This window comes from Asticcacaulis sp. P4_H10, from assembly GCF_056400965.1.
The window spans coordinates 274,986-332,134 of the sequence record NZ_JBFUKH010000006.1 but is presented as its reverse complement, the minus strand read 5'-3'; the positions used below and the strand labels follow the sequence as shown (position 1 = coordinate 332,134).

The 57,149-nt window shown below is 60.6% G+C and carries 53 protein-coding genes and 1 tRNA gene (1 of these 54 only partly in view); 18 read left to right on the top strand and 36 right to left on the bottom strand.

What is annotated here, in order from left to right:
• Window positions 1-1,527: the 3' portion of a 2-isopropylmalate synthase gene (gene leuA / locus AC1DON_RS13385; protein ID WP_476935298.1), read on the top strand. 147 nt of this gene lie to the left of the window's left edge; the window shows 1,527 of its 1,674 coding nt (coding positions 148-1,674); its start codon lies beyond the left edge, outside the window; its stop codon occupies window positions 1,525-1,527.
• Window positions 1,528-1,603: 76 nt separating this feature from the next.
• A complete protein-coding gene (locus AC1DON_RS13380) occupies window positions 1,604-2,113 on the top strand; it encodes an SLATT domain-containing protein (protein ID WP_476935297.1) in 510 nt (169 codons plus the stop codon).
• Window positions 2,114-2,123: 10 nt separating this feature from the next.
• Here the strand turns inward: AC1DON_RS13380 and AC1DON_RS13375 are convergent, their stop codons facing one another.
• A complete protein-coding gene (locus tag AC1DON_RS13375) occupies window positions 2,124-2,633 on the bottom strand; it encodes a thermonuclease family protein (protein WP_476935296.1) in 510 nt (169 codons plus the stop codon).
• Between the two features lie 194 nt (window positions 2,634-2,827).
• Here AC1DON_RS13375 and AC1DON_RS13370 point away from each other — a divergent pair, with 194 nt between their 5' ends.
• Window positions 2,828-3,802, top strand: coding sequence for a DMT family transporter (locus AC1DON_RS13370; protein WP_476935295.1), 975 nt, complete (start codon window positions 2,828-2,830; stop codon window positions 3,800-3,802).
• On the opposite strand, the gene folK is transcribed toward AC1DON_RS13370, so the two are convergent.
• Window positions 3,778-4,347, bottom strand: coding sequence for a 2-amino-4-hydroxy-6-hydroxymethyldihydropteridine diphosphokinase (folK, locus tag AC1DON_RS13365; protein ID WP_476935294.1), 570 nt, complete (start codon window positions 4,345-4,347; stop codon window positions 3,778-3,780). The genes AC1DON_RS13370 and folK overlap by 25 nt on opposite strands.
• A 4-nt stretch (window positions 4,348-4,351) precedes the next feature.
• Here folK and AC1DON_RS13360 point away from each other — a divergent pair, with 4 nt between their 5' ends.
• Both AC1DON_RS13360 and AC1DON_RS13355 read left to right on the top strand, forming a co-directional pair.
• Entirely contained in the window at window positions 4,352-4,930 is a 579-nt protein-coding gene (locus AC1DON_RS13360) for a LabA-like NYN domain-containing protein (protein ID WP_476935293.1), read from the top strand.
• 113 nt (window positions 4,931-5,043) lie between these two features.
• A complete protein-coding gene (locus tag AC1DON_RS13355) occupies window positions 5,044-5,499 on the top strand; it encodes a tetratricopeptide repeat protein (protein ID WP_476935292.1) in 456 nt (151 codons plus the stop codon).
• A gap of 8 nt (window positions 5,500-5,507) precedes the next feature.
• Here AC1DON_RS13355 and smpB read toward each other — a convergent pair whose 3' ends face one another.
• A complete protein-coding gene (gene smpB, locus AC1DON_RS13350; protein ID WP_476935291.1) occupies window positions 5,508-5,984 on the bottom strand; it encodes an SsrA-binding protein SmpB in 477 nt (158 codons plus the stop codon).
• Between the two features lie 8 nt (window positions 5,985-5,992).
• Window positions 5,993-6,910 carry a 4-hydroxy-tetrahydrodipicolinate synthase gene (dapA, locus tag AC1DON_RS13345; protein WP_476935290.1) on the bottom strand — a complete coding sequence of 306 codons (918 nt, stop codon included), beginning with the start codon at window positions 6,908-6,910 and terminating at the stop codon, window positions 5,993-5,995.
• A 248-nt stretch (window positions 6,911-7,158) separates the two neighbouring features.
• Between dapA and AC1DON_RS13340 the strand changes: the two genes are divergently transcribed.
• Window positions 7,159-9,552 carry a lytic transglycosylase domain-containing protein gene (locus AC1DON_RS13340; protein ID WP_476935289.1) on the top strand — a complete coding sequence of 798 codons (2,394 nt, stop codon included), beginning with the start codon at window positions 7,159-7,161 and terminating at the stop codon, window positions 9,550-9,552.
• Between the two features lie 4 nt (window positions 9,553-9,556).
• On the opposite strand, the gene AC1DON_RS13335 is transcribed toward AC1DON_RS13340, so the two are convergent.
• Genes AC1DON_RS13335 through AC1DON_RS13325 form a run of 3 tightly spaced genes read right to left on the bottom strand, consistent with a single transcriptional unit; the run spans window position 9,557 to window position 12,152 of the window.
• Window positions 9,557-10,318, bottom strand: coding sequence for an ABC transporter ATP-binding protein (locus tag AC1DON_RS13335; protein WP_476935288.1), 762 nt, complete (start codon window positions 10,316-10,318; stop codon window positions 9,557-9,559).
• Window positions 10,319-10,321: 3 nt separating this feature from the next.
• A complete protein-coding gene (locus AC1DON_RS13330) occupies window positions 10,322-11,317 on the bottom strand; it encodes a FecCD family ABC transporter permease (RefSeq protein ID WP_476935287.1) in 996 nt (331 codons plus the stop codon).
• A gap of 4 nt (window positions 11,318-11,321) precedes the next feature.
• Entirely contained in the window at window positions 11,322-12,152 is an 831-nt protein-coding gene (locus AC1DON_RS13325; RefSeq protein ID WP_476935286.1) for an ABC transporter substrate-binding protein, read from the bottom strand.
• Between the two features lie 154 nt (window positions 12,153-12,306).
• Between AC1DON_RS13325 and AC1DON_RS13320 the strand changes: the two genes are divergently transcribed.
• The 4 genes from AC1DON_RS13320 (at window position 12,307) to AC1DON_RS13305 (ending at window position 15,259) form a co-directional block, all read left to right on the top strand.
• Window positions 12,307-13,224 carry a class I SAM-dependent methyltransferase gene (locus tag AC1DON_RS13320; protein WP_476935285.1) on the top strand — a complete coding sequence of 306 codons (918 nt, stop codon included), beginning with the start codon at window positions 12,307-12,309 and terminating at the stop codon, window positions 13,222-13,224.
• Window positions 13,221-14,012, top strand: coding sequence for a TrmH family RNA methyltransferase (locus tag AC1DON_RS13315; protein WP_476935284.1), 792 nt, complete (start codon window positions 13,221-13,223; stop codon window positions 14,010-14,012). Before AC1DON_RS13320 ends, AC1DON_RS13315 begins: the two co-directional genes overlap by 4 nt.
• Entirely contained in the window at window positions 14,009-14,995 is a 987-nt protein-coding gene (locus AC1DON_RS13310; RefSeq protein ID WP_476935283.1) for a bile acid:sodium symporter family protein, read from the top strand. Before AC1DON_RS13315 ends, AC1DON_RS13310 begins: the two co-directional genes overlap by 4 nt.
• Window positions 14,996-15,085: 90 nt before the next feature.
• Window positions 15,086-15,259, top strand: a complete 174-nt coding sequence (locus AC1DON_RS13305) for a hypothetical protein (protein ID WP_476935282.1) — start codon at window positions 15,086-15,088, stop codon at window positions 15,257-15,259.
• A 324-nt stretch (window positions 15,260-15,583) separates the two neighbouring features.
• On the opposite strand, the gene AC1DON_RS13300 is transcribed toward AC1DON_RS13305, so the two are convergent.
• The 3 genes from AC1DON_RS13300 to AC1DON_RS13290 all read right to left on the bottom strand — a co-directional run bounded on the left by AC1DON_RS13300 (window position 15,584) and on the right by AC1DON_RS13290 (window position 20,432).
• The gene (locus tag AC1DON_RS13300; RefSeq protein WP_476935281.1) at window positions 15,584-16,246 is read right to left on the bottom strand and encodes a glutathione S-transferase family protein; all 663 of its coding nucleotides are present in this window, start codon (window positions 16,244-16,246) and stop codon (window positions 15,584-15,586) included.
• Window positions 16,247-16,315: 69 nt separating this feature from the next.
• Window positions 16,316-18,778 carry an ATP-dependent helicase HrpB gene (hrpB, locus tag AC1DON_RS13295; RefSeq protein ID WP_476935280.1) on the bottom strand — a complete coding sequence of 821 codons (2,463 nt, stop codon included), beginning with the start codon at window positions 18,776-18,778 and terminating at the stop codon, window positions 16,316-16,318.
• Between the two features lie 79 nt (window positions 18,779-18,857).
• The gene (locus AC1DON_RS13290) at window positions 18,858-20,432 is read right to left on the bottom strand and encodes an amino acid permease (protein ID WP_476935279.1); all 1,575 of its coding nucleotides are present in this window, start codon (window positions 20,430-20,432) and stop codon (window positions 18,858-18,860) included.
• 283 nt (window positions 20,433-20,715) lie between these two features.
• On the opposite strand from AC1DON_RS13290, the gene AC1DON_RS13285 reads away from it, so the two are divergent.
• The gene (locus tag AC1DON_RS13285) at window positions 20,716-21,408 is read left to right on the top strand and encodes an MBL fold metallo-hydrolase (protein ID WP_476935278.1); all 693 of its coding nucleotides are present in this window, start codon (window positions 20,716-20,718) and stop codon (window positions 21,406-21,408) included.
• A 66-nt stretch (window positions 21,409-21,474) separates the two neighbouring features.
• Here AC1DON_RS13285 and AC1DON_RS13280 read toward each other — a convergent pair whose 3' ends face one another.
• Window positions 21,475-21,780 carry an SCP2 sterol-binding domain-containing protein gene (locus tag AC1DON_RS13280; RefSeq protein ID WP_476935277.1) on the bottom strand — a complete coding sequence of 102 codons (306 nt, stop codon included), beginning with the start codon at window positions 21,778-21,780 and terminating at the stop codon, window positions 21,475-21,477.
• A 103-nt stretch (window positions 21,781-21,883) separates the two neighbouring features.
• On the opposite strand from AC1DON_RS13280, the gene AC1DON_RS13275 reads away from it, so the two are divergent.
• Window positions 21,884-23,068 carry a BaiN/RdsA family NAD(P)/FAD-dependent oxidoreductase gene (locus tag AC1DON_RS13275; protein ID WP_476935276.1) on the top strand — a complete coding sequence of 395 codons (1,185 nt, stop codon included), beginning with the start codon at window positions 21,884-21,886 and terminating at the stop codon, window positions 23,066-23,068.
• Here AC1DON_RS13275 and AC1DON_RS13270 read toward each other — a convergent pair whose 3' ends face one another.
• The 11 genes from AC1DON_RS13270 to rplJ all read right to left on the bottom strand — a co-directional run bounded on the left by AC1DON_RS13270 (window position 23,069) and on the right by rplJ (window position 38,895).
• On the bottom strand, window positions 23,069-23,254 hold the full coding sequence (locus AC1DON_RS13270; RefSeq protein WP_476935275.1) for a hypothetical protein: 186 nt from the start codon (window positions 23,252-23,254) through the stop codon (window positions 23,069-23,071).
• Window positions 23,251-23,460, bottom strand: a complete 210-nt coding sequence (locus AC1DON_RS13265; RefSeq protein WP_476935274.1) for a helix-turn-helix transcriptional regulator — start codon at window positions 23,458-23,460, stop codon at window positions 23,251-23,253. The genes AC1DON_RS13270 and AC1DON_RS13265 overlap by 4 nt, the downstream gene beginning before the upstream one ends.
• A 2-nt stretch (window positions 23,461-23,462) precedes the next feature.
• The gene (locus AC1DON_RS13260) at window positions 23,463-23,906 is read right to left on the bottom strand and encodes a hypothetical protein (RefSeq protein ID WP_476935273.1); all 444 of its coding nucleotides are present in this window, start codon (window positions 23,904-23,906) and stop codon (window positions 23,463-23,465) included.
• A 67-nt stretch (window positions 23,907-23,973) separates the two neighbouring features.
• Window positions 23,974-25,101 (bottom strand): catalase family protein, encoded by a 1,128-nt coding sequence (locus AC1DON_RS13255; protein WP_476935272.1) that lies wholly within the window; start codon window positions 25,099-25,101, stop codon window positions 23,974-23,976.
• 74 nt (window positions 25,102-25,175) lie between these two features.
• On the bottom strand, window positions 25,176-27,443 hold the full coding sequence (locus tag AC1DON_RS13250) for a TonB-dependent receptor (protein WP_476935271.1): 2,268 nt from the start codon (window positions 27,441-27,443) through the stop codon (window positions 25,176-25,178).
• A 170-nt stretch (window positions 27,444-27,613) separates the two neighbouring features.
• On the bottom strand, window positions 27,614-31,801 hold the full coding sequence (gene rpoC, locus AC1DON_RS13245) for a DNA-directed RNA polymerase subunit beta' (protein WP_476935270.1): 4,188 nt from the start codon (window positions 31,799-31,801) through the stop codon (window positions 27,614-27,616).
• Between the two features lie 95 nt (window positions 31,802-31,896).
• Window positions 31,897-35,973: a DNA-directed RNA polymerase subunit beta gene (gene rpoB, locus AC1DON_RS13240; RefSeq protein ID WP_476935269.1), complete on the bottom strand. Its 4,077-nt coding sequence runs from the start codon at window positions 35,971-35,973 to the stop codon at window positions 31,897-31,899.
• Window positions 35,974-36,319: 346 nt separating this feature from the next.
• Window positions 36,320-37,120 (bottom strand): rhomboid family intramembrane serine protease, encoded by an 801-nt coding sequence (locus AC1DON_RS13235; protein ID WP_476935268.1) that lies wholly within the window; start codon window positions 37,118-37,120, stop codon window positions 36,320-36,322.
• 28 nt (window positions 37,121-37,148) lie between these two features.
• Window positions 37,149-37,574: a hypothetical protein gene (locus AC1DON_RS13230; RefSeq protein WP_476935267.1), complete on the bottom strand. Its 426-nt coding sequence runs from the start codon at window positions 37,572-37,574 to the stop codon at window positions 37,149-37,151.
• Window positions 37,575-37,949: 375 nt separating this feature from the next.
• Window positions 37,950-38,336 (bottom strand): 50S ribosomal protein L7/L12, encoded by a 387-nt coding sequence (rplL, locus tag AC1DON_RS13225; protein WP_476935266.1) that lies wholly within the window; start codon window positions 38,334-38,336, stop codon window positions 37,950-37,952.
• Between the two features lie 46 nt (window positions 38,337-38,382).
• The gene (gene rplJ, locus AC1DON_RS13220) at window positions 38,383-38,895 is read right to left on the bottom strand and encodes a 50S ribosomal protein L10 (RefSeq protein ID WP_476935265.1); all 513 of its coding nucleotides are present in this window, start codon (window positions 38,893-38,895) and stop codon (window positions 38,383-38,385) included.
• Window positions 38,896-39,314: 419 nt separating this feature from the next.
• Here rplJ and AC1DON_RS13215 point away from each other — a divergent pair, with 419 nt between their 5' ends.
• Entirely contained in the window at window positions 39,315-39,827 is a 513-nt protein-coding gene (locus AC1DON_RS13215) for a GlcG/HbpS family heme-binding protein (RefSeq protein WP_476935264.1), read from the top strand.
• Here AC1DON_RS13215 and AC1DON_RS13210 read toward each other — a convergent pair.
• Entirely contained in the window at window positions 39,788-40,060 is a 273-nt protein-coding gene (locus tag AC1DON_RS13210; RefSeq protein WP_476935263.1) for a DUF1272 domain-containing protein, read from the bottom strand. The genes AC1DON_RS13215 and AC1DON_RS13210 overlap by 40 nt on opposite strands.
• Window positions 40,061-40,393: 333 nt before the next feature.
• Here AC1DON_RS13210 and ftrA point away from each other — a divergent pair, with 333 nt between their 5' ends.
• The 4 genes from ftrA to AC1DON_RS13190 all read left to right on the top strand — a co-directional run bounded on the left by ftrA (window position 40,394) and on the right by AC1DON_RS13190 (window position 43,642).
• Window positions 40,394-41,395, top strand: coding sequence for a transcriptional regulator FtrA (gene ftrA, locus AC1DON_RS13205; protein WP_476935262.1), 1,002 nt, complete (start codon window positions 40,394-40,396; stop codon window positions 41,393-41,395).
• The gene (locus AC1DON_RS13200) at window positions 41,392-41,721 is read left to right on the top strand and encodes an antibiotic biosynthesis monooxygenase family protein (protein WP_476935261.1); all 330 of its coding nucleotides are present in this window, start codon (window positions 41,392-41,394) and stop codon (window positions 41,719-41,721) included. The genes ftrA and AC1DON_RS13200 overlap by 4 nt, the downstream gene beginning before the upstream one ends.
• A 456-nt stretch (window positions 41,722-42,177) precedes the next feature.
• Window positions 42,178-42,795 (top strand): MiaE family protein, encoded by a 618-nt coding sequence (locus AC1DON_RS13195; RefSeq protein ID WP_476935260.1) that lies wholly within the window; start codon window positions 42,178-42,180, stop codon window positions 42,793-42,795.
• Between the two features lie 37 nt (window positions 42,796-42,832).
• Window positions 42,833-43,642 (top strand): ThuA domain-containing protein, encoded by an 810-nt coding sequence (locus AC1DON_RS13190; RefSeq protein WP_476935259.1) that lies wholly within the window; start codon window positions 42,833-42,835, stop codon window positions 43,640-43,642.
• 55 nt (window positions 43,643-43,697) lie between these two features.
• Here AC1DON_RS13190 and AC1DON_RS13185 read toward each other — a convergent pair whose 3' ends face one another.
• The 12 genes from AC1DON_RS13185 to AC1DON_RS13130 all read right to left on the bottom strand — a co-directional run bounded on the left by AC1DON_RS13185 (window position 43,698) and on the right by AC1DON_RS13130 (window position 55,025).
• Complete coding sequence (locus tag AC1DON_RS13185) at window positions 43,698-43,832, bottom strand: hypothetical protein (RefSeq protein WP_476935258.1); 135 nt, start codon at window positions 43,830-43,832, stop codon at window positions 43,698-43,700.
• A 206-nt stretch (window positions 43,833-44,038) separates the two neighbouring features.
• On the bottom strand, window positions 44,039-44,728 hold the full coding sequence (rplA, locus tag AC1DON_RS13180; protein WP_476935257.1) for a 50S ribosomal protein L1: 690 nt from the start codon (window positions 44,726-44,728) through the stop codon (window positions 44,039-44,041).
• 1 nt (window position 44,729) lies between these two features.
• Complete coding sequence (gene rplK / locus AC1DON_RS13175) at window positions 44,730-45,158, bottom strand: 50S ribosomal protein L11 (protein ID WP_476935256.1); 429 nt, start codon at window positions 45,156-45,158, stop codon at window positions 44,730-44,732.
• A gap of 129 nt (window positions 45,159-45,287) precedes the next feature.
• Window positions 45,288-46,217: a VOC family protein gene (locus AC1DON_RS13170; protein ID WP_476935255.1), complete on the bottom strand. Its 930-nt coding sequence runs from the start codon at window positions 46,215-46,217 to the stop codon at window positions 45,288-45,290.
• Between the two features lie 125 nt (window positions 46,218-46,342).
• Window positions 46,343-46,915 carry a transcription termination/antitermination protein NusG gene (nusG, locus tag AC1DON_RS13165; protein ID WP_476935254.1) on the bottom strand — a complete coding sequence of 191 codons (573 nt, stop codon included), beginning with the start codon at window positions 46,913-46,915 and terminating at the stop codon, window positions 46,343-46,345.
• A 13-nt stretch (window positions 46,916-46,928) separates the two neighbouring features.
• Complete coding sequence (gene secE, locus AC1DON_RS13160) at window positions 46,929-47,264, bottom strand: preprotein translocase subunit SecE (protein ID WP_476935253.1); 336 nt, start codon at window positions 47,262-47,264, stop codon at window positions 46,929-46,931.
• 149 nt (window positions 47,265-47,413) lie between these two features.
• Window positions 47,414-47,489, bottom strand: a tRNA-Trp gene (locus tag AC1DON_RS13155).
• A 187-nt stretch (window positions 47,490-47,676) separates the two neighbouring features.
• Window positions 47,677-48,897 carry an endo-1,4-beta-xylanase gene (locus AC1DON_RS13150; RefSeq protein ID WP_476935252.1) on the bottom strand — a complete coding sequence of 407 codons (1,221 nt, stop codon included), beginning with the start codon at window positions 48,895-48,897 and terminating at the stop codon, window positions 47,677-47,679.
• An 87-nt stretch (window positions 48,898-48,984) separates the two neighbouring features.
• Window positions 48,985-50,979: a DUF3857 domain-containing protein gene (locus AC1DON_RS13145; RefSeq protein ID WP_476935251.1), complete on the bottom strand. Its 1,995-nt coding sequence runs from the start codon at window positions 50,977-50,979 to the stop codon at window positions 48,985-48,987.
• A gap of 216 nt (window positions 50,980-51,195) precedes the next feature.
• Window positions 51,196-52,149, bottom strand: a complete 954-nt coding sequence (locus tag AC1DON_RS13140) for a glucokinase (RefSeq protein WP_476935250.1) — start codon at window positions 52,147-52,149, stop codon at window positions 51,196-51,198.
• A 90-nt stretch (window positions 52,150-52,239) separates the two neighbouring features.
• A complete protein-coding gene (locus tag AC1DON_RS13135; RefSeq protein ID WP_476935249.1) occupies window positions 52,240-53,832 on the bottom strand; it encodes an AAA family ATPase in 1,593 nt (530 codons plus the stop codon).
• A gap of 107 nt (window positions 53,833-53,939) precedes the next feature.
• A complete protein-coding gene (locus tag AC1DON_RS13130) occupies window positions 53,940-55,025 on the bottom strand; it encodes a family 43 glycosylhydrolase (RefSeq protein ID WP_476935248.1) in 1,086 nt (361 codons plus the stop codon).
• 250 nt (window positions 55,026-55,275) lie between these two features.
• On the opposite strand from AC1DON_RS13130, the gene AC1DON_RS13125 reads away from it, so the two are divergent.
• The gene (locus AC1DON_RS13125) at window positions 55,276-56,100 is read left to right on the top strand and encodes a flagellin (protein ID WP_476935247.1); all 825 of its coding nucleotides are present in this window, start codon (window positions 55,276-55,278) and stop codon (window positions 56,098-56,100) included.
• Window positions 56,101-56,123: 23 nt separating this feature from the next.
• Here AC1DON_RS13125 and AC1DON_RS13120 read toward each other — a convergent pair whose 3' ends face one another.
• Window positions 56,124-56,966, bottom strand: coding sequence for a GIN domain-containing protein (locus AC1DON_RS13120; protein ID WP_476935246.1), 843 nt, complete (start codon window positions 56,964-56,966; stop codon window positions 56,124-56,126).
• Window positions 56,967-57,149 lie beyond the last annotated feature (183 nt).

Sequence of the window (57,149 nt, the reverse complement as noted above, 5' to 3'; positions counted from 1 at the left end):
GATCCGATGGACGTCGAGAAGAAGATGATCTTCTTCAACCTGTTGCTGAAGGTCGGCCTCAAGGAGATCGAGGTTGGTTTCCCGTCCGCCGGGGCCACCGAATTCGATTTCGTGCGCAAGCTGATCGAGGAAAACCTCATTCCCGACGACGTGACCATCCAGGTCCTGACGCAGTCGCGCGAAGACCTGATCAAGCGCTCGTTCGAGTCCCTGCGCGGTGCCAAGCAGGCGATCGTCCACCTCTATAACGCCACATCCCCCCTCTTCCGCCGCGTCGTCTTCGGCATGGAAAAGGCCGACGTCCTGGCCCTGGCCGTCAAGGGCGCGACCCTGTTGCGCGACGAAGCCGCCAAGCAACCGGACACGCGCTGGTCATTCGAATACAGCCCCGAGACCTTCACCGCCACCGAGCCTGAATTCGCGCTGGAGGTCTGCGAAGCCGTGATCAATGTCCTGCAACCGACGCCGGACAATCCGCTGATCCTGAACCTGCCGGCGACCGTTGAAGTCGGCGGCCCGCACACCTATGCCGACCAGATCGAATGGTTCGGACGGCACGTATCGCGCCGCGACAGCGTCTGCATCTCGCTGCATCCGCATAATGACCGCGGAACCGGCACGGCCGCGGCCGAACTGGGCCTGCTGGCTGGCGCCGACCGTGTCGAAGGCTGTTTATTCGGCAATGGCGAGCGCACCGGCAATGTCGACCTGGTGACGCTCGGCCTCAACATGTACACGCAGGGCCTGTCGCCGAACCTCGACTTCTCGAACATGCGCGAAGTCGTCGAGACGGTTCAGTATTGCAACAACATCCCCGTCCATCCGCGCCATCCTTATGCCGGCGAGCTGGTCTTCACGGCCTTTTCGGGTTCACACCAGGATGCGATCAAGAAGGGCTTTTCGGCGCACGAAAAGCGCAATGACGGCTTCTGGGAAATGCCCTACCTGCCGATCGATCCCGCCGACCTGGGCGAAAGCTATGAGGCGGTCATCCGCGTCAACTCGCAGTCCGGCAAGGGCGGCATCGCCTGGGTGCTGGAACAGGCGCACGGCCTGAAGCTGCCGCGCCATCTGCAGATCGACTTTTCGCGCCGCGTCCAGGAAATCACCGACGCCAGCGCCCGCGAACTGTCGTCGGAAGAGATCTGGAAGGCCTTCCAGGACGCCTATCACCTGGGTGGCGGCCGCTACGGCCTGATCGCCTACGAACAGGCCGCAGCCGTCCATTCCGGCACCCAGCGGACTTTCGTGGGCCGCATCGTCAAGGACGGCACCGAAGCCTCGGTCATCGGCCACGGCAACGGCCTGATCTCCAGCGCCATCGAAGCGCTCAACGATCACTACGGGCTGGCGCTGGAAGTCGTCGACTACGGCCAGCACGCCCTGACCAAGGGCTCGCTCAGCCAGGCTGTCGCCTATATCGAATGCCGCACGGCCGACGACCGTCACGTCTTCGGCATCGGCATCGACGACGACATCGCCACGGCCAGCGTCAAAGCGGTGCTCAGCGCCGCCAACGGGCTCTGATTACACGAAATATCTTGCCTGCAGGACCTGAGCCCCGTATGCGTTATCCGAATGGTTAACGTCGGGGGACATGGCTGTGGACGGCAGCGATAAAGCCAGCAATAGAATCGAGGCCGAAGAGCTGCCGCGTATTCTCAAAGAGACCGAGCGCCGCATCAAGCGTGGCGCGCTGGGTCACTGGCTGGCGACCAATACGCTGTCCAGCTTCGCCAACTGGTTCACCACACTGACACTGGGGGGCGGTTTCCTGATCTCGGTGCTGGCGGCGATTCCGATCATCCTGCCCGAATTCTACGGCCAGTATGAAACCCCGATCAATCTCGCCATCTTCGTCCTGGCCAGCCTGACCTCGATCCTGTCGGTCTTCCAGACAGTGTTCCGCTGGAGCGAGCGCGCCCAGGTCCACCGCAGCGCTGCCAGCCACTACACCAATGCGCGCCGTCAGCTCGAAGTCCTGCTGATCCACGTGCCCTATGACGTCGATGAACTGGAAGACCTGCTCGTTCACCTGACACACCTCAGCGACACCACGCCGTCCGTGCCGACCGGCATTTGGAACAAGGCCGTCCGCGCCACCCGCGACTAGTCCCAGGTCTTCAGTGAGACCTGCGATAATCCGAAGGTCGCCGAAAGCCATGCGCCCATGCACCTGCCCTCAGCTTTTTCGCCAGCCCTTCATCCGCAACGTAACGCATCGAATAGCGGCGATAAGCGACGGCATAACCGCCTCGCACCATCTCCCGGCCAAGATCGCGCCCGTCCGGCAGTGTGCAAATCGCGACCATGCGACCATAGGGATCAGTATCCTGCCTGGCGCACGACACCGGCTGCTGCCCGACGATCTGCCTGAGCTGCTGGAAAGCCAGCTTGCCGCACTTCATCCGACCGCACATCTGCCGGTACTCGAAAGCATCGACACCAAACAGACGGATGCGCCGTTCACCGATCGCCAGGCTGTCGCCGTCATCGACATGCGCCCTGCCCTTCAGCGTCTCGGCGACCGCTGGTCCCGTGACCATAATCACACACAGGGTAACCCAAAGTGATCGCCCAACTGTACGCCATGCCGTTGCCAATGCGGCCGAAAGCCGGTAATGCGCCGCCATGGTCACGTCCTTTGCTCAAAATCATGTGCTGATTCAGCTCGATATTCTGTCCAAGCTTATTTGGGCATGCAAGGCCGTGCGCATTACACTGCGCACAAAAAAGGGCGAATAGGATCCTAAACCATCCCCCGCCCGATCCTTCCAACGGGCGCGGCAGACCTATCCTTCAGGCGCCCTCACTCCAGGTCCCTGACATGAGCGCTTCATCCAAAACCAAAGACTGGCTCAATACCTGGGGCGGCTACATTATGGCCGCGCTCGGCGCCTTTCTGTTCGCCAGCAAGGCCATCTGGATCAAGCTCGCCTATGCATACGACATCGACGCCTCGACGCTTCTGACCTTGCGCCTGATGCTGGCGACACCCTTCTTCGTGGTGGGCGGTGTCCTGACCTGGCTGCGCAACAGGCGTCTTGGACACGACGGACCGCCCGCCGTCCGGACGCGGCCCGACCTCTACGCCAAGGCGCTGGCCGTCGGGGCACTCGGCTACTGGCTGGCCAGCTATACCGATTTCGAGAGCCTGACGACCCTGTCGCCGGAATTCGAACGGCTGATCATCTTCACCTATCCCCTGTTCGTTATCCTCTTCGGCGCGCTGTTCTTTGGCCAGGCCCTGCGCGTCAACGCCCTGTGGACCTTCGCCATTGCGTACGCCGGCATCGGCCTGATCTTCGTGACGGACCTGCGCGAACACGGCTCCGCCATCGTCGCCGGTACGCTGTGGTGCATGGCCTCGTCGGTGGCCTTCGCCCTCTATCTCCTGCTGGCCAAGCCGTTGATCGCACGCCTTGGCCCGTCGCTGTTTACGTCGTGGGCCATGTCAGGCGCGGCCATCGCCACCTTCGCGCACTTCTTCCTGACGCACAGCGCCAGCGACCTCAAGCTCAGCGCAACGCTGGCGTGGCTGGTCCTGGGCCTGGCCATTGGTGCGACGGTGGCCCCAAGCTACCTGACGAACTTTGCCCTCAGTCGTATTTCCTCGCAGGCCAATGCGGTCATCAGCTTCATCAATCCCGTCTTCACGCTGGGGATGAGCGTGCTGATCCTGCGCCAGAACGCCACCCTGGCCGATCTCGCCGGCACGCTTCTCGTCGTCACCGGTGTCGGTCTTTACACCTGGCTGGACCAGCGCGCCAGGCAGGCTCAGCTGGCATCCGCCAAGGGATAGGCATCCGCGCCAATTTTGGCTGCTTTCCATAGGTTTGCAGCCGTTTCCTCAAGTGCCGGGTGACGCCAGCCGGGCAGAATCTCCGCCACCGGCCCCATGACGAAGGCGCGCTCATGGGCGCGCGGATGCGGCAGTATAATGCCGTCCTCATTCATAGTTTTCCGACCGTAGGCAATAAGATCGAGGTCTAGAACCCTTGGTGCATTGCGCGTTTCGCGTACCCGGCCGGCATTGAATTCGATTTCATGCAGGAGACTTAGAAGTGCTTGGGGCGAAAGCTCTGTTTCAACTTGTATAACTGCGTTCACATAGGGCGGATGCGAAGTATCGGGCCAGGCCAGCGACCGCCAAAGAGATGAAATTCTGTTAACAAGCAGTCCCCGCCCCTTCAATGTCTTGACAACATGCGCAAAAGCTTGCGATGCAGACTGACGCTCGGGGAAAGCAGCGGCGGACGGCAGGTTGGAACCGTAGGCAATGAGAATTGCCGCGTTGTCGTCGTCACTGGGCCTGGGTGGCATTTGAACACTATTTTTGAAAGCCATTGGAATGAGTTTCTACCCGACGGACCGTATCGCGCTTTTCATTGACGGTGCCAATCTTTATTCCGCCGCCAAAGCCCTCAACTTCGACATCGACTACCGTAAGTTATTGGATGAATTCCGCAAACGCGGCATCCTGATCCGGGCCTACTACTACACGGCGCTGGTGGAAGGCGACGACTATTCGCCGATTCGCCCGCTGGTTGACTGGCTGGACTATAACGGTTTCGCGCTGATCACCAAGACGGCCAAGGAATATGTCGACAGTCAGGGCCGCAAGCGCTGGCGTGGCGACATGGATATCGAAATCGCCTGCGACATGATGGAAATGGCCGAACACGCCGACCATCTGGTGCTGTTTTCGGGCGACGGCGACTTCCGCCGGCTGATCGAAGCCGTTCAGCGCAAGGGTGCGCGCGTTACAGTCGTCTCGACCGTGAAGTCGTCTCCGCCCATGACTTCGGACGAATTGCGGCGCCAGGCGGACACCTTCGTCGACCTGGCTGACCTGGCCTCGGTCATCGGCCGTCCGCGCCAGCAACAGAACAATCCGAAGTTCCCGCAGGACGAAGACGACGACGCCTGACAGCTTAAGTCGCCTGAATTCCACTGTGTGAGCGGTAACCTCACAACTTTGTGGCTTTACCAATTCGCGTATTGCGTGTTTATTTACGCAGGGATTGGCGATGGAGTCAGGCAGTGCTGAGCATTGATCGGCTTTTCGGACAGGCAGACAAGGCGCGTCAGGACGGACGATACTCTGACGCGCGCGCCAGTCTTGATGCCTTGATCCTTATAGCGCGCCGTCAGGCCAATGACGTCCTTTGGGCGCAGGCGCTGACGGTAAAGGCCGAGGTGGAATGCGACGACGGCCATGCGGTCGCGGCGGTGCCGCTCTATGAAGAGGCCGTCAAACTCTACCGCCAGACCACGGATGTCCTGGCCCTGGCATCGACCCTGAGCCAGCTCGGCGACACCTACCAGACCTGCGAAGACTATGACGAGGCGTCGTCGCGTTACGAGGAAGCGCTGACCATTTACCAGGCCGTGGGAGATGAGGTTCAGGACGTCTCACCGGTCACCGACGAAGATCGCCTGCGCGACGCCCTGGCGCAGTGCCGCAACGCCTGGACCTATCCGGACCAGGCGAGCTAACCCTTCTGCTAACCTCTGTCGCGCATCAGCCGCGCCTTGTCGCGCTGCCAATCGCGCTTGGCCTCGGTCTCGCGCTTGTCGTGGATCTTCTTGCCCTTGGCCAAGGCGACCTCGATCTTCACCAATCCCTTGTCGTTGAAGTACATCTTCGTCGGAATCATGGTGTAGCCGTCGCGCTGGACGGCGGCCATCATCCGGCCGATTTCCTTGCGATGCAGCAGCAGCTTGCGCACGCGGCGCGGTTCGTGATTGAAGCGATTGGCCTGGGTGTAGATCGGGATATCGGCATTGACCAGGGCGATTTCGTCGCCGTTCTCAATGCTGACATAGGATTCAGCGATATTGGCCCTGCCCTGGCGCAACGACTTGACCTCGGTGCCGGTCAGCACGATGCCCGCCTCGATCGGATGTTCGAGGAAGTAGTCGAAGCGTGCGCGCCGGTTGTCGGCGATCACCTTGTAATTTGAGGGTTCTTCGTTGGCCATGGATTTGCCTAAATAGGGTAGGCTGGCTCCGGTACAAGACCTGCCAGCGCCATGGCGTCATCAACCAACGGCCGGACGGCCTGGCTGCAGGCCGTGATCGGCAGGCGGACCTCTTCGGTGCACAGCCCAAGCCGGCTCATGGCGTACTTGGTCGGCGACGGCGACGAATCTGCGAACAGGACCTTGTCGAGCGTGATCAGCTTGTCCTGCCACTGGCGCGCGGTCTCATAGTCGCCCTTGGCGGCGGCGTTGTACAGGGCGACGCAGGCCGCCGGCGCGACATTGGACGTCACTGAAATCACGCCATGGCCGCCATGCGCCGAATAGCCGAGGAAGGTCGGGTCATCGCCGGAAATATAGGCAAACGGCTTGTCGATGCCCAGGCGCATATGGCTCAGGCGGTCGATGTCGCCGGTCGCATCCTTGATGCCGACGATGTTCGGCAGCCTGGCCAGACGGATCACGGTCTCATTGCTCATGTCGACGACCGTGCGGCCGGGGACGTTATACAACAAAATCGGAATTTGAACGGCGTCGTTGATCGCCTTGAAATGCTGGTAGATTCCCTCTTGCGAAGGCTTGTTGTAATAGGGCGCCACGACCAGAACGGCGTCTGCACCAACGGCCTTGGCGTGGTGCGCCAGCTCGATCGACTCAGCGGTATTGTTCGACCCGGCGCCGGCGATCACCTTTACGCGGCCGGCAACGCGTTCAACGCACAGCCGGACGACTTCCTTGTGCTCATCCAGGCTCAGGGTCGAGGTCTCGCCGGTGGTGCCCACAGGCACAAGACCGTGCACGCCCGCGGCGATCTGATGCTCGATCAGCGCTTCGAAAGCGGCATAGTCGACCTCACCGTTGCGAAACGGGGTGACCATGGCGGTAATGACGCCCTTGAACGGCGGGGCTTGCCTTGCGTTACTCATTCCTTAACCAGTCCTGCACACAGTCTTTTGCCGGAGACAGCCTTCGCTTTGTCAACGTGATGAAAACGTGATCATTTCGCGTGAGGTGTGTCTTTCGATCATCGCAGATCGGAGATTATATCGAATTTAGCCTTAAGCCCGCCGGGCTTTGGCTGCAATGTCTTTATAAAAGAAAACTATGGCCTATAGTCGGTTAACGACGGGCCTCAATATACCGCGTAAGAATTGGCTAGGGACTAAAAACCGGCATGAAGCTTATCTTCCCAGATCGCGTCCAGACGCAAGCAGCAGCACCGCGCCCCTTGTGGCGCAAGGCTGCGCTCATCCTGACCGTCAGCGCCGCCGGCCTGGTGGGCCTTGGGCCCGTGTCGGCGCAGGATGTCCCTGCCCCGGTTCCGTCGGCACAGAACACCATGGCGACGCCTGACACATCCCAGCCCTATCAACCGCCCATCATGTCGGCTGAGGATGTCGAGACGCTGGAAAGCGCGCTCGAGCTGGTGCGCACGAAGAATTTCGCCGCCGCCGATTCGATGAAGTCAGGCCTCAGTAATCCGACCGCCCGCAAGATCATCACCTGGGCCATCATCAATAATGACGGCCAGAATATCTACAGCTTCGCCGCGCTCGATGGCGCCCGCCGCGACCTGTGGGGCTGGCCGCGCGAAACCAAGCGCCAGATCGCCGCCGAAAAGATGATCGGCCTGTCGGGCATGTCGGGCCAGCAGATCGTCGACTGGTTCAACGGCTCGCCGCCCGAAACCCTCGAAGGCGCTGTCGCCCTGATCAATGCCCAGCAGGCGGTCGGCAATATCGAGGAAGCTTCTCAACTGGCCAAGACGTGGTGGCGGACCAAGACGTTCGACGCCATGGGCCAGGCTAACTTCCAGCAGGCGTTCGGCCGCTACCTGACGCAGGACGACACCATCGCCCGCGTCAACTGCCTGATCATCAATACGCAGTCGGGTTCCAGCCAGGCGATCCGCGACCTGCTGCCCAGCGTCAACGACCACACCCGCGCCGTCGCCGGTGCGGCGCTTGCCATGCGCACAAGCGCGGCAGGCAGCGACGCCATCTATACGTCGGCGCTGGCATTCGATCCGCGCAACAAGGCCCTGGCCTTTGCCCGCGCCAAGTATTTGTCTGGAAAGGGTCTGGAGCCGCTCGGCTATCCGATCCTCGGCGACCTGCCGCCAGCCTCGATGAGCCCGGAAGCCGCAAGCCAGCTCTATGCCCTGCGCCTCGCTTACTTCAAGTCGGCACTGAAGGCCAAGGATTACCGCTCGGCCTATAACGCCATGAAGGGCGGCGGTTTCGAGCCCGGCGAAAGCAAGGCCGAGGCCGAGTTCTTCGCCGGCTGGATGGCGCTGCTGAAACTCAACGACACCAATGCCGCCGTCGAGCACTTCCACAACCTGGCCACCGCCGGCACCTCGCCGATCACGCAAGGGCGCGCCAACTACTGGCTGGGCCGCGCCTATGAAAAGCGTGACAATCCTGGCCTGAACGGCATCAATCCCGACCGCACCGAGGCCGAAAAATACTACGCCAAGGGCGGCCAGTACATCTACGCCTTCTACGGCCAGTTGGCGGCGGAAAAGGCCGGCATCAAGACCATCACCATCGGCAAGGACCCGATACCGTCCGCCGCCGATCGCCAGCGCTTCGAAAGCCGCGACACCATCCGCGCTGCCCGCATCCTGGCCAGCATCGGCCAGATCGACATGTTCCGCCAGATCGCCCTGGCGACCAGCCTGGTCCTGCCCAATGCCGAGGAAGAGGCGCTATTGGTCGATCTGACAGCGCGCTACGACACGCAGTTCATGGCCATGAAGGTGGCGCGCAACTCCATGCAGCGCGGCTTCTACCTGCCGGAACGCGCCTATCCGTTGCGCGCCGTGCCGGATGTACCGTCGCCGGAAAAGGCGTTTGTGCTGGCCATTACCCGTCAGGAATCGGGCTTCGATCCCAAGGTTCGCAGCCACGCCAATGCGCGCGGCATGATGCAGCTCATCCCGTCGACCGCCAGGGCCGTGGCGCGCCGCCTGGGTCAAAGCTATAACGATTCAAGGCTTTATGAGCCGGAATTCAACATGTCTCTCGGCGCCTACCACCTGGGTGAACTGGTGACGCGCTTTGACGGCTCCTACATCATGGCGGCTGCCAGCTATAATGCCGGCCCCAGCCGAATGTCGAAATGGGTCGGGGACTGCGGCGATCCGCGCGGCCCGAACGGCGATCCGTTGAGCTTCATCGAATGCCATCCATTCAACGAAACCCGCAACTACATGATGCGGGTGACGGAGAACGTCCACGTCTACCGCGCCCGCCTCAATGGCGGCAGCGCAGCGCTGACACCGTGGGCCGATGTCCAGCGCGGCCTGCCCGCGCCAATTGTCAATACCCCGGACGACGGCGAAACCGGCACGATCGGCGGCGATGGCGACGGCGCGATGAGCTATCTCGATTACCAGAAGGCCGAGGCCCAGAACGCGGCACTGGCCGCCAGCCTGGCCCAGGCAGCTGCGGCTGAGCCGGTGAAGCCGAAGGTGACCGCCAAAAGCAAGAAGGCCAAGGCAAAGAAGGCTAAGACCAGGAAGGCGCCAGCCAAGAAGACCAAGAAGAAAAAGCGGAACGACTGATCCGCTATATCAGCGGCGCGGCGGCCAGTTGCAGGTGCAAGGTCCCGTCGCGCCGGATCAGCTCGCCTGACAGATTAAAGACATCGCGCAAGGTCCCGCCGTTGAAGACATTTTCCGGCGGACCGCTGGCGGCGATATGGCCGTCCTTCAGCAACACGACCGTGTCGGCGAATTGTGCCGTCAGCGGCAGATCGTGCAGACTGACGATCACGGTTGCGCCTTCCGCCGCCTTCTGCTGAAGCCGCATCAGGACGTGGCGTTGCCAGGCCGGATCGAGCGCCGTCAGAGGTTCATCGAGCAGGTAGACATCGGCGCGTCCTGTCAGGACCCGCGCCAGCAGGACACGCGCCCTCTGCCCGCCCGACAGGCTGAATACACCGCGATCGGCGACATCCTTCAGGCCCAGGGCCGTCAGTTCCTCATACGCCCTTTGGCGTGCCATTTCGGGTGCCAGATGCGAAGCGCCAAGTGCAGCGACATCGACTGCGGCCAGGTCCCAGGCAATGGTCCGTTCCTGCGGCATGTAGGCGATATGGTCGGCGCGGCGCGGTGGCGTCATGCGCGCCACATCGGCGCCATTCAGCGAGACGTTTCCCGTATTTACCGGCAGAAGCGCAGCCATTGCCTTGAGCAAGGTTGACTTGCCGGCGCCGTTCGGTCCGGCCAGCGCGTGCATCTGCCCCGGTGCAAAGCCCAGCGATATACGGTCCAGCACCAGACGTCCGCCCAGTTGCACGCTCACCAGATTGAGTTTCAAGGTCTGCATCGCTTAATCCTGCATCCAGCTGCGTGCGCTTTTCCAGGCAATGACGGCAAACAGAGGCGCACCGACCAGCGAGGTCAGCACCCCCAACCGAATATCGCCCGAAGCTGGCACCAGCCGCACCAGTCCGTCTGCGATCAGCACCATGACGCCGCCGGTCAGGGCCGACGGCCAGATCAGGCGGAACGGATCCTTGACACCCATGGCGCGGACGAAATGCGGCGCCGCCAGGCCGACGAAGCCGATGACGCCCGATACCGCCACCGCCAGGCCCGACAAGATGCCGGCAGCGAGGATGATCACCTGCCCCAGCCGCGCCATGTTGATGCCCATCGAGCGCGCCGTCTCGTCGCCCAGCGTCAGGAAACGCAGGCCTCGCCCCAGCTTCCAGCTCAACAGGCTCGCCAGCCCCAGGCCGATGATACACAGGCCAGCATCCCCCCAGGTGCGGTTCTCGACCGAGCCCATGGTCCAGCCGAGGATCTCCGCCGTGGTCACAGGCGATGGCGACAGGTTGAAGACCAACGCCATCAGCGCGCCGCACAAGGCGGTCAGGCCGACGCCCAACAGGATCAGGGATTGGCGCTGCGGAAAACGCGCCGTGAACAGCAGCAGCAGGACGGCGATAATCACCGCACCCACAAGCGCAAAGCCTTCGACCGCAAACGGCGTTAGGCCCAAACCCAGCACGATGGCCAGCGACGCGCCAAGGCCCGCGCCGGACGACACGCCGAGGATGCCGGGCTCCGCCAACGGGTTGCGCAACAGGCCCTGCATCAGGGCGCCGCTCATCCCCAGCATGGCGCCGACCAGAAAGGCGGTGATATTGCGCGGCAGGCGGATGTCCCAGACGATCTGCCCTGGCAGAGACTCCGGCCGCGTCATGGCGTCGATCCATAGCCGCAGCGGCATGGGCACGTCGCCGAACAGCAGCAGGAGCGCGATCAGCGCCACGGCTGTGGCCGCCAGGGACAGGCTGAGGGTGCGTGCCGACAGATGCATATCTCTACCTTATCGTCGTCATGGATAGCGCCTGCAGATCATAGGCGGCGTGCCAGGCGCTACAGGCGATAGCTGTGGCTGGCACAGTGAAATGCGGCGTCTGTTCGATAGCCTTGCGGACCAGGGGATGCCGCCCGGGCACGCGGCGCATGGCGTAGGCATCGTCATAGAAACCAAGCGCGAACACGTCGGGCTTGAGGCTCAGCAAAACCTCGGGCGACAGGAAGTAGAAGCCCTTGGTCTGGCTTTCCATCCGGAAGGAAAGCCGCGTGAGGAAGTCACCGGTGAAGGTGTCCGGCCCGGCCGTATAGCCGCCCGGCGTATAGTAGAGCGCCGTCCGGCCAAGGCCGATCGGTCGGACAGCGTCCATGGCGGCGTGGAAGCGTTGTGCCTCGGCCTGCCCAGCCTGGGGTTGGCCCAGTTCCACACCGATGCGCAGAAGCTCACCTTCCGCCTGATCCAAATTCTGCAAGTCATTTATCGTTATGACCTTTATGCCGTTTTTGGCGAGACGGTCGAGCAGCTTGCGGTCACCACCCCAGGTCCGCACCACGACATCGGGCGCCAGGGCCAGGACGGCTTCGCTCTTGGCGGGTACACGGCGCAGCCCTTTGGCGCGGTCGCGATAGAAGGATTCCGGCAGTTGTGCACGCATCGATACGCCGGCGATCTGGTCGCGCGGCACCAACCCCAGCACGTACTGGTCGGCGCACATGTCAAGCGACACGACGCGCGGCACGGCCACAGCCTGTGACGTGCAAAACGTCGCCAGCACAGCCACCCAGCCCATATATCGCGAGGCCTTTAACGCCACCGGATCCGATTCCCCTGTCAATCCCATCCCGGAAAGAGACAGGAGAAAGCTTCCATTTCCATTAAACCGGACGCGCTTTCGCCCCGTCTACACTTTGACAGATGTAACAAGCAAGTCGCGTGCCCGATGGCGATAAAGACTTTACGACGGCGCGGCGGGCGACTATTCCCAAGCCATGATTATCACCGACACCGCCACCACCTTGCGCACCCGCGCCTGGGCAGACTACGCGCTCATCGATTCCGGCGACGGCAAGAAGCTGGAACGCTACGGCGACTATCTGGTCGTGCGCCCAGAGCCACAATGCTGGTGGGCGCCGAAATACCCCGAGTTGTGGGACCGCGTCGATGCGACCTTCGACCCCGCCGGCGACGAAGACGAAGGCCGATGGGCCTTTAACCGCAAGCCCGCTGAACAGTGGGCGCTGTCGTGGCGCGACGTCCGCTTCTATGGCCGCTTCACCAGTTTCCGCCACCTCGCTTTCTTCCCGGAGCAGGCCGCCAATTGGGAATGGCAATCGGCCGCACTGAAGGCCCGTCCCGGCGCACGGGTTTTGAACCTCTTCGGTTATACCGGCGTCGCCAGCCTGGCAGCGGCCGCAGCAGGCGCAAAAGTCACCCACGTCGACGCCTCGAAAAAGGCCATCGGCTGGGCGCGCGACAATGCGCTCCTGTCGGGAATGGCTGACGCGCCCGTACGCTGGATCTGCGAGGACGCCCGAAAATACGTCCAGCGCGAAGTCAAGCGCGGCTCGAAATACGAAGCCATCATCCTAGACCCGCCGAAGTACGGGCGCGGGCCCACAGGCGAAGTCTGGCGCCTGTTCGAAGACCTGCCGGAGATGATCCATCTCTGCGCGCAGTTGCTGTCGGACGACGCGGCCTTCCTGCTGCTCAACGCCTATGCCGCGCGCGTCTCGGGCCCGGCCCTGGCGCATCTTCTGGCCGAAGCAGTCGGTCCTTCACGCGGCGGTACGGTCGATCACGGCGAGCTGACCCTGATCGAGGACGCGAAACCGCCCAAGGGCATCAAGCCGTCGGCCATCCAGCCGCGCGAAATCGGCCTGTCCTTCTTTGCGCGGTGGCAGCGATGATCAAACAGATCACCTCGCTGACCAACCAGACGGTCAAGGACATCCGCGCCCTGCATATGCGCAAGGAACGCGAAGCCACCGGCCACTTCCTGTCCGAAGGTCTGAAGATCATCATCGATGCTTTGGATCAAGGCATCACGCCGCTGATCCTGGTCTACGGCAACCACTCCGATCCGCATCCCCTACAAAAGCGGGCCATCGAGGAGACGCTGAAGGCCGGCGGCGAAGTCCTCGAGGTCACCCGCGAAATTCTCGAAAAGATTTCGCGCAAGGATAACCCGCAGATGGTCGTCGCCGTCTTCGCCCAGCGTGTCGCGACACTTTCCGATATCGATCCCGACAGCAATGACGTCTGGGTGGCGCTTGAGCAGGTGCGCGACCCCGGCAATCTGGGAACGATCATCCGCACGGCCGACGCAGCCGGCATTGGCGGCGTCATCCTGATCGGCGACTGCGTCGATCCTTTCTCGGTCGAAACCGTGCGCGCCACCATGGGCTCGGTCTTTGCCCTGCCGATCGTCAAATGTACGCGCGAAGAATTCCTGGCCGATCGCGGCCGCTGGACGGGCTCCGTCGTCGGCACGCTTTTGACCGCCAAATACGATCACCGCAGCGCCCCCTATCAACGGCCGACCCTGATCGTCATGGGCACGGAACAGTCGGGCCTGACGCCCGACATCGCCGCCACCTGCGACACCAATGTCAAGATTCCGATGCGCGGCCGCGCCGACAGCCTGAACCTGTCGGTCGCTACCGGCATCATGATCTACGCGGCGTGCGGCCTGTGAACCTAGGGCGTTTCAAGCCCGACCTCTTCCTGACCGGCATGGGTCTGGCCATCCTACTGGCCTGGCTTTTCCCTGGTCCGGGCGCCGAAGGTGGCGCGCTCCATCCGGAAATCCTAACCAAGGCGGCGATCGCGGTCGTCTTCTTTCTCAACGGCGCCCTGCTGTCGTTTGCCGCGCTCAAGGGCGGCGTTATGCGCTGGCGCCTCCACCTGATCATCCAGTCGACGACCTTCCTGCTCTTCCCGCTGATCGGTGGCCTGTTCCTGCTGCTGGCCGGGCGCTGGATCAGCCCGGATCTCAGGATAGGGCTATTTTACCTGTGCGCCCTGCCCTCGACCATTTCGTCGTCGGTCGCCATGACGGCGGCGGCGCGCGGCAACGTGCCAGTCGCCATCTTCAATGCAGCCATCTCAAGCCCAATCGGCATCTTCATCACGCCGCTATGGATGAGCCTGATGCTTCAGACATCGGGACAAAGCTTAGATATCGTTGGTGTTTTCTTTGACCTCACCCTGTGGATAATCGTGCCTCTGATCGCCGGACAACTGGCACGCCCACTGATCGGTACATGGTTGACCGCTAACAAGACGTGGGCGCAGGTCGCCGATCGCGGCTCGATCCTGCTTCTGGTCTACACATCCTTCTGCGACTCCTTCGCCAAGAACGTTTGGGGCAGCACGTCCTCGTCCATCCTGTCCCTGACGGTCGCAGCGACGCTGGGCCTGTTCTTCCTGGTGCTGTTCACGCTGTGGAAACTGTGCGATCGCGGCAATGTCGATCCCGCCGCGCGCTCCGCCGTCGTCTTCTGCGGCACCAAGAAGGGGCTGGCGGCCGGCATCCCGATGGCGCACCTCTTGTTTGCCGGTCACCCCGGCCTGGGCCTGATCCTGCTCCCCATCATGATCTATCACCCGCTGCAGCTTTTGATCTGTACACCGCTGGCCAGCCGATGGGCAAAGGAAACGGACGCCGTAACCCCTTAAATTAAAAAGAATTAAGGTCGCCCGGGTTCATTTTGCATTCATAGTGGCGGCCATAGGCTGAAACCGTTCACGCTATCCAAAGGGGCAAACATGATTTCGAAACTGGCCAGACTGGCTATCGCCGCAGCGCTTATGACGTCGCTCTCGGGCTGCGTCGTCGTCCTTGACGGCAAGGACGGTAGCTTCCATCATCACAAATCAGACGACGATCATCAGCATCACGATGAGAAGCCCGCTGAAGAAGTCGAAAAGACGGCAACCTGAAAAGCCGCCGAAAATACACGCACATAACCAAAAGAGAGTTCCTGAAATGAAATCCCTCGTACTCAAGATCGTTGTCCTGGGCCTTGTGGCCGCTAGCCTGTCAGGCTGTATCATCCTTGGCTGACGCCAGAAGGACGCCTGCTACCAAACTGGTTAGGCGAAACGCCCCCAATCAACATTGCCTGCTTACCTCAAGCTGGCCAAACTTCACCTTGAAATAATAGGATAGCGCACATGAAACGTCTGCTTACCACTATCGCCCTCGGCTTGCTCGCTTCGACCATGTCGGCCTGCGTGCTGGTCTAAGGTCTTGCCGTACTCGCCTTATGCGTAGGCGTAAGGCCCGCCGCGTTCCAGCGCTCGTCCGTACGCCGGACGGGCGTGAATGCGATCCAGCCAGGCTCGGACGTGCGGTCTGTCTCCGGCGCCGGCGCGCGCAGCTGCCGCCTCGACCGGAAAGCTCATCATGATGTCGGCGGCGGTGAATTCATCTCCCGCAAACCACTCATGATCGGTGAGCGTCTTTTCCCAAAAATCAATATTGGCATTCAGGTTCGGCCGCACCATCAGATCCTCTATCTTCTCGGCGATCCGCGACGCAATCGGCCGCGCCAGAAGCGGCGTCTTGGTACGGATGCGATCGACCACCAGCTTCAGCAGCAGGGGCTGCATGGCTGAGCCTTCGGCATAGAACATCCAGTAGGTGAAGGCATTGCGCGCGCGTGTCTTCGGCTGCGGTATCAAACCTGTACCGTCGTAGGTATGCAGGATGTAGTCCATGATTGCGCCAGTTTCGGCGACGACTTCGCCGTCGTCCGTGACAATGACCGGCGCCTTGCCCAGCGGATGGATTTTCTTCAGCTCGGTCGGCGCCAGATAGTTGGCGTCGCGCTTGTAGTGCTTGACGTCATAGGTCACGCGCAGCTCTTCGAGCAGCCACAGAACACGCTGTGAGCGTGAGTTTTCCAGGTGATGAACGGTAAGCACGGCGCCTCCAGGTGAGTCTCTGCAAATTATACGCTCAAAGACAAATATGGATGCAATTATGTTCGGCGCTTAGGTACCACGGGGCTTCGCGCGCGTGGTTGGATCGGCTTCGCGCGGGTTCTCGGGCCAGACGTGACGCGGATAACGGCCCTTCATCTCGCTGCGCACCTCCGACCACGAGCCATCCCAAAAGGCTGGCAGATCCTTGGTGATCTGGATCGGCCGGTGTGCGGGCGACGTTAGGGACAAGGTCACCGGGATACGGTTGGGGCCAAGCGTCGGGTGGATGGTGGTGCCGTAAAGCTCCTGGACGCGGACATCGACGCGCGGCCCACCTTCTGCGCCGTAATCGATGCGAATGTTCGATCCCGTGGGCATGCGCAGCGTCTCCGGCGCCAGCTTGTCCAAGGCCTTTTGCTGATCGTAGGTCAGGATATTCAGCAAGGCCTGATAGGTGTAATGCGCGCTCAAGGACAACATCGACTTGCCAGCAGCATAGGGTCCAAGCCAGCTCTCAAGCGTTGACAAAAGTGCGTCGTCGCCCATGTCGGGCCAGGTATCGTCCTGGCGGCGGAGAAAGGCGACGCGTTCGCGCAAGCCCTCCGATCCTTCCGAAAATTTCAGTGCTTTCAGACCCTTTTGCTTGATTTCTTCGGCTTCCGCATGAAGGAGAAGCTCGGCCGGAATCTGCGCCATGGGCTTCGACGACAAGACTATGGCGCCGAGCCGCACCTGCTCGAACGCCCGGAAGCGGCCATTGCTCTTTTCCAGCACCGGGCCTTTGCTTACGCGATCATTGAACAGTGTCAGGACCTCGGCCTCGGTCAGGGCCGCGCCCAGCAGGATACGGTCGCGGTTAGAGCCACCGCCGAGATCCCCGACCGCCAGGAATTCGGCCTTGGTGAGGGGATCGTGTTCATCGACATAGGCGCCACGGCCGTTCGCCATCAGAAACTCGCCCGGTTTGCCGCGTGCCCGCGCGATGCGTTCCGGGAAGCATTCGGCCAGCAGATGGTGCGACAGGGTCTTTCCGCCAGCCCTGGTTGACGATTTGACGAGCGCCGACGCTTGCCGAGTCCAGTTGTCGGCCAGATTGCGGGCCTGCGTGACCTTGGGCGTCCGGTCGCGCCCCAAGGCCTCAAGGCGCAGGTCGAGATCGGTCGCCTTACCGCCGACGCCGTTTTCCGACAGCAGTACCGCCAGTTGCGCCCCTTGTGCCGCCGCACCGGCCTCGGCGGCCTTCAGCAGCATGTGCGCCAACCGCGGCGCCATCGGCAACTGCGCCATCAGCCGGCCGTGCGCCGTCAGGTCGCCATTGGCATCCAGAGCGCCCAGCGCCTGGAGAAGCTTTACAGCTTCGTCCATAGCGGCCTTGGGCGGGTGATCGAGCAAGGCCAGGCCTTCGGTCGATTTGGCCCCCCACAGCCGCAAGGACAGGGCCAGTTGCGACAGGTCAGTCTCGAGAATTTCCGGCCGGGCGAATGGAATCAATGATCGATCCTGTTCGGCGTCCCACAGCCTATATGCGTCGCCTTTCTGCGTCCGGCCGGCGCGACCACGCCTCTGGTCGGCGGAAGCGCGCGACGACCGTTCGGTAACAAAGGCGGTGACGCCTCGCGCTGGGTCGAAGCGCCCCAGCCGCGACAGGCCGCAGTCGACGACCATGGCCACCTTGTCGAGCGTCAGCGAGGTTTCGGCAATGGCGGTGGCCAGCACGATCTTGGGACGGCCCGGCGTATTCTTCGCCAGCACACGCGCCTGATCGCGGAAATCCATGGCGCCGTAGAGCTTGTGCAATTCAATGTGTGCCGGCAGGCCCCGTTCCTCGGCACGTTGGGCGACGCGGTGAATCTCGCCCTGTCCCGGCAGAAAAACCAGCAGGGTTTCAGCGGCTTCCGGCGACAACTTGCCGGACAACCTCACGATATGCCGCGCCATGTCCGTTTCCATGGGCAGGGCCTGGTCACGACCGAGATAATGGGTGGTGATCGGGAAGGTCCGGCCCAGCGACGTAAAGCCTTTAGCGTCCGGCAACAGGCCCAGCACGCGCTCGCCGTCGAGTGTCGCCGACATGACCAGCAGCCGCAGATCTTCGCGCAGGACGCCTTGCGCATCGCGGGCAAAGGCCAGGCCCAGATCGGCATCGAGGCTGCGTTCGTGGAACTCATCGAAGATTACGCAGCCGATGCCGTCAAGCGACGGATCATCGAGGATCAATCTTGAAAATATGCCTTCGGTGACGACTTCGATGCGAGTCTTGCCGCTGACCTTCGTCTCGCCGCGCACCCGGAAGCCGACCGTCTGGCCGACCGCTTCGCCCAGGGTTTCGGCCATGCGCGCCGCCGCGGCGCGTGCCGCCAGCCTGCGGGGCTCGAGCAGGATGATTTTCTGGCCAGCCAGCCATGGCTCGTCCAGCAGTGCCAGGGGCACACCCGTGGTCTTGCCTGCGCCGGGTGGGGCGATGATCAGGGCGGTGGCATTGTTTGCCAGCCACGCCTTGAGAGGCGCGAATATCTCTTCGACGGGAAGCATGACTGCTCCGTAACAGACGAAAGGCAAAAGAAAAAGGCGCCCGGTAGCCCGGACGCCCTTATTCTCAATGGCTGCCGTCTCAGGTCGTGCCTGGTGGCGGTGGGATATCCTTGTCGTCTTCGTGGACCTCAATCAGGCCCCGGCCGACATGGCTGTGGCTGCGGCTGTAGCCAAAGTAGATGACCAGGCCGACGGCGCCCCAGATCGGCAGGACCAGCTTGGCGACCAGCGGCAGGTTGAAATAGAGACCAAGGCAGCCCAGGGCGGCCAGCGGCGCAATGATCCACACCAGCGGCGTCTTGAACGGACGGTGGCGCTTCGGGTCCTTAACGCGCAGGACCATGATGGCGATAGCGACCATGAAGAAGGCGAACAGTGTGCCGGAGTTGGACACATCCGCCAGTTGGCCGACCGGGAAGAAGGCGCCAGCAACGGCAACACAGATGCCGGTGAAGATGGTCATCTTCCAAGGCGTTTTCCACTTGGGGTGAACGTCGGCCAGTTTTTCAGGCAGCAGACCATCGCGGGCCATAACGAAGAAGATACGCGTCTGGCCATAGATCATCATCAGGATGACCGACGGCAGGGCGATCGAGGCGGCAGTGCCGACCAGCTTGCTGATCAGGTCGAACTTCATGACGCGCAGGACTTCGGCAAGGGCTTCCTTCGAACAGACAATCGGCGCGGTGCCGGCGTCGGCCAGTGCCTTACAATGCAGCGTAAAGGCTGCGCTGTCCGGCGACAGGACATTGCCGGCAGCGTCGCTGATCGGCTGGGCACCGACCGTGCCGACCACGCCGGCTGCGACCAACAGGTAGAAGATGGTGCAGATGCCGAGCGAAGCGATCAGGCCGATCGGGACGTTCCGTTGCGGGTTCTTGGTTTCTTCGGCGGCGGTCGACACGGCGTCGAAGCCGACATAGGCGAAGAAGATCGATGCAGCCGCGCCGATAACCCCCAGGCCATCGTGACCGAAAAGGCCGTTCGGCATCAGAGGCGTGAAGTTTTCGCCCTTGATGAGCGGCAGGCTGATGACGATGAAGGCCGTCAGCGCAACGATCTTCACGACGACCAGCCCGGCATTGACCGTGGCGCTTTCTGTCGTGCCCATGACCAACAGCCAGGTGACGGCGCCAGCAACGATGATGGCCGGCAGGTTGACGAAACCGTGGCTGAAATCGACGGTGGGCATAAAGCCGTTCATGCCCCATACCGGCCCGTTCGCCAATAGCTCAGGCAGTACGAAGCCTGTATACTCCCGTATCTGCCCCATGACATAGCCCGACCAGCCCACGCAGACGGCGGAGGCGGCGACGGCGTATTCCAGGACCAGCGCCCAGCCGACCATCCAGGCCAGCAGTTCGCCCATGACGGCGTAGGTATAGGTGTAGGCCGAGCCCGATACCGGCACCATCGAGGCCAGTTCGGAGTAACACAGGGCGGCGACGGCGCAGACAAAACCGGCGACGATGAAGGAGAACATCATGCCCGGTCCGGCCTTTTGCGCGGCCGCGGCGGTCAGGACGAAGATACCGGTACCGATGATGGCACCAATGCCCAGCATGGTCAGTTGGAAGGCACCCAGAGAGCGGTGCAGCGATTTTTTCTCGGCCGTGGCCAGGATCGCGTCAAGTGACTTTACGCGCCAGTTCATCAATCACCCTTGGAAATATGCTACCTGAACGCCCCCGGGCGCCGGTTTGATAAACGAGACTATAACGCTAAAGTTGGTTTCGCAACAATTTTACGAAACATGAAAAGATACGGGCAAAATATTCTAATTTATGGAATTTTCCAGAAATCGACGGCGCGCATTTGCAGCAATATGGATAAAAACGATCCCTTCGCAATGGCGAAATGGCCAGGGTCGTACCATTTAAATTGATTTGGCTGAGCGACCCGGCCATACAGGTGCCATTCGCTTTCTGGTGATTTCCATGACCGCTTCCCCCTCTCCCGTCGGCGTCCTTATCGCGCCGGTGACACCGCTTCAGCAGAATTGCACGGTCGTGTGGTGCACCAAGACCAACAAGGCCGCGATCATCGATCCGGGTGGCGATATCGAGCCGATCGTCGAGGAACTGAAACGGCGCGGGCTGACCCTGGAAAAGATCTGGGTGACGCACGGCCACGCCGACCACGCTGGCGGGACGCAAGCGTTACGCGAACTGACGGGGTGTCCTGTCGAAGGTCCGCATCGCGACGATGAATTCTGGATCGAGCGCATCCCCGAAGACGCCAAACGCTGGGGCATCTATGACGCGCAAAGCTTCGTTCCCGACCGCTGGCTCGAAGACGGTGACACGGTGACCTTGGGCGAGACGACCTGGAACGTCATCCACTGCCCGGGGCACACACCAGGGCACGTCGTCTTCCATCACCCGGAAAGCCAGTTCGCCCAGGTCGGTGACGTGTTGTTCGCCGGCTCGATCGGCCGCACCGACTTTCCACGCGGCAACCATGCCGACCTGATCAACGCCATCACGCAGAAGCTGTGGCCGCTGGGCGACGTGCGCTTCGTGCCGGGGCACGGCCCGATGTCGAGCTTCAATGAAGAGCGACGCGGCAACCCCTATGTCGGCGACCGCGTCGTTGGTTCATCGCAACCCAACAAATCAGGTCCCGGTTGATTAGCCTGAGGCCCTTCATCGCGTGACGTCACGATTCCGGGTCCAGGGTCCTTCGGACCCTGGTGGTTAGCCTTTGAGGAGCGGCGCCAGGCGCTGGGCGATGCCCATATCGCCCTGGATCTTCATCTTGCCGGTCATGAAGGCCATCATCGGATCGAGCGCGCCCGAAGCGATGCTCTTGAAATCGTCGATATTGATCTGGATGGTCGCGTCGGCGTCGCCATCTTCGTTGGTGACGGTGTTCGGGATAGCAGCGCCATTGATCAGTATCTTGCCGTCGCCGCCGAAGTCGAGCTTCACGATCTTGCCCAGGCCGGATTCCGTACCCAGCTTTTCGACGATTTTCGCGGTGATGGTTTCCAGATCGGACATGGCCCTGCGACTCCTTATGGTTTAGAGGTGGCGACCTTAAGCCAAATCTGGCGCGCCGCAAGATAGCCGTAAGGTAAGCTGCGGCAATTATTTGTGAGGGCGTTTGCGCAGTTTCGACGTTATAGTATTGGGTGCCGGTGCGGCGGGGTTGATGTGCGCCATCGAAGCCGCGCGACGCGGCCGCAAGGTCGTGGTGCTCGACCATGCTGCAAAGCCCGCCGAGAAAATCCGCATCTCCGGCGGCGGCAAGTGCAATTTCACGCACCTGAAGACGACGGCGAAGAATTTCATCTCGCAAAACCCGCACTTCTGTATTTCGGCGCTCAAGCGCTTTACGCCGTGGGACTTCGTCGGGCGGGTAATCGAACGCGGCATTCCCTATTACGAAAAGACCGAAGGGCAGTTGTTCTGCGAGGACTCAGCGCTCGACATTATCGACATGCTGCTCGACGATCTGAAATCGGCCAAAGGCCAGTTGTGGCTGAAGACCGAGATACGGCACGTCGAATCGCGCGACAACGGCTTTATCGTCGAGACGTCCGGCGGCCCCCTCGCCTGCGAAAAACTCGTCGTTGCGACGGGCGGCCTGTCCATCCCCAAGATGGGCGCGACCGGTTTTGCCTACGAACTGGCACGGCAGTTCGGTCACACGATCGTCGAGACACGGCCTGCGCTCGTGCCGTTCACGCTTGGCCCCGACAAGCTGGATGACCTGAACGGGCTTGCGGGCGTCGCGCTCGACGCCAAGATGACCGCGGGCAAGACGCAATTTACCGACGGCTTTCTGGTCACTCACCGCGGCCTGTCCGGTCCGGCGGCTTTGCAGATTTCCAGCTACTGGCGTACGGGCGAGCCGCTCGAAATCGACCTGCTGCCCCGCGTCAGGGTGATGGACTGGCTTTTGGAACGCAAGCAGTCGCGCGGCAAGCAGCAACTGGGTAATGCCTTGGCCGAGCTTTTGCCAAGGCGGTTAAGCGATCGGCTGTTGGAACTCAACAACTTGCGCGGCGAAAGCAATGTTGGCGACTTGCCAAACGCAAGCCTCGACCTGCTGTCCAAAGCCATAAACAAATGGACACTTGTGCCGATGGGTACCGAAGGCTACCGCACGGCCGAAGTGACGGCCGGCGGCATCGACACCGACGGCCTGTCGTCGCAGACCATGGAAAGCCGCCTGCATCCGGGCCTCTATTTCATCGGCGAGTGCGTCGACGTCACCGGCTGGCTTGGCGGCTACAATTTCCAATGGGCATGGTCGTCAGGCTGGGCCGCCGGGCAAGCAGTCTGATTATCTTATGCTGAGCGCGGCGGCGATCATGACAATCGTCGCCGGCACAGAACCCCAGATCGCGACATTCATCATCAGCGACTGCGCGCGCTTTTTGGCTTCGGCCTTGGCGGCTTCGCGCTTAGGGTTGGCGTAGGGATTGGCGTAGATCTTACGCTTCCACGGATTGCCGTACGGGGATTTCATAATGCCTCCAGATAGAAGAGGTCCTCGACGCGCGCGCCCAGCACCTGCGCCAATCTGAGCGCCAGCGTCGTCGACGGCACGAAAACCTCGTTTTCGATGGTGTTGATTGTCTTGCGCGATACCTGAGCCATGACGGCCAGATCAGCCTGGGTCAGGTTGTGCGCGGTGCGGTAATCTTTAATGCGGTTTCTGAGCCTGTCCGCCACGGTCAGTCTTTGCCGAAGAAAATGACGGCGAAGGTCGGGGCTGACACGCCTGCAGCCAGCAGCAGCGGCATAAAGGTGCGCATGTCCATGGCAGGCGTAAGCAGGCTCGCTAAATACAGGACGGCCACAGCCACCAGCAGTACCCAGTACCCGCCTTTGAAAGCCAGTGCCGTTTTCTCGCTGGAGCGCTCGTCGTCGACCAGCACTGCAAGATCGCGATTGCGCTTCAGCATGCCAAATTGCGTACAGATCACCACGAGGCTGAGAAGCCAGACATAGCGCGAAATATTTCGCACCATTTCCCATTCTGCAGCTGTCAAAAGATCTGTTCCGGGCAAGGCCAGCGACGTCATCCAACCGATATAAGCCACCGCATTGACGACCATAAACCCTTTACGCAGCGCGACGTGCGTTTCCGCTCGCCGCATTAACCGCTCACTATCCATTCCCGTCTCCCCAAAGTCACCCTAAGGTTACATGTAACCTATGGGTGACTTCGCGTCAAGCGGCGGTTTACGGATAGAAGACCTCCGCCTCCAGCGGCTCGTCGGCAAACAGAAATTCCACACTGTCAGGTTCGGTAATGCTCAGGCCGTGGCTCTGGCCGCGCATGCGTACCGATGCTTCGTAGACCGGTTTGCGGGCGCGCTGCACCCAACCGAGCGGACGGTGCACGGCGATACCATGCCACGGGTTGAACGACATGCCGTCGTCGATGACGCGCGCACGCTCCTCACTCCACGCGGTTTGCGGCGCAAGGCTCAGGCGCGCCACGGTCTGCCAGGGACTGTCCTCTTCGGACCACGCCCGCGTGCTGTCTTCGACCGGCATGGTTTCGAGATCGGTGCACAGCTGGACGCGCAGGTCCCACTCGCCGCCTTGCATTTCGAAATGCGCATTCATCAGCTTGCGAAGCGCAAGCTTATCGCTGTCGGTATCGATCCGTTTGCCAGTCAGGCGTGTCAGGTTGCTGGAACTGGGCACCAAAGACAACTTGGCCATATAGGGCCCGAAAAGGATCGGCACCTGGCTGTAATAGGTCTCGCCCAAAGGGTGGCGTGGCTGCTCACCGCCGATGCCGCGCCAGCCGGGTGCATCGCCCCCTGCCCCCTCGATAAAGGCTTCGGTCGCGCGCGCTACGGCCGCGGTCGCCATTTTCAAGCCTTCCATCCGGCCGCTGATTGCCGCCAGTCCCTTCATCGGCGGGATCATTGCCCTGAGGCTGGGCGCGGCGAAGGCCGGCATATTCACCATGATGAAATCCTGGGTCATGGCGCCTTCCGAACCCGGCAGACGCTCGCCATCGACACCGATCAGTTTAATGGCAAAGCCGCGCGGCGTGCCAAACGCATCAGGCAGGATTTCACCGGGCACGGTCGATAACCGGACGACCGCATCGTAGACCTCGGGATGGGCGAACACGCCCTGCGCCAGCGTCTCATCGAGATCGTCCAGCACTTCCAGCCGCCCGATCAGCAGGCCGTGGCTCTTGCTGTGCTGAGCGCGCTGAAGATCGTTGGGATCGTCCGCCGCCCGCCGCATGCTCTTGATATGGATGGCGGCCAGGTCGGCGATCGTTTCCGCCTCGTCCGGCTGCGGCACTTCGACAGCGGGCGTATAAAACACAGGCGCGTTCTGCATACTGATAATCCCCGGATCACGGTCCGTACGCTAATCACAGCCGGGATAAGCTTTCGATATGCAATTTGCGGCGGTCAGGGCTGCGTACTATCCGGCTTCGGCGGCGCGAAGCTGCCCGACGCGAACCGCCGGCTGAGCCGGATTTCGAAGGTCGGCGCCCGTTCGCTTGACGCGCCTGTGCTTCGAACAGGGCCGATATCACGCACGACCAAGGTCTCGCTGGGTTTGAACAGATCGTTGACCGCCAACGACAGGGTTACGTCCCGCGTCAGGTCGCGGTACCAGGCCAGCGTTCCTCCGCTGAAACCCGAGGTGTACCCATCGCCGGTTAACTGCCGACCAGTAAAATAGCCATTCAGCGAGAGTGTACTTTTCGCCAGCGAGTAACTGACGCCGAACTGGCCGCTGGACGTGACCATGGACCGCCGGCCCGGCACATCCGGCACCTGCATGTCCGTAGCGTAGACATCGAGATTGGCGTTTACGAACCAATTCTCACCCAGGCTATTTGCGTAGGTCAACTGTATGCCGGTCTGACGGCTCGATCCGGCATTGCGTCGCGACACCAGGACGACCTGGTTGCCGGCACCCTGCGGGTCGGGGATAATCTCGGTCACCGGATTGATCATCCGGTCATTGTCGAGACTGTAAAGCCGCACTGAATAGCTGGTCGCCATCTTCACGTACTCGTAGGATGCCTCGAGGGATGTGATGTCCTGGGGCTTGAGCGCCGGCGCCCCGACCCGCACCAACTGCGCATTGACGTAGGTTAGCGACGGGTTGAGGTCGTACGGCGTCGGTCTCTGCAGCCGGCGCGAATAGTTCAGCCGGATCTTGCTGAGGTCGGAAATGACATAGGTCGCGAAGAGGCTGGGATTGACGTTGGTATGGGCGATTTTGACCGGCGCGCCACCCGCGGTGTCCGGGCTTTCATAGTCGAGCGCCTCAGCCCGGAGACCGCCCAGCACGACCCAATGGTCGCCTAATGCCTTTTGATAGGTGACATAGGCGGCGCTGATCGTCTGGCGGTAATCAAAGCGGTTGGTCAACAAAGGATTGGCCATCATGACGGTAACGCCCGGCGCCGAGAGACTGAATATCTGGCTGTCCTGGGTGGTGTCGTCGTGGTCGACCTGGGCCCCGGCTGATATCTGATCGTCGCCGATGTAGCCGTCATAGTCGGCGCTCAAGGTAAACTTGGTGGCCTCGGTTTTGGTCCCGCTTGGCTGACGACGCTGGCTGCCGCTGCCAAGAATGCTCGACAGCGAATAATCCGTCAGAAAATCGCCGTTGGACTGCGTCGTCTCACGCGTCACCCTGGCATCAAGCTTCAGCGTTTCACCGAGAGTCTTGCCGATGCGCGTCCAGCCGAGACCAAGCGTTGTCGCCTGGTTGTCGAAATCCGACGCGCCATTGCTTTCATATTGATCCGTCACGACACCGGCGGCGTTGCGGATCGCCGTCTCACCATGGCTCCTTGAGGTTCCCGACATCGCCATGACATTGACAAGGCCGGTAACGGTGTCGAACGATCCGGCATCGTAGTCGACGGTGGCGTTGCCGAAGATCGATCGGCTGCGCGATTCCGTGACGCCGGTATTGTCCGTCGACCGCAGTGTCTGGCCATTATCGTCCAGTTCGGCCTGCGACGACCGGTTGCGTGAGCGATTGCGATTTTCCGATGCGTTCAGCGACGCGATGGTGGTAAATTGTCCGCGATTATACTGCAGGAAGCCACCGGTACTGTAGCTGCCCGTCGATGCGATCTGACCGTTCACGTCGGCAAACATGCCTGGCGGCGCAGCCTTTTTGGTCACGATATTGATGATGCCGCCGGCGCTCGACGAACCGTACTGCGCACCGGGATTGGACATGACCTCGATCGATGACACCGTCCCCGCAGGCATGGCTTTCAGGGCCGCCCCGCGATTGTCGCCGGAGAACAGAGGCGATGGCTTGCCATTCACCAGTATCTCGACCGAATTGCCATGCAGGGTCACGTCACCCGACGGCGTGACGTTGACACCAGGGACCTTCTCGAGCGCATCGGCCGTCGATCCGGTGGCGTTATCAGGGTCCTTGGTGACATCATAGACCTGGCGGTCGATGCGGTTGAGCGCGCGCTTGCCGTTGACGACGACGGGTTCGCCCTCTTCGTCCGCCGGCTCGCACGCTTCGGCTTCCGTGTGTTCGTCTGCCGGTTCGGCGCCGTCTTCGGCGCTTTCACAGGCCTTGTCCTTGACCGTCGCTTCACCCGTTTCTTGCTGTTCTGCCGGAGGCGTCTGCGCCATGACAGGCACACCCGCCACCCAGGCGAGCGCCCAAACGGCCACACTGGTCATTCCCCCTAAATATGCTCTGTGCGTCATGTGCCGTGCGGTCGGGATAGCTAATCAGTCTGGACGGTATCGTATAGCAGGGATTGTGTCAGAAAGCCGGTCAACCTCCGGCAAAAAAAGAAACCCCTGAGGCAGGACCTCAGGGGTTTCGATTTTCTTTCGCAAGCGAGTAATTACTCGCCGGCAACCGGACCTTCCAGCAGGACTTCCGCCGGCAGCGGCTCCATCGTCTCTTCGCGCTGGTGCGTCAGCTGCTCGTCGCGCTTGAGCGCGATGCGTTGCAGCGAGCGCAGGTAGGCGCCCGTACCGGCCGGGATCAGACGGCCGACGATGACGTTTTCCTTCAGGCCGTCCAGCGTATCGATCTTGCCCTGGACCGAAGCTTCGGTCAGGACGCGCGTCGTTTCCTGGAACGAAGCGGCCGAGATGAACGACTTGGTCTGCAGCGACGCCTTGGTGATGCCCAGCAGGATCGGCTGGTTGACAGTCGGACGACCGCCACGCTTTTCGACCTTGAGGTCCTCGGCATCGACTTCCGTCTTGTCGAGGTGATCGCCCTTGATGAGGCCGGTGTCACCGGCATCGAGGATTTCGACCTTCTGCAGCATCTGGCGCACGATGACTTCGATGTGCTTGTCGTTGATCGGCACGCCCTGGAGGCGGTAGACCTCCTGGATTTCGTTGACCAGGTACTCAGCCAGTGCCTCGACGCCCAGAATGCGCAGGATATCGTGCGGATCCGGGTTGCCGTCGATGATGTAGTCGCCACGCTGGATGATATCGCCGTCATGGACGGAGATATGCTTGCCCTTCGGGATCAGGAACTCGACCGGTTCCGAACCATCTTCCGGCGTGATCTTGATGCGGCGCTTGTTCTTGTAGTCGCGACCGAATTCAACGCGGCCATCCATCTCGGCGATGACGGCGCAATCCTTCGGACGGCGGGCTTCGAACAGTTCGGCGACGCGCGGCAGACCGCCGGTGATGTCGCGGGTCTTGGCGCCTTCGGTCGGGATACGCGCCAGGATGTCACCCGGCTTGATATCATCGCCGTTGCCGACGGACAGAATGGCCCCGACCGGCAGCGAGTAACGGCTGTCAGCACCCGAGGTCAGCTTCTTGTAGGCGCCGCTTTCGTCCGTGATGGCCATGGCCGGACGGACGTCCGCCGACTTCGACGACCCGCGCCAGTCGACGACGACGCGGTTGGTGATGCCGGTGGCTTCGTCGGTTTCCTCGCGGACCGACATGCCGTCCGTCAGATCTTCGTAACGGATCTTGCCACCCACTTCGGTGATGATCGGGGTGGTGTACGGATCCCATTCGGCCAGGCGCTGGCCCTTCTTGACCGCGGTGCCTTCCTCGACGCGCAGGCGCGAACCATAGCCGACCTTGTAGGTCTCACGGTCCTTGCCATCGTGGTGGATGGTGATCAGCAGGTTACGCGACATCGAGATTAGGTCGCCATGCGAACCGCGAACGGTGTTGCCGCCCGAGATCTTCACGACGCCGTCCGAGGTCGTTTCGTAGAACGACTGCTCGGCGACCTGGGCAGTACCGCCGATGTGGAAGGTACGCATGGTCAGCTGGGTGCCGGGTTCACCGATCGACTGCGCCGCGATGACGCCGACGGCTTCGCCCATGTTCACGCGGGTGCCACGCGCCAGGTCACGGCCGTAGCAGGCAGAGCAGGTACCGAGATCGGCTTCGCAGGTCAGGACCGAGCGGACCTTGACCGACTGGACGCCCGAAGCTTCGATAAGCTCGACAACGTCTTCGTCGATATAGGCGTCGGCTTCGACCACGACTTCGCCTGTGGCGACGTCCTTGATGTCTTCCGCCGTGCAACGGCCGAGGACGCGCAGGCCCAGGGAGACGAGCACGTCACCGCCTTCGACAACGGCCTTCAGCGTGATGCCACGCGTCGTGCCGCAGTCTTCTTCCATGATGATACAGTCCTGGGCGACGTCGACGAGACGACGCGTCAGGTAACCGGAGTTGGCGGTCTTCAGCGCGGTGTCGGCCAGACCCTTACGGGCGCCGTGGGTCGAGTTGAAGTATTCGAGAACCGACAGGCCTTCCTTGAAGTTCGAGATGATCGGCGTTTCGATAATCGAGCCGTCGGGCTTGGCCATCAGGCCGCGCATACCGCCGAGCTGCTTCATCTGAGCCTGCGAACCACGGGCGCCGGAGTTGGCCATCATGTAGATCGAGTTGATCTCCTTTTCGCGGCCATTCTCGTGCTTATGCTTGCGGCTGATTTCCTTCATCATTTCGTCAGACACGCGATCGGTAGCCTTGGACCAGGCGTCAACGACCTTGTTGTACTTCTCACCCTTGGTGATCAGACCGTCCGAGTACTGCTGCTCGTATTCCTCGACCAGGGTGCGCGTCTCTTCGACGATGCCGACCTTGCTTTCCGGAATCACGATGTCGTCCTTGCCGAACGAGATCCCCGCGCGGGCAGCTTCCTTGAAGCCCAGAGCCATCATCTGGTCGGCGAATATCACCGTCGCCTTCTGACCGCAGTGACGGTAGACGACGTCGATCAGGTTGCCGATTTCCTTCTTGGTCAGGGTCTTTTCCAGGACCTTCAGGCCGATATTCTCGTTCTGCGGCAGAAGCGCTGCGATCTTCATGCGGCCAGGCGTGGTGTCCACAACCTTAGTGCGCACGACGCCGTCTTCATCCTTCTGGGTGAAGCGGCACTTGACCTTGGCGTGCATCGAGACCGCGCCCGAATCCAGCGCCTGCTGGATTTCGTTCAGGTCGCCGAAGATCATGCCTTCGCCCTGTTCGCCGTCCTTGACCAGCGAGAGGTAGTAGAGACCGAGGACGATATCCTGCGACGGCACGATGATCGGGCGGCCGTTGGCGGGCGACAGGATGTTGTTCGTCGACATCATCAGGACGCGCGCTTCGAGCTGGGCTTCGAGCGACAGCGGCACGTGGACGGCCATCTGGTCACCGTCGAAGTCGGCGTTGAAGGCCGAACAGACGAGCGGGTGCAATTGGATGGCCTTGCCTTCGATCAGCTTGGGCTCGAACGCCTGGATGCCGAGGCGGTGGAGCGTCGGGGCGCGGTTCAGCATGACCGGGTGTTCGCGGATGACCTCTTCGAGGATATCCCACACCTGCGGCTGTTCACGCTCGACCATGCGCTTGGACTGCTTGACGGTGCCCGACAGGCCCTTGGCGTCGAGACGCGCATAGATGAACGGCTTGAACAGTTCCAGAGCCATCTTCTTCGGGATGCCGCACTCGTGCAGCTTCAGTTCCGGACCAACGGTGATAACCGAACGGCCGGAATAGTCGACGCGCTTGCCGAGCAGGTTCTGACGGAAGCGGCCTTGCTTGCCCTTCAGCATGTCGGCGAGCGACTTCAACGGACGCTTGTTGGCGCCGGTAATGACACGGCCGCGGCGGCCGTTGTCGAACAGGGCGTCGACGGACTCTTGCAGCATCCGCTTTTCGTTGCGGATGATGATGTCCGGCGCGCGCAGTTCCATCAGGCGCTTCAAACGGTTATTCCGGTTGATGACGCGGCGGTAGAGGTCGTTGAGGTCCGAGGTCGCGAAGCGGCCGCCGTCCAGCGGCACCAGCGGGCGCAGTTCCGGCGGGATGACCGGCACGACAGTCAGGATCATCCATTCCGGACGGTTGCCGGATTCCATGAAGCTTTCGATGAGCTTGAGGCGCTTCGAGAGCTTCTTGCCCTTCATTTCCGACGTGTTGTCGACCAAGTCGGCGCGGATCTTTTCAGCGATCTCGCCCAGTTGCATGGCGATCAGCATGTTGCGGACGGCTTCGGCACCGATTTCAGCGGTGAAGCTGTCATCGCCGAATTCTTCCTGATAGCGGAAGTACTCGTCTTCGCTGAGGAGCTGGTTCAGCTTCAGCGGCGTCAGGCCGGGCTCGGTGACTATGTAGTTTTCGAAGTAGAGAACGCGCTCTACGTCCTTCAGCGCCATGTCGAGGATCATGGCGATCCGGCTGGGGAGCGACTTCAGGAACCAGATGTGGGCGACCGGCGAAGCCAGTTCGATGTGGCCCATGCGCTCACGGCGAACGCGCGACAGCGTGACTTCGACGCCGCACTTTTCGCAGATGATGCCCTTGTACTTCATGCGCTTGTACTTGCCGCACAGGCATTCGTAGTCCTTGGTCGGGCCAAAGATACGGGCGCAGAACAGGCCGTCACGTTCCGGCTTGAACGTACGATAGTTGATGGTTTCCGGCTTCTTGATTTCGCCGAATGACCACGACAGGATCTTTTCGGGCGACGCCAGAGTAATACGGATCTGGTCGAAGGTCGGGGCGACCTGGACCGGATTGAAGATATTCAGGACTTCCTGGTTCATTCCAGTGACTCCACTGTGCCAATCGGCACGAAATTCAAAAATTACGGACGGCTAGAGAGAGGGTGCGCGAGGGGCCCGAGGCCCCTCGCCCTTGACTACCCTTGCCCATTTTCCAGTTCGACGTTCAGACCCAGGGAACGCATTTCCTTGATCAGGACGTTGAACGATTCCGGGATACCGGCTTCGAAGCTGTCGTCGCCACGGACGATCGCTTCGTAAACCTTGGTGCGGCCCGCCACGTCGTCCGACTTGACGGTAAGCATTTCCTGGAGCGTGTAGGCGGCGCCGTAGGCTTCCAGCGCCCAGACTTCCATTTCCCCGAAGCGCTGACCGCCGAACTGCGCCTTACCACCCAGCGGCTGCTGCGTGACGAGCGAGTATGGCCCGATCGAACGTGCGTGGATCTTGTCGTCGACCAGGTGGTGCAGCTTCAGCATGTAGATGATGCCGACCGTGACCGGACGCTTGAACTGCTCGCCGGTCAGGCCGTCGAACAGGATCGATTGCCCCGAACGGTTAAGGCCGGCCGTTTCCAGCATGTCCTCGATGTCGTCGATATGGGCGCCGTCGAAGACCGGAGTCGCAATCGGCACGCCGCGCGACAGGTTTTTCGCCAGTTCGATCAGTTCCTCATCCGTGTCCGGCAGTTCCTGATCCTTGCCATAGACGGTCTGCAGGTGGTCAACGAGCGCCTGGCGTTGGCCGCCATTCTGCCAGTCTTCAAGCATACCCGCGATCTGCTTGCCGATATTGGCGCAGGCCCAACCCAGGTGGGTTTCGAAGATCTGACCGACGTTCATGCGCGACGGCACGCCCAGCGGGTTCAGAACGATGTCGACGTGTTCGCCATCGGCCAGGAAGGGCATGTCCTCGACTGGAAGGATCTTGGAGATAACGCCCTTGTTGCCGTGACGGCCGGCCATCTTGTCGCCCGGCTGAAGCTTGCGCTTCACGGCAACGAAGACCTTGACCATCTTCATGACGCCCGGGGGCAGTTCGTCACCGCGTTGCAGCTTCTCGACCTTGTCCTCGAAGCGGCGGTCCAGACGCTTGCGGGCGTCCTGGAACTGACGGTTCATGGCCTCGAGCTCGCCCATGACCTTTTCGTCTTCGAGGGCGATCTGCCACCACAGGCCGCGCGAGATTTCGCCCAGCTTGTCTTCGGTGATCTCGCCACGGCCCAGGCCCTTCGGACCCGAGATGGCGGTCTTGCCGACCAGGATTTCCTTGAGGCGGCCGTAGATGTTGCGTTCCAGGATCGACAGTTCGTCGTCGCGGTCCTTACCCAGACGGTCGATTTCGGCGCGTTCGATAGCCTGAGCGCGTTCGTCCTTTTCGACGCCGTGACGGTTGAAGACGCGGACTTCGACGACAGTACCGGCAACGCCCGGCGGCAGGCGCAGCGAGGTGTCGCGGACGTCGGACGCCTTTTCACCGAAGATGGCGCGCAGCAGCTTTTCTTCCGGCGTCATCGGGCTTTCGCCCTTCGGCGTCACCTTGCCGACCAGGATATCGCCCGGCTGGACTTCGGCGCCGATGGCAACGATGCCGGCTTCGTCGAGGTTGCGGAGTGCTTCTTCGCCGACGTTCGGGATGTCGCGGGTAATTTCTTCAGGGCCCAACTTGGTATCGCGAGCCATGACTTCAAACTCTTCCAGGTGGATAGAGGTGAAGATGTCGTCGCGCACGATACGCTCGGAGATCAGGATCGAGTCTTCGAAGTTGTAGCCATTCCACGGCATGAACGCGACCAGCACGTTACGGCCGAGGGCCAGATCGCCCAGGTCCGTCGACGGGCCGTCGGCGATGATGTCGCCGCTGGAGACCTTGTCACCGACCTTAACGATCGGACGCTGGTTGATACAGGTGTTCTGGTTCGAACGCTGGAACTTCGACAGACGATAGATATCGACGCCCGGCTTGTTCGGGTCCTGCTCTTCGGTGGCGCGCACGACGATACGCGTGCCGTCGATCTGTTCAACGACGCCGGTACGCCGGGCGGAAACGGTAGCGCCTGAGTCACGGGCAACGACTTCTTCCATGCCGGTGCCGACGAAGGGCGCATCCGCCTTCACCAGCGGCACGGCCTGACGTTGCATGTTCGAGCCCATGAGGGCGCGGTTGGCGTCGTCGTTTTCGAGGAAGGGGATCAGCGCGGCGGCGACCGAAACAACCTGCTTGGGCGACACGTCCATATAGTCGACGGTCGAAGCTTGCTGCAGGCCCGGTTCGCCGTTGACACGGCCCTGGACCAGGTCTTCGACGATCTTCTTGCCGGCGTCGAGCACGATGTTCGCCTGGGCGATGACGTGCTTCGATTCTTCCATGGCCGACATGTAGGTCACGTCTTCCTGGGCCACGCCGTCCACGACCTTGCGGTACGGGCTTTCAATAAAGCCGTACTTGTTGACGCGGGCGTGGGTGGCGAGCGAGTTGATCAGGCCGATGTTCGGGCCTTCCGGCGTTTCAATCGGGCAGATACGGCCATAGTGCGTCGGGTGCACGTCGCGGACTTCGAAGCCCGCGCGTTCGCGCGTCAGACCGCCAGGGCCCAAGGCCGAAAGACGGCGCTTGTGGGTGATTTCCGACAGCGGGTTCGTCTGGTCCATGAACTGCGACAGCTGCGACGAGCCGAAGAATTCACGCACGGCAGCGGCGGCCGGCTTGGCGTTGATCAGGTCGTGCGGCATGACCGTGTCGATATCGACGCTGGACATACGCTCCTTGATGGCGCGTTCCATGCGCAGCAGACCGACGCGGTACTGGTTTTCCAGCAGTTCGCCGACCGAACGGACGCGGCGGTTGCCGAGGTTGTCGATGTCGTCGATTTCACCGCGGCCGTCACGCAGGCCGACGAGGATCTTGAGGATCTTGAGGATGTCGTCCTTGCGCATGACGCGCTCGCTGTCGGCGACGTCCTGCTCGAGGCGCATGTTCATCTTGACGCGACCGACGCTGGACAGGTCGTAGCGCTCGATTTCGAAGAACAGCGACTGGAACATGGCTTCGGCCGCTTCGATCGTGGGCGGCTCGCCCGGACGCATGACGCGGTAGATGTCGAACAGGGCGTCTTCGCGGCCGCTGTTCTTATCGACGCGCAGCGTGGAGCGCATGTACGGTCCAACCGTGACGTGGTCGATGTCGAGCACGTCGATGGTGGTGAAGCCGTTTTCTTCCAGCGTCTTGACGGCGACGGCGTCGAGCTCGTCACCAGCTTCGGCGTAGATTTCGCCAGTGGCGAAGTTGACTTCGTCGCGCGCCAGATACTTGCCGATCAAGGCGTCCGGCGACAGCAGCAGCGCCTTCACGGTATCGCCCAGCTTCTTGGCCGAACGCGCCGAAATCTTGGTGCCGGCCGGTGCGACCACTTCGCCGGTGTCGGCGTCGATCAGGTCGAATTCCGGCTTCACACCGCGCCAGCGCTCGAACTTGTACGGCGTGACCCAGCCGGCTTCGCGCTTTTCGTACGGCACGACGTCATAGAAGGTCGTGAGGATTTCTTCGCCGTCCATGCCGAGCGCATAGAGGAACGACGTCGCCGGCAGCTTGCGGCGGCGGTCGATACGGACATAGACGATGTCCTTGGCGTCGAATTCGAAGTCGAGCCACGAACCGCGGTATGGGATGATGCGGGCGCCGAACAGGAGCTTGCCCGACGAGTGCGTCTTGCCCTTGTCGTGATCGAAGAAGACGCCCGGCGAACGGTGCATCTGCGAAACGATAACGCGCTCAGTGCCGTTGACGATGAAGGTGCCCTTGTCCGTCATGAGCGGGATATCGCCCATATAGACGTCCTGTTCCTTGATGTCCTTGACCGAACGGGCGCCCGTTTCCTCGTCGCTTTCGAACACGATCAGACGCAGCTTGACCTTCAGCGGCGCGGCATAGGTGATGTCGCGCTGGATGCATTCTTCGACGTCGTACTTGGGCTCTTCGAACTCATACGACACGTATTCCAGCGTGGCGCGCTCGTTGAAGTCCTTCACCGGGAAGACCGATTTGAAGACAGCTTCCAGACCGTCGTCGACGCGCTCAGATGGGCGGACGAAGCGTTGCAGGAACTGCTCATAGGACGAGCGCTGAACCTCGATCAGGTTCGGCATCTGGATAGCTTCAGGGATGCGGCCGAAAGACTTGCGGATCCGCTTCTTCTGAGTGAACGACAGGGCCATCGTTTTTCCTTGGCGTGAGAAAACGCTAAAAAGTGTGGTCGTGTAAAAAGGCAGTCAGACTGCGCGCGAAAGGTTATCGGTCCGATCCGGACCAGAGTTTGCTTCGCGCCTGCTCTTTTTTGGCTTTGGGGCCAAAGACGCTTTTGTTTTTGATCCGTTTCAGGATCAACCCTCGCCGGCGGAAAGAGCATAAAGCCGGCCTTCGGGTCCCGTTTCAAGACGCACTACGCCTTAGAGGGGAGCGTGCCATAGCGTACTAATTTTGTTTCGTAAAGAGGGGAGATGGATTTATTTCGGTTTTTGTCAAGAGGGCAATTTTGTGAACACGATTATCTGTGTGTACGGATCATTCAAACGCGCGATGGTCGAGCTTGATCACCTCGATCCCCGCCTTCCAGTCGCGATCCCATCCCCTGCCACTCATCAGGTCGATCAGGAAAAAGCCGGCAATGAAACCGCCTAAGTGTGCTTCCCAGGCAATGGGCACATCAAGGTTCGGCGCCTGACCCGCCAAAACCTGAAACAGCAGTTGAGGCCCGCCGAACAGGGCAATCACCAGGGCATTGCTCCAAATGAAAAACCAGACTGCGCTTAAGGTGCGGCGGCTGAAGATTGGCGTCACGCGATCGCCAAAGATATCGAGCCGCATCATGGCGGCAAAGATGCCGTAGAGCGCGCCGGACGCGCCAACTGTCTGCAGTCCGTCATCACGATGAAAGGCCCAGAAAGTCGCCATCCCGGCCAGGCCGATCAGCACATAGAAGACATGAAAGGGTACAAGTCCGCGCCAGCCCTTGCCGAAGCGCGCCGCTACCAACGGCGCCAGCGACAGGTAACCCCACATATTCATGCCCATATGGGCGTAGCTGATGACCGGATTGATGCCGTCGCCATGCATGAACATCGCGGTGAACGGCGTCCACCAGCGGCCTTCGCGCAGGGCTTCCGCGGAAAAGGCGTAGGTTTCGATTGGCAGCAAGCCGCCCTGCTGAGCGGCAAATACGGCGGCGCAGATCAGCGGAACAATCCATATCGGCCAGTTGCGAGGATCAAACATCAGCGACAGCGTGGTCACACGCCGCGTCACGACGCCGGCGGGCATCGGCCTGGGTTTGTCGGTTACCGGTACGGCCGTGCCCTCGTCCATGTCTTAGATATGGCGCAGAGCCGGCGGTTTACAAAGCCCCATCGGCCAGAAATCTGCGGATGAGGCCCGCGCGCCGCAAGTCCTTGTCGCGGCCGAAGAGTTCAAGGATGGTGATCTGCTCGGACAGTTCCGGCACAAAGACAGGTCCTGCAGCCGTCATGATCTTGCGGCGGGTTTGGATTTTTAGCAGCCGCCACTGCCCGTCTACCCTAACTTCGAACCCGCCCGTGAACTCGACCGGCACACCACCGGGCGGTTGGTGCGCGGCAAAGACGGTCGAGCGAAACAGCGGGTTATCCGTCGGCGGCACCCTTTCGAGCTCTAAGGCGTCGACAGTGGCTGCGATCGTTGCTTCCGAAACGAAGATATCGACATCCTTTGCTTCGGTCTCGACGCCACACAGAACCATTGCCGCACTGCCGATGATCCACCAGTCATACGTTTCGAGCGGCATGACGGACGCCGCAAATTCAATTGCGATTTGCAAGCTTTTGACATCTAGCAACCATATCAAGACTTAGCGCATTTTCCCTTCTCCCCGCCTGAGGGGTATAGCGCCAGCGAAAGTATAGCTTTCGCCAGCGATGGGTGGTTGAGCTTGCTCAACCGGATGAGGGGTTACCGCACTTTCAGCGCGCGTATCTGCTGAAGACTTACCCCTCACCTTGGCGCTGCGCGCCTTTCCTCTCCCCCTTTGCATGGGGAGAGGAGAAGTAAAAGCGAACACGCCGATCACACAAGAATAGCACCGCCACAATGGGGAGAGGATAAAACAAAACGGGCCGGAGTTTCCTCCGGCCCGTTCGAGAAAGATTGGCAAAAGCCGAAATTACTTAACTTCGACCTTGGCGCCGGCTTCTTCCAGCTTCTTCTTGATGTCGGCAGCTTCTTGCTTCGAGATGTTTTCCTTGACGTTCTGAGGAGCGCCTTCGACGAGGTCCTTAGCTTCCTTCAGACCCAGGTCCGAACGGATGCCACGGATTTCCTTGATCACGTTGATCTTCTTGTCGCCGCCGTCAACCAGGACAACGGTGAATTCGGTTTGCTCTTCAGCAGCTTCGGCCGGAGCGGCAGCGCCACCGCCAGCAGCAGCAGCAACGGCGACCGGAGCGGCAGCCGAGACGCCCCACTTTTCTTCGAGCAGCTTCGACAGTTCAGCAGCTTCGAGAACGGACAGGGCGGACAGGTCTTCGACCAGCTTTTCGAGTTTGGACATTTGATTTCCTTAAAAGATGAAGTGTTGAGTGAAAGGGTCTGTGTTCTTAGGCTGCTTTTTCGGCGTGTGCCGCGATGACGCGGGCAACGGCGCCGGCCGGGGCTTGCAGAACGCCAGCGATCTTGGTCGCCGGGGCTTGCAGCAGGCCAACCAGCTTGCCGCGCAGCTCGTCCAGGGACGGCAGCGTGGCCAGCGACTTGACGCCAGCTTCGGTCAGGACTTCCGTGTCCATGATGCCGCCAATGATCTTGAGCTTGTCATTCTCTTTGGCGTACTGGACGGAAATCTTGGCAGCGGTAACCGGATCGGCCGAATAGACCAGGGCAACAGGGCCTTTGAACAGGGCATCGCCCTTTTCGCCGACCTTGCCGTCCAGGGCCTTTTGAGCCAGACGGTTCTTGAACACCTTCACAACGGCGCCTTCCTTGCGGAGGCGGTTGCGAAGTTCAGACAATTCCACAAAGGTCAGACCCGTATACTGGGTGACAACCACGGTAGCATGGTCGGCGAATACGCTTTTCAGCTCTTCGATCGACGCAGCTTTTTGAGCGCGGTCCATAAGTGGCCTCCATGGGATATGTGACGACAAAATGCCGTCACGGCGGTGACATCCCGGCCTTGCGGCCGGAACAACGATAACCCTGTCGTTACCGCGAATGCGGAACCGTCAGGGGTAACTGTCCAGATGAGATGCTGATCACCACGAGGCCACGGTTCCACATTTAAGGAAACAGTAGATCTCTTGAGGCGTTTCGCGTCCCGTCTCAATTCGGCGCCTGAGGGCTCTCAGACATTATGGAACAGGTGGCCCCTGCTCCCCGAAGGTCTCGGACAGAACGGGTGAAAGGCAAGCCTTCCACGCCGGAGCGGGCCACTTACAGGCAAAGACAGGAAAAGGCAAGCCCTGATTACGGTTCGCCGATGATGACGACGCGAAATGGCCGTGGTAAATCGGTGTCATACACAAAGGGAGATACCATGAAACCTGTTATCCTGGCCATCGCCGCCGCCCTTGCCCTGGCAGCACCGGCATTGGCCGAAACGAAACCTGCGGACACCAAGCCCGCAGCCACCGCTCCCGTTGTCTACCCGCCCTATGGCCGGTTGGTCACGCTGGCCGAGGCCAAAACGGCCGCAGCGGCCGCCGAGGCCGAGGCGCGCAAGAATGGCTGGAACATGGTCGTCACGGTTGTCGAACCCAATGGCGCCATGGTGCTGAGCCAGAAAATGGACGGCACACAATACGGTTCCAACGACGTCGCACGCCGCAAGGCCGAAACTGCCGCCACCTTCAAGCGACCAACATCTTATTTCCAGGAAGCCGTCAAGGCCGGGACGCTGAACGCGATTTTCACCGGCGCCCTGGCGATCGAAGGCGGGGAACTGCTGATCGTCGATAATGTCGTCGTCGGTGCGATCGGTGTGTCCGGCGGCACCGGCGCGCAGGACGGTCAGGTGGCGCGCGCGGCAGCATCTGCAATTTTGAGGTGATCGCACGGCTCGGCGCGTATAACGCGCCGGTCTGATGGCGGATTTTTGGTCAGCTTTTGCGCCGGCCGTATAGGCCGCCTGACCAATTCGCCACCGCAGTTCGGGCAGGCGAGCCCCATGGCCTGCGCGCAGTCGGTGCAGAAGGTGCATTCGAACGTACAGATCCTGGCTTCGCGCGTATCCGGCGGGAGGTCGCGATCGCAGCATTCGCAGTTTGGCCTGAGTTCCAGCATATGAACCTCAAAAGGGTTGGAGGAGGACGCGCCAACATCCTCCTCCGTATCATTCGGACTGCGGCAACCCGGAGAAGGTGTGTGTGCCCGAATAATCTTTACCTAGCGTAATGCAGGAACCGTGCCTTTCCGCCAAACGTCATTTCCATGCTGTCCCCGGCGCGTATGGCGGGACATGGTGACAGTTTCCGGCAGTACCGCCTGATAGGCAATGACGTCGGAACGGCTGAACGGCAGGCAAAGAGGGTCTGCAACACACTGTTGATGAAAGTGATTGTGCCGTAAGGGAAGCACGGCTTGAAGGTGGCGGAAATGACATATAGAGTAAGAATCATGCCAAACACGTCCTTCCCCGCGCCGCTTCCCAACCGCAAGGTCTGCGCCGTCGCCTTCGACGGTATGCCCCTGTTTGAATTTTCGATTTCGGTCGAACTGTTCGGTCTCGACCGTCCGGAAATGGGCCCGGATTGGTACAGCTTCCAGGTCGTCGGGCTCGACGAAGGGCCCTGCCTGACGACGGCTGGCGTACACGTCACCGCGCCATACCCCCTGGAAGCGATCGAGGATGCAGGTACGATTATCATTCCTGGCTGGCCCATTGCACGGGCGGTGCCTGACAGGCTCCGAGACGTGATTATCCGCGCCTATGGCCGCGGTGCGCGCATACTGACCATCTGCTCCGGCATTGAGGTGCTGGCGGCGTGCGGTCTGCTGGACGGCAAAAAAGCGACCACCCACTGGAAATATACCGACCGCATCCGCAAGCACTATCCTGACATCGAGGTCGTGCCGGACGTGCTCTATATCGACGAAGGCCAGATCCTGACCTCGGCCGGCAGCGCCGCCGGCATCGACCTGTGCCTGCACCTGATCCGGCGCGACTTTGGGCCCGCCGCCGCCAATACGGTCGCCCGCCGGCTTGTGGTCCCGCCGCACCGCGACGGCGGCCAGGCGCAGTATATCGAACGCGCCGTCCCCGTCGTCTATGAAAGCGACCGGTTGGGGCCGCTGCTCGATCATATGCGCCGCAACCTGCACAAGGATCATCGCATCGGCGATCTGGCCAAGCGAGCCGGCATGAGCGAGCGCACCTTCCTGCGCCGCTTTTCGGAAGCCACGGGCACGACACCTGCCAAATGGCTGTTGACGGCGCGGCTGAATGAAGCCCGCGACCACCTGGAATCGAGCGACATCACGGTTGAGGAAATCGCCACGCGCGCAGGCTTTGGCACCACCACAAATCTGCGCCACCACTTCCGCGAACAGCTCAATACGACGCCGACCGCCTACCGCCAGACCTTCTCGCGGGTGCCAGCCTTGAGTGTCTCCACATGAGTTTCGCTGGCCTGCCCGCCCCGCCCTACTATATCGTCAGCTTCTCGTCGCGCCGAACCGAGGGCGACCAGGGGTATGTTGACATGGCGGACAGGATGGCCGAACTGGCGGCGCAGCAACCGGGCTATCTGGGCGTCGAAAGTGCACGCGACGCCGATGGCTTCGGCATCACCAATTCCTTCTGGGCAGATGAAGACAGTATCCGTGCCTGGAAGCGCGTGGTCGACCACCTGTCCGCGCAAAAGGAAGGGCGCGCGACCTGGTACGAACATTATGAAGTGCGGATCGGCAGGATCGAGCGCGCCTACGGGTTCCATCGCGCCTGAGCGGCGCGCATTTTTGGTTGTCGCGATATTTAGCCCAAAACCCCAGAAACGCTTCTCGGCACTTGGCATATCGCTGGGCTATGGCGGGGGAGGACGCGCCTACATCCTCCCCCTTTTATTACCTGAGCTGCGGCAACCCGGAGAAGGAAGTTCACTCAGATAATCTCTGAAATTCAAAGTATGCATGTACACGCAGCCATCCGAACCAATATTACAAAGCTGTAATATTTCTATCAGAGTAACCGCACCTGCATCTGCTCAAGAATGTTTACGTGAAGGCAGCCTATTGTCGAATGAATTATGCGTAATGTTCATTCGTCATTTTGCATAGGCTTGCAAAAACAATAACAATAGTTACATTGTTAAGTAAATTCACAAAGACTGTATACAGTATGTGGGATGACTTGATTTTACCGGCGCATTTTGGCACTGCCTCCGGACCAATGGAGCAGGATAATGGCGAACAGCATTCAAGAATTTCTGGGCAGCGAGACGCCACAGGCATGGATCGACGCCGCTGTTGCCAATGTCGACATCCTCCTGCTGGATCACAAGAACTGCGAATACAAGGCGGCCAGCAATGCCATCAACCTGATGGCCAAGTACCAGGAGCGGCCAGACCTGATCAATGCCATGTCGCGACTGGCGCGTGAAGAACTGGTCCATTACGAGCAGGTCCTCAAGATTATCAAGGCGCGCAACATACCCTTACGCCCCCTGTCCGCCGCGCGTTATGCTTCGGGCCTGCGTGCGCTGGTTCGCCGCAATGAACCCGGTATGCTCACTGACATCCTGTTAATCAGCGCCTTCATTGAAGCGCGGTCGTGCGAACGTTTCGGCGCCGTCGCCCCGCACCTCGACGCTGAACTGTCGAAATTCTACTCAAGACTTTTGGCCAGCGAGGCCCGGCACTTCCAGGGTTATATCCGCCTGGCGCACCTCTATGGCGACGCCGGGGATATTGAACGGCGCATCGCAGTGATCCGGCCGATCGAACAGGCCCTGGTCTCGGAACCCGACACCGATTTCCGTTTTCATTCCGGTCCCCCGATACCGGCCCTTGCCGTGGCGTGAAAGACGGCATAGCCTCTCGAAAAAGAGGAGATGTTCCATGCGTGCCCTATTCCTGACAGCCGCACTGATGGCCCTGGCCGCCGTTCCCGCCTCGGCCGAGCGTGTCACCACCCCCGTATTCGAGACCGAAGCGCCCAAGCTGCCGAAGGACCTCAAGCCTCACGCCATTCTCGTCCTGTCGAAGGCCAATGACTGGCGCCACGACAGCATGCCGGCGACGGCCAAGGCGGTGACGGACATCGCCAACAAGCGCGGCTGGCCGATCTACGAAACGTCGAATGCGGCGATCTTCAATGCCCAGGATATGAAGCGGTTTGACGTACTGGTGCTCAACCATACGACTGGCCAGATATTCACGCCGGAACAGAAGGTCGTCTTCCAGAAATGGCTGGAGAATGGTGGTCGCATTGTCGCCGTCCACGGCGCCGGCGGCACCAAGAACCATCCCTGGCCGTGGTATATCGACAATGTCATCGGCACTGGCTTTGTCGCGCACCCACCGACTATCCAGGACGGCATCCTCACCGTCGAAGACCCCAGCCACCCGTCGATGAAAGGTCTGCCGGCCAAGTGGACGCATAACGAAGAGTGGTACACGTTCCAGCGCAATCCGCGCGGCCCGGGCGTTCACGTCCTGGCGACCGTCGATGAGACAACCTACGATCCAACCGATCGGCTGCGCATGGGTCAGGATCATCCGATCGTCTGGACGAAGTGCCAGGCCAAGGGCGGCATTTTCTACAGCGCGCTCGGCCACCAGATCAAGGACTGGAGCGACCCGGTCTTCCTCAGCCATATCGAAGGCGCCATGGAATGGGCCCGGGATAAGAAGCAGAATGCCTGTTGAATCTCCAGCGCACCCAAACGATCAAGGGCGGAGAAAGAATAGCTCCAATCTAATGCTAACGGCGCAGAACCGTATGAGCGACGGCTGGATCGTATCCTTTTTTATGCGTGACGCCCATGTAGTATGAGGCTGCCACACCAATTATAAGAGCAACTGCCACAAGGAAATAACTAATAATTTTCTTCAGCATCTGCGCTCCACAATGCCGTTATAGCAATTCAGGACAAAATAAAAAGCCGCTCCGTTTCCGGAGCGGCTTTTCAAATTGTATCCGGCGTAAATTTCGATGGCGCGGCGAAAACCGTTAGCTTCCGAGAACCGGAGCGGAGCGTACTTGAGTACGTGAGCACCGGATCGCAGGAAGATGACGGTTTGCAGCCCCGCCAGCGGAATTTACTACAGGTTCGTGGTGGCCGTATCGACCTTGACGCCCGGGCCCATCGTCGAAGACAACGAGATCTTGCGGACGTACAGGCCCTTGGCGCCCGACGGACGCGCCTTGACCAGCGCGTCGACCAGAGCCTTGACGTTACGTTCCAGGTCTTCGGTCGTGAACGACACCTTGCCAACGCCGACGTGGACGATACCGGCCTTTTCGACGCGGAACTCGACCGCACCGCTCTTGGCGTCCTTGACGGCCTGAGCGACGTTCGGGGTGACGGTGCCGACCTTCGGGTTCGGCATCAGGCCGCGCGGGCCCAGCACCTTACCGAGACGACCGACCAGGGCCATCATGTCCGGAGACGCGATGACGCGGTCGAAGTCCATGAAGCCGCCCTGGATCTTTTCGACCAGGTCTTCGGCGCCGACGACTTCAGCGCCGGCTGCGAGCGCTTCTTCAGCCTTCTTGTCCTTGGCGAACACGGCGACGCGGACGTCCTTGCCGGTGCCGGCAGGCAGGTTGACAACGCCACGGACCTGCTGGTCGGCATGACGCGGGTCAACGCCCAGGTTGATGGCGATTTCGACGGATTCGTCGAACTTGGCCTTGGCGTTGGCCTTAACGACGCCAAGCGCTTCCGTCAGCGGATAGATCTTGGTGGCGTCGGCGTTCCACGCCTGAATACGTTTTGCGATCTTGGTCATATTAGTCCACCACCTGCAGGCCCATCGAGCGGGCGGAACCTTCAATGATCTTCACGGCCTGATCCAGGTCGTGAGCGCTCAGGTCCTTCATCTTCTTTTCAGCGATGTCACGCAGTTGCTGGCGCGTGATCTTGCCGGCCGAATCGCGGCCCGGCAGCTTCGAGCCGGACTTCAGGCCCAGCGTCTGCTTGATGAAGAAGGTCGCAGGCGGCGACTTCATGGTGAAGGTGAACGACTTGTCCTGATAGACCGTGATGGTCGTCGGGAGCGGCGTGCCCTTTTCCATGTTTTCGGTACGGGCGTTGAATTCCTTACAGAAACCCATGATGTTGACGCCGCGTTGACCCAGTGCAGGGCCGATCGGGGGCGAAGGCGTGGCAGAGCCGGCCTTCACCTGGAGCTTGATATAGCCCAGGATTTTCTTAGCCATTGATATCTCCTAGAGTGCCCAAAGAGGCACAGTTTGAGCCGTGGTCTGGGTCACCCCTCCCACGGATTTGGTTCTTCTTTAAAAAGAAGAGCGCTGCCCATAACGGACTTTCCCTTCTCTGGCAAGGCTTTACTTCACCGGATCCTTAGCCGTGAACGGTGAACAGCAAGGCTTACCAATAGCCTTCAGTTCCATGACCTCGGCACGCGTGCCGTCCGGATCATAGAGGTTGAGCTGCCATTTGGCGTCGCGGCCGATCTTGGGCAGTTCGTCCTGGCCCTCCAGCCGCTTCTCGTTCCACAGCCGCGTATAGGTCACGCGGATATCGGGAACGCCCAGCGCAAAGTGGTTGAGGATGCCGGCGGTCTTCTGGCTCATGCCCGAAGGGATGCCGCGGCCGTCGGCGGGATCGACCAGCATGTATTCGATCCAATCAGTGCCGTCCGGCACCTGCAGCGATACCCAGGTTGGCTTGTCCTCTGCAAACCCGCCGTACCAGTAGGGCTTGAAGCCAAGGATTTCGCGATAGAAGGCGTCGGCGCGGGCCCGATCATGCAGGATCAGCCCGACATGCATGATATGACCCGATATCGGCTTTGCACCGGTACGCGCCGGCGATTTGGGCGGCTGAACGAACTCGACATGGTTGCCTTCCGGGTCAAGCAGCGAGAAATAACGGCTGCCGTCGGTGCCGGTAGATACCGTTGCCGGCACAGCGACATTGCGCGATGCCAAATAGGCGCGCAAAGCCTCGGCATCAGCCGTCACGAACGAAACGTGGTCAAGTCGGTTGACGCTGGTGTCGGGTCTCGGCAGGATTTCAACGAACTGCGTGTCGGAAAAGGCGTAACGCACACCCGCCGCATTTTCAGGGTCGCTGGCTTTCACCGCGCCCAGAGCTTGCGTATAGAAGCGTTCGCTGGCGGCCGGATCGGCGGCATAGACAGCAATATGCGACACGCCGGTTATAGCAGGGCGCTTGGGCGCAGCAGACACAGCCCCCGCCGACAGGACAGCCGCTCCCACAAGCACGGCGCAGCAGCCCTTACGAAGCGTCATAATATCCTCCCATTATAGTTTTGGCCAAGGCTATCATTTGAGTGCCAAAGGTCAAACCATTATGGCGGGCACAAAAAAACGCCCCGGTTGCCCAAGGCGCTTTTTGAATTTGGCTGTAACTGGCGTCAGACGGTCTTTTCGACCTGCGCATATTCCAGCTCGACCGGCGTGGCGCGACCAAAGATCGACACCGAAACGCGCAGGCGGGCGTGTTCCTGATCGACGCTTTCGACGACGCCGTCGAACGAGGCAAAGTGGCCCGAGGTGATCTTGACCTTCTCGCCGATTTCGAACGACTGGACGGGCTTCGGGCGCTCAACGGCGGTCTCGGCGCTGCCGACGATGCGTTGCACTTCCTTTTCCGACACAGGCATGGGCTTGGCGCCCGAGCCGAGGAAGCCGGTGACCTTGGGCGTATTCTTGACCAGGTGGAAGGCTTCGTCGGTCAGTTCCATCTTTACCAGCACGTAGCCCGGGAAGAACTTGCGCTCGGAATTGAACTTGCGGCCGCGGCGAACCTCGACGACCTCTTCGGTCGGCACCAGGATTTCGGAGAACTTGTCTTCGAGGCCTTGCGCCTTGGCCTGATCGCGCAGCGCCTCTGCGACCTTCTTTTCGAAGTTCGAATAGGCGTGGACGATGTACCACTTATGATTGGGGTTGGTAACCGGAGCGGTAACGTCTTGAACGATAGCCATGCGTCTTAAGTCCTTACACTCGGCCGATGTGGGTGAGCAGGTTGGTCAGGTAACCCAAAGCCCCGTCCACCACAAAGAAGAACACGGCGGCAAGCACGACCATGAGCAGCACCATGACGGTGGTGATCCAGGTTTCCTTGCGCGATGTCCAGGTAATTTTACGGGCTTCCGCGCGAACTTCCGTAAAGAATTTCGTCGGGTTGAACGGCTTCTTGGGTTCGGCGGCAGCAGCCGAAGCGGCGACCTTCACCGGCTCGATCTTGCCCAGCGTCGTCTTGCCCGTCGACACGGTCGGCGTCTTTGCGGCGGGTTTGGGATCGGGTTTCTTGACCATCAAAAGCCTATTCACGTCTGTCGCCGCGCACCTGCACAGCTTTCAAACAACAGAAATGAGGCTCGAAAACGCATTTTCAAGCCTCCCTTTAAATTGCAGCGATTCTTGTCGAACGCGGCAAAACTTTTGGTTTGCCGGCTGCGTTTCGAAAAGACGCTGTGGAATGGCAGGGGCAGAGGGGTTCGAACCCACGACCTTCGGTTTTGGAGACCGACGCTCTACCAGCTGAGCTATACCCCTTCACCTGGACCTGCAGCGATGTGTAAGTCCACGAGAGCCGTGCGATGTATCAGCGCTTGCGCCAAAGGGCAACAGGCATATTTCGGTTTTTCACAGCCTGCTGAAGCAATGCGCATCGGTTTTGGCAAAACACTGCGCCTGAAAGCAAACCTGGATCGGAATGACATTCCATTCCGATCCAGTTTTGTTAGGGCACGAATGCCGGATCGACCACCGCCCAGAAGGCCGATTTTGGCTTGCCGGTCGCGTCGAACAGCAGGGGCGGATTAAGCCGCGTTACCGGGAAGGTCGACAGCCAGGTCGAGTTATCGGCAACGCCCCACATGGTCACCGACTTGACGCTGGTGTGCTCGGTGAACAGCTTGAACATGGCGCGGTATTGCAGGGCCTGGGCCTGAAGCGCCGTCGTATAGGCGGTCGTCCCGGCGACGAACGCTGCCTGACATCCCGTCGGCGGGCTGCCATAACAACTGCCCGCATCAGCTGTGTAGAGCGACACATCCATTTCCGTGATGTGATTGATCAGCCCCCTCGTCTCCACGGCGGTCAACGCGGCCTTGGCCTCAGCGACCGTGGGAGACCCGGTGTTGATGTGGAACTGATGGCCGACGCCATCGATCGGCACACCGCGCGCCAGCATCTCATCCAGTATGGCCAGGAAGCGTCCACGCTTGTCGGCATATTCGGTGCCGTACTCATTCAGGAACAACTGCACGGTTGGATCCGCCGCTCGGGCCGCGCGGAATGCGATCTCGATAAAATCGTTCCCAAATATCTGATACCACTGCGAATTGCGGTAATTGCCGGAAGCATCATCCCTTGTCGCTTCGTTGACCACATCCCAGGCATAAACCTTGCCTTTGAAGTGCGTCACCACGTCGGTGATGTAGGTCTCCAATCGTGCCCGCACGGTGGCCTTATAGGTCGGGCTGGCAGGATCGCCGGCAAAGAACCACGCCGGGCTCGTCTGGTGCCACAACAGGGCGTGGCCCCGGACCTCAATGCCGTTGGTCTGGGCCAGGGTAATCAGACTATCAGCCTGGGTATAGTTATAGACGCCGGCGCTGACACCGATCGGATCGGCCTTCATGACGCTTTCGGCTGTGATGCTGTTGGCGTGCTTGAGCAGGACAGGGTTGGTTATTGAATTCACGGCCTGGCCAGGGTCGACCGCCATACCGATCTTGAACTTGCCGGCGAAGTGCGTCTTCAAAGCCGGCGCCGTGGCCGGATCGGGCAGGACGGGGCCGGACGACGACGAGCTGGAACTGGACGAACTCGACGAACTGCTGGAACCGCCGCCTCCAGAACTGCTGCTTCCTCCGCCACCACCACAGGCTGCCAAAAGTGAAGCACCGCCAGCCGTGAGCAAAAGGCTCCGACGGCTGATTGAAGCCGTATCTTTCATGAACATCTCCCTGATTGAGCAATTCTCTGATTGCTTATCAGCGAGTTAAGCCTGTCATCGATGTCAGGTCAATAAAAATGTTACCGGTCACAACAGCGTGGTCAGCCACCAGATCAGCCCGCCCACCACGGGCACGGCCCCCCATATGGCGGCCCGCGTCACGAAGCTTGGCAGCCAGGTCAGCACCTTCTTTTCCTGCACGCGGATGCTCAGTCGGTCATAGGCGCTGATCTCGCCATAGGCGCGGTCGAGCGCGCCCTTCTCGTCGGCTGTCAGCCAGGGCCGGGTCACGGCGTAGTCTCGCACGGCCTCATAGCCGCCCGGCGTCACCTTCGGCGTGAAACTCAGGGTTACGCCGCCAAAGCTCCACGTCTTTGACTGGGTCGGCAGGTCCAGTTCATAGTCCGTCTTGATGACCGTCGTGATGCGGCCTTCGCGGACATCGCCCATGTCGAACGGGAAATAACGGCGGCCGTCAGGCTCATCCAAAGCATAGTCGAAGCCCGACTCCGGGCTGAAGAAAATCTTCTCGAACGGTATACCCGTGCGGTGCCACGGATTGGTCGTGGTCACCAGGGTATTGATGGTGATTTCGTTATTGCGGCGATCGTCGACCATCTGCGGGATGGCGCACATATTCATGCCATAGATATAGCTGAACAAGGCGCAGCGATCTTCGATATAACTGGTCAGGCTCTGGTATTGCAGTTCCCGGCGCACGCCATCGGCGCGGCTGCCGCGATAGATATAGTCAATCTCGATCAGCGTCTCCTCGCCCTTCTTCTTGGGCAGGTTGATGACTTCGCGCACCTCGTAGTCGAGGTTCGGACGCTTTTCCATCATGCGCTTGAGTTCGGACTTCGGCTTCAGGATCAGGGCATAACCAAGGTCGTTCTGCGCCAAGTGCTCCAGGTCGCCGCCCTGGGCGACGTCCGATGTGCCTTCGAACCAATAGGTCTTGCCGTCGTGGACGCACATCGAGATGCAGTGGTTGAAGGCGCCCAGCCGCGGCGGCTGGTTGATGAGATCATGACCACGGCGCGTATCGACCAACGCCGGATACGATTCCACGCCCATCTTGGTCAGCATGGCCGCGATCATCTTGGAGACGTCCTTACAGTCGCCAATACGATCGGCATAGATCTGGTGCAGGCTGCGCGGCACGAAGCCGCCTTCGCCGAAGGAGAAGGCGAAGTAGCGGATGCTCTGCTGCACCCAGCGCACCGCGGCGACGATGCGGTCCGGCGTTTCCTTGTGATCCGCCTCGATCTGAGCAATCACTTGCAAAAGACCATCGGGATAGTCATGGTCATCTTCAAATCCCGCGCGCATCAGGTCGGCGACGCGTTCCCAGGTGTCGATGCTGGTCGCGAAGAAGCCCTTGGCCGGAATGACCCAACCCGGCATGTCGCGCTCATAGTCGCAAGGCGGGATATTGGCATCCTGCCACACCAGCTCTGTCGAACCATCGGCCAGGGCAGCCTTTTCGGGCTCATACCAGCCGGCGGCAAACGGCTTGAGGATCAGCTTGCGTTCAGGCGGCACGATCATGCGGACGTGGCGCTTGTCCCAGAAGATGCCGCTTTGCAGCGGCGTCGGCATGGAGATTTCGCCCTGGAAACAGGCCGGATCGCCTTCCAGCGTCAGCGCCATGTCGATGACGTCGCCGATACGAACGTCCGGCAGATTGATCGCCATGGTCCAGCGGCCGTCGAGCACCAGACGCTCGAAGCTGCGTTCGCGGCGCATGACGAAGTAGCGCTTTTCGACATCGACCTCGATGACCTCCTCACCGCGAATAATGCGGATATGGTGGATGGTCAGGTCGTCATAGTAGGGATTGAACGGCAGGGTGACATTGGCCAGGTAGTCCAGCGCCGACAGATTGACCACTTCTTCGATGGTGCGATTGTAGCGCTGCGGGCGGGCCGTCAGCCTGGACTGGTCATCGACCAGCCAGGTATAAAGCCCCCATGGCGCGCGCGAACTGTCGAGCAGCGGCGGCCGCTTGAAGTCGAGTTCCTTTACCCAGGCAGGCGCCGGAGCGAAGTGAATACGCCGCCTGACATCTTCTTCGAACACGACCCCACCCTGTCTCTAATGCCGTATCCGTAATCGTTAACACACGGTTTGCCCTCGCAAAAGGGCTAAACGGCCACAGGTTGAATGGGCTTTTTGCCTAGGCCCATTTCCTGACGGCGAACCGGCAGAAACGCACCTTGGCACTTCGCCGGGAAATGCTTTTTGCCTGGTCGCATTTCTTTAGGCGAACCGGCATCCACTTCGCCGGGAAATGCTTTAGTGGAAGAGCGTAATCAGCCCCTTGAAGTCGGCTTCGCCCGTCGTGATGACATATATCGGCACCTCGCCCAAGAAGGAGTCGATTGTCGCGTGCTTGATAAAGTCCTCGTAGAAAGCCGCGTGGTCGATATAGGGCAACAACTCGTCAAGCAGTTGCCCGGACAGGTAAACGCCGCCGCGCGCGCCGGAAAACAGCACCATGTCTGACGCCACCTTGGCGAGCCACTTGATGATCAGGTGGACGGCACGCAGGGCACGCGCGTCGCCCGACTTCGCCAGGGAAAACACCGCCTCGAATTCGGGCAGTTCAGCGTCTTCAATGCCGTCCATCTGCGCCATGCATCGCCAGACGCGGCTTAAACCACTCAACGAGACGGCCGTTTCGCGCGACACGTGACCGAACTCGGCGCGCAGCCGGCGCTGGATCTGAAATTCCTCTTCTGTGGAGACAGTGAGGTCAGCATGGCCGCCGGCGCCGGAAAACGCCGTCCACTGGTCGTGATCGTCCTTCAGCAGGATCGCCATGCCGAGGCCGGGTCCGGTCCCGATGATGCACTTGGCCATATCATCGTGCTCGACCGAGCCCTCCGACAGGGCGAACATGTCGCCGCTACCAAGATGCGGGATGGCCAAGGCGCGCGCGACCGTCGGATTGACCAGGTGCACGCGCTGGATATTGAGGATCTTGCGCAGCCAGTCGCGATCGAGATCATACCCATGATTGGGCATGTACTGGATGCCACCACGTTCCCAGCCAGGCGCCGAAATCGCCGCCGCCGAGATATAGGGCGCACCTTGTGCGTCCAGATAGGCCAGGACGGCCGTCTCGAACGCCTTTTCATCGCTGACAGCGAAGGTTTCTGGCGCAGTTATGCCGCCCGAAGCCGTCCAGAGCGCAATGCTGAGCTGCCCCTTGACGCCCAGATAGATCAAGACCATGACTTTAGACACTGCGTTTACTCCTGTACTTTGCCGAGAAGTTACCAGACGCAGGGTTAAGTCTTTATTGTGGTCATATCGCCGTTACGAGAAACGCCGGCGTCAGCCGCCTGCGACAGCCAGCACGTCTTCATGCCGGATAAGGACGAGCGCGTCCTCACTAATGTCGCTGAGACGTGCGATACGGTTTGCGTGCGCAGACATCACCTTTTCGAATAGATTGCGCGCATCGCGACCATTGGCAAATGTGTCATTCTTCATGCGCACGGCTGCATCGAAATAGACTTCCAAAGCCGTTCGCGCGCCTTCGTCCAGACGATACGACGCACCATTGGCCAGGCGCTCGAAGATTTGCAACATCTCCCCGGCTGTGTAGTCCGGAAAATCGATGCGGCGGGCAAAGCGTGAACGAAGACCGGGGTTCGACGACAGAAAGGCTTCCATCGGCGCTATGTAACCGGCGGCGATGACGACGAGGTCGTCGCGGTTGTCTTCCATAAGCTTCAAAAGCGTTTCTATGGCCTCAGCGCCGAAGTCCATTTCTGAATGCCCGGCCAAGGCATAGGCTTCATCGATAAACAATGCACCGCCCAGCGCTTTCTTGACGACGTCAGTGGTCTTGAGCGCTGTCTGCCCGATGTAGCCGGCCACAAGCCCCGAGCGGTCGATCTCGATCAGGTGGCCCTTCGACACCAGGCCAAGATGGCGGTAAAGGCGAGACAGGATGCGCGCCACCGTAGTCTTGCCCGTACCGGGATTGCCGGTAAAAACGACGTGAAACGATAGCTCAGGCGTGGACATTCCCTTTTCTTTCCTGAGGGACATGATCCTGGCCAGATTGGCAAGTGTCTCGACTTCGGCCTTTACCGTCTGCAGCCCCACCAACTTGTGCAGATCGGCCAGACAGGCTTCCAGAGTGTCCTTGTCATCGATCACGGGAGGCGTCTCGCTGGCGTCCGGGACATCAGCCCCCGCCCCGTCCGAAGACTTCGGCGCATTTTCATCCTCAGCGCCCGAAAGGTCTTCGTCACCCGCGTCCGGCGCGTCTCCGCCCGGATGGTCAGAGGCGTCCTCGTCCGAAGCCTCCCCCCGCTTGCGCTCCTGAGGATCTGGCTCTTCGACGCCGGGCAAAGCGGGAATGCGGTAGCGCTCGACCCAGTCATCAATGTTATCCGCCGCCCACTCGCGCAGTTCGCTGGTTATGTACGAAAACCTGGCAATTTCTTCTTCACTTACGAAGGCGTCGGCCAGGAAGGCCGCTTGGGCGATTCGTTCCAGCAAGGCAATGACCCGATCCTGTGCCGGCCGGTAAGCCTCGCCCCGGGCCCGTTGTTCCAGCGCTGCGAACTGGATCAGGTATTCGATAATGATGATGGCGTCGTCGTAAAACGGCTCACCCGCCGCGTGCCGTTTGTTATAGACCTCCGCCGTGCGCTTGGTCATGTCGATAATGTTAAAAATGCGGGCTTCGGCGTCGGTGATTGGCCCGTTGGTCAGACAGCACCGAGCCACAATCCCGACAGGGGCAAAACACCCTTGGCTGTGAAAGCTGATGTCCTCGATATCGTGGTCGGAAAGACTGTCGCGCAGCTCTCCCATATACAGATCGACCTCCCAGCAGAGGCGCTGCCAGTCTTTACCCGCCTGGCGCATGGCCGCTTCGGCCTCGCGCTCCTTGATCCATCCCCAAACCAATACCGTCTCCCGCAAACCTGCACAGGTCCTGTCTGCCACGCAGGCATCAGGACTTCAAGAGACCTGCCGGCAAGGAACCCGATGGACCGATTCAGTAATAACTTACCTCAGCCCGCAACCGGGCCATTGGCGAGCGGCAGACCGAAGTCGGGCACGCCGTCAGCCGTGTAATGAATCGGCTGGATGCGGGTGTGGCGGTTCGGGTCGAACAAGGGATTGCCTGGGATCTCCTTATAGTCGCGCGCATGATAGACCAGCACGTCTCGGCCCTGCTCATCGACCGTGAAGCTGTTGTGGCCAGGCCCCCAGATATTGTTTTCCAGCGAGCTCTGGAACACCGGCTCAGGCGACTTGGTCCACGATGCCGGATCCATGATATCGGCGTCAGCGGACGCCGTCAGCAACCCCATGCAGTAGTTGTGGTCCGTGGCTGATGCCGAATAGGTCATGAACAGGCGGCCGTTGCGCGCCAGTATGGCCGGGCCTTCATTGACCTTGTAGCCGATGATTTCCCACGCCAGGGTCGGCACGGTCAGGCGCGCCGGCGGAGCTCCCAGGGTCGTTGGCGTCTTGAGCGGCGCCAAATAGACATTGCTGTTGGTCTGGATGCCGGGCTCGCTTTGCGCCCAGGCAATGTAGCGCACGCCGCGATGCTCGAACACGGTCGAGTCGAGGGTGAAGGTGTCCCATGGTGTCTCGAGTTGCCCAGTCAGGCTCCATTGGCCGGTCAGCGGATTGGCGCCCCTGCTGCTCAGGACATAGGTGCGGATATGGAACTTTTCGCTGCTGTCGCCGGCAGCGAAATAGATGTGCCACTGGCCGTCGAAATGATGCAGTTCCGGCGCCCATATATAGCCGCCCATCTTGCCCTCGACAGGGCGGCGCCACACGACGGCCTCCTCGGCCTCGACAAGTCCCGCCAGGGTCTTGGAGCGGCGGATCGCCAGCCGGTCGTATTCGGGCACCGAAGCCATCATGTAATAATAGCCGTCGCTGTGCCGGAATATCTGCGGATCGGCGCGTTGCAGGACGACGGGATTAACGATCGGCTTCATTTTTGTCTTGCCCTTGCTTGCCTTGCTTTTGGCGTGCGCCGGCAGGACCAGCTCCGTGCCTGCTGCGGCGATCAGGCCGGTGCTCGCAGCAGCGGTCAGGAAGGTTCGGCGCGAAGACGCAGGGCTCGGATGGGTCATGTCGGTACTCTGGATGGTGGCGTTTCGGTGGTTTTTATAACGGCCCGGCGGGCCGCCGTCTATTATGTCAGACAAATTAATGTCTACGCAGACATGACGCTTTGTCAAACCGGAACAGACACATCACTTTATTTACGAATGCGGCACCTGTGTTTAGTTACCATTAAGCACGCCATGAGATACTGAGCGCTGGGCTTGTGCCTCCGGCGACAGAACGTCATCGGGATGATCGGAGTGGTGAGACAGGAAGATGTCTTCCATCAACACGAATACGGGGGCGATGATCGCCCTGCAAAATCTGAACGCCATCAATTCGCAATTGATGACGACGCAGAACCGTATCTCCACGGGCCTCAAGATCAACAGCGCCAAGGATAACCCGGCCATATGGGCGATTGCCCAGAGCCAGCGCTCGGAAGTGCGCTCTCTCGACGCCGTAAAAGATTCACTCTCCCGCACTTCTTCGGCGGTTGATGTCGCCCTCTCGGCCGGCGATTCCGTGTCCGACATGCTGACCGAGCTGAAGGAAAAGGCGCTGGCGGCGTCCGATACCTCGCTCGACACCACGGCGCGCAACGCGCTGAAAAACGACTTCAATTCGATCCGCGACCAGATCACCAAAACGCTGGCAAATGCCAGCTTCAACGGCATCAACCTGCTCAATGGTTCCCGGGCCTCGATCTCCGCCCTGGCCGACGCCAAGGGCATAAGCCGCATGACCGTGACGGGGCAAAACCTGTCGCTGGGCGGGGGCATTATTATGCTGACCGCCGCGTCCACCTTTGCGACAGCGACCGACGCCCAGAACCTGATCGCCTCGATCGACTCGTCGATCAACAATGTCTCATCGTCGCTGTCGAAGCTTGGGACGTCGTCCAAGTCGATCGAACGCCACCAGACCTTTATCGGCAAGCTTCAGGACACTATGACCGACGGCATAGGCCGGCTGGTCGACGCCGACATGGCCGTCGAAGCGGCGAGGCTGCAGTCCCTGCAGATCAAGCAGCAACTGGCTGTCCAGGCATTGTCCATGGCCAACCAGTCGCAGTCGTGGGTGCTTCAGCTCTTTCGATAGCCGGTAATCTTTAGGTCCCTGACCTATTGGCCGACAATGACATTGCCCGAGCCCATGATCGAGCGCTGAATGTTTCCCGACACCTTCTTGACGCGGACATCGCCCGAACCAACGATATTGACCTGCACGTCCCTCGCCTCGCCGCCGAAACGCACGTCACCGGAGCCGGCGATGTTGACTTCCAGCTTCGGCATCGAACCTTCAGCCACTGCGACATTGCCAGAGCCGCCGATATTGATCTCAGCGCTGCCGTTGATCCGGGCCAGTTCGATATCGCCATTGCCGCCGATATTGGCTTCAAGCGCCGCCACCGACTTGCCACGGAAATTGCCCGAACCACCGATATTGACCTCCAGGTCGCGGGTATCGCCGGCATTCACGTCGCCCGAGCCGCCGATATTGATCTCGGCCTTGCCGGCGACGTCGCCAACCGTCCAGTTGCCGCAGCCGCCCTGGCTGAAGTCAAGCGTCGAAGTCGCGCCGATCTGACCGAAGCTGGCGCCACCGACCGAGACATCGGCATCCATCGGCACCTTAATATAGATGACCGGCAGCTCTGCCTTGGTAACGACACCGATGCCGTTGATCTTGACGGCGTCCGCGCCCTGGCACTGCAGGCCGCGCATCTTGAGCTTGCCGTCGGCAACCAGCTTGGTGCCTTCCATGTGGACCATGATCTTGGGCAGCTTGCTGTTGGCGGCGTATGCCACCTTCAGTTCGACGTCTCCCCGGTTTTCCGCCGTCACAACGACGCGCGCCGCGACATTTTCCAGTTCGACTTCCCTAGAGGTGGCCGCAAAGGCCGGCGCCGAAGTCATCACGGCCAGAACAGATACAGCCGACACCATAGCGAGCGTATTCTTCATCTTATTATCCCGTCTTGATTGCTCCCTGAACCGGAGCGGATGTATACACCCTGACGACGCGGCCGCCCAATGACAACTTAAAAGCCTGTCATGAAGCGTTTGTAATGGAGAGCCAGGCGTCAATGCTTGCTTACGCTTGCCTTTGCTACAAACTTCCTCTATACGCCCGCTTCCCTTGAAGAG

Coding starts and splice junctions, on each gene's coding strand:
- AC1DON_RS13315 (WP_476935284.1), top strand. CDS start 13,221: ATGATCAAACAGATCACCTCGCTGACCAACCAGACGGTCAAGGACATC.
- AC1DON_RS13200 (WP_476935261.1), top strand. CDS start 41,392: ATGAGTTTCGCTGGCCTGCCCGCCCCGCCCTACTATATCGTCAGCTTC.
- AC1DON_RS13290 (WP_476935279.1), bottom strand. CDS start 20,432: ATGAACTGGCGCGTAAAGTCACTTGACGCGATCCTGGCCACGGCCGAG.
- rplJ (WP_476935265.1), bottom strand. CDS start 38,895: ATGGACCGCGCTCAAAAAGCTGCGTCGATCGAAGAGCTGAAAAGCGTA.
- AC1DON_RS13125 (WP_476935247.1), top strand. CDS start 55,276: ATGTCTTCCATCAACACGAATACGGGGGCGATGATCGCCCTGCAAAAT.
- AC1DON_RS13210 (WP_476935263.1), bottom strand. CDS start 40,060: ATGCTGGAACTCAGGCCAAACTGCGAATGCTGCGATCGCGACCTCCCG.
- AC1DON_RS13130 (WP_476935248.1), bottom strand. CDS start 55,025: ATGACCCATCCGAGCCCTGCGTCTTCGCGCCGAACCTTCCTGACCGCT.
- AC1DON_RS13150 (WP_476935252.1), bottom strand. CDS start 48,897: ATGAAAGATACGGCTTCAATCAGCCGTCGGAGCCTTTTGCTCACGGCT.
- AC1DON_RS13195 (WP_476935260.1), top strand. CDS start 42,178: ATGGCGAACAGCATTCAAGAATTTCTGGGCAGCGAGACGCCACAGGCA.
- rplK (WP_476935256.1), bottom strand. CDS start 45,158: ATGGCTAAGAAAATCCTGGGCTATATCAAGCTCCAGGTGAAGGCCGGC.
- smpB (WP_476935291.1), bottom strand. CDS start 5,984: ATGGCCAACGAAGAACCCTCAAATTACAAGGTGATCGCCGACAACCGG.
- AC1DON_RS13320 (WP_476935285.1), top strand. CDS start 12,307: ATGATTATCACCGACACCGCCACCACCTTGCGCACCCGCGCCTGGGCA.
- AC1DON_RS13260 (WP_476935273.1), bottom strand. CDS start 23,906: ATGGATAGTGAGCGGTTAATGCGGCGAGCGGAAACGCACGTCGCGCTG.
- AC1DON_RS13280 (WP_476935277.1), bottom strand. CDS start 21,780: ATGTCCGATCTGGAAACCATCACCGCGAAAATCGTCGAAAAGCTGGGT.
- dapA (WP_476935290.1), bottom strand. CDS start 6,910: ATGAGTAACGCAAGGCAAGCCCCGCCGTTCAAGGGCGTCATTACCGCC.
- AC1DON_RS13235 (WP_476935268.1), bottom strand. CDS start 37,120: ATGGACGAGGGCACGGCCGTACCGGTAACCGACAAACCCAGGCCGATG.
- AC1DON_RS13305 (WP_476935282.1), top strand. CDS start 15,086: ATGATTTCGAAACTGGCCAGACTGGCTATCGCCGCAGCGCTTATGACG.
- AC1DON_RS13340 (WP_476935289.1), top strand. CDS start 7,159: ATGAAGCTTATCTTCCCAGATCGCGTCCAGACGCAAGCAGCAGCACCG.
- folK (WP_476935294.1), bottom strand. CDS start 4,347: ATGGCTTTCAAAAATAGTGTTCAAATGCCACCCAGGCCCAGTGACGAC.
- AC1DON_RS13375 (WP_476935296.1), bottom strand. CDS start 2,633: ATGGCGGCGCATTACCGGCTTTCGGCCGCATTGGCAACGGCATGGCGT.
- hrpB (WP_476935280.1), bottom strand. CDS start 18,778: ATGCTTCCCGTCGAAGAGATATTCGCGCCTCTCAAGGCGTGGCTGGCA.
- rpoB (WP_476935269.1), bottom strand. CDS start 35,973: ATGGCCCTGTCGTTCACTCAGAAGAAGCGGATCCGCAAGTCTTTCGGC.
- AC1DON_RS13170 (WP_476935255.1), bottom strand. CDS start 46,217: ATGACGCTTCGTAAGGGCTGCTGCGCCGTGCTTGTGGGAGCGGCTGTC.
- AC1DON_RS13270 (WP_476935275.1), bottom strand. CDS start 23,254: ATGAAATCCCCGTACGGCAATCCGTGGAAGCGTAAGATCTACGCCAAT.
- AC1DON_RS13370 (WP_476935295.1), top strand. CDS start 2,828: ATGAGCGCTTCATCCAAAACCAAAGACTGGCTCAATACCTGGGGCGGC.
- AC1DON_RS13215 (WP_476935264.1), top strand. CDS start 39,315: ATGAAACCTGTTATCCTGGCCATCGCCGCCGCCCTTGCCCTGGCAGCA.
- AC1DON_RS13335 (WP_476935288.1), bottom strand. CDS start 10,318: ATGCAGACCTTGAAACTCAATCTGGTGAGCGTGCAACTGGGCGGACGT.
- AC1DON_RS13120 (WP_476935246.1), bottom strand. CDS start 56,966: ATGAAGAATACGCTCGCTATGGTGTCGGCTGTATCTGTTCTGGCCGTG.
- AC1DON_RS13250 (WP_476935271.1), bottom strand. CDS start 27,443: ATGACCAGTGTGGCCGTTTGGGCGCTCGCCTGGGTGGCGGGTGTGCCT.
- rpoC (WP_476935270.1), bottom strand. CDS start 31,801: ATGAACCAGGAAGTCCTGAATATCTTCAATCCGGTCCAGGTCGCCCCG.
- AC1DON_RS13255 (WP_476935272.1), bottom strand. CDS start 25,101: ATGCAGAACGCGCCTGTGTTTTATACGCCCGCTGTCGAAGTGCCGCAG.
- AC1DON_RS13360 (WP_476935293.1), top strand. CDS start 4,352: ATGAGTTTCTACCCGACGGACCGTATCGCGCTTTTCATTGACGGTGCC.
- rplA (WP_476935257.1), bottom strand. CDS start 44,728: ATGACCAAGATCGCAAAACGTATTCAGGCGTGGAACGCCGACGCCACC.
- AC1DON_RS13330 (WP_476935287.1), bottom strand. CDS start 11,317: ATGCATCTGTCGGCACGCACCCTCAGCCTGTCCCTGGCGGCCACAGCC.
- AC1DON_RS13285 (WP_476935278.1), top strand. CDS start 20,716: ATGACCGCTTCCCCCTCTCCCGTCGGCGTCCTTATCGCGCCGGTGACA.
- AC1DON_RS13230 (WP_476935267.1), bottom strand. CDS start 37,574: ATGCCGCTCGAAACGTATGACTGGTGGATCATCGGCAGTGCGGCAATG.
- ftrA (WP_476935262.1), top strand. CDS start 40,394: ATGCCAAACACGTCCTTCCCCGCGCCGCTTCCCAACCGCAAGGTCTGC.
- AC1DON_RS13190 (WP_476935259.1), top strand. CDS start 42,833: ATGCGTGCCCTATTCCTGACAGCCGCACTGATGGCCCTGGCCGCCGTT.
- nusG (WP_476935254.1), bottom strand. CDS start 46,915: ATGGCTATCGTTCAAGACGTTACCGCTCCGGTTACCAACCCCAATCAT.
- rplL (WP_476935266.1), bottom strand. CDS start 38,336: ATGTCCAAACTCGAAAAGCTGGTCGAAGACCTGTCCGCCCTGTCCGTT.
- AC1DON_RS13185 (WP_476935258.1), bottom strand. CDS start 43,832: ATGCTGAAGAAAATTATTAGTTATTTCCTTGTGGCAGTTGCTCTTATA.